We start from the raw sequence: 50,634 nt of genomic DNA on the forward strand, positions 1-50,634 counted from the left end.
GGACCCTTTTGAAAGAGCAGATTTTAGTGTAAAAAGAACGTACCGGCGGCAGTGTTTACCACTTCTGAAAGGGGACCGGGGTAAATGCCAATGACCATGGTCCCTATCATGGCCACCAGCAGTACCACCGCAACGGCACCGGAAACTTCTATGGGAGTATTTTCCTTTGGATCATCCCGGTACATAACCAGGCATACCCGCAGGTAATAGTATACAGATATCATAGACATGATTAAACCCAAAAGCGCCAGCCAAAAGTAGCCGGAAATGATGGTTTTAAAGAGGTAGAACTTGCCTACAAAGCCGGCCAGCGGTGGAATACCGGCCATGGAAAGCATGCTGATAGTCAGCACCGCGGCCAGCAGCGGCGCCCGCTGGGCCAAGCCGGCATAATCGGCAATTTCCTCACTTTTAATTTTATTATATACCGCTGCCACCACCACAAAGGCACCCATGGTGGCAAAGACATACAGGAAGGAGTAAAACATCACCCCTTTGATGCCGGATTCATTTGCAGCCACCAACCCCACCAGAATGTAGCCGGCCTGGGCAATGCTGGAGTAAGCCAGCATCCGTTTAATGTTGGTCTGGGGAATGGCCAGCAGGTTGCCTATTACCATGGTCAATGCCGCCAGCACCGCCACCGGCATAATCCAGGTGCCTGCCATGCCGGCCAATCCCGCCACAAAAAGGCGCAGCAAAACAGCAAAGGAAGCCGCCTTGGAACCCACCGCCAAAAAGGCGGTAACCGGGGTGGGAGCACCATGGTATATATCCGGTGCCCACATGTGGAAGGGAACCACCGATACCTTGAACCCCAAACCTGCCACCAGCAGTACCAAAGCAAAAATCAGCACCGGAGATATGCTGCCTGCAGCAACCAGCCGGGCGATGTCATAAATCATAATGGTACCGGTCATGCCGTACACCAGTGACAGCCCGTACAGCAGCGCCGCCGATGATAAACCGGCCAGCACCAGGTACTTCATCCCCGCCTCCACCGCTTTGCCGTCCCTTTTGTTGACGGCCACCAATATAATGAAGGCTATGGTCATTAACTCCAAGCCGAGATACAGCGTGATAAAATCCCCCGCCGATGCCATCACACACATACCCAGGGCTGCAAATACAATCATGGCATAGTATTCGCCGTGCACGCCCATGTTTCGCACGTACTGGGTACAGCCTAAAGTAACCAGCACTGCAGCGCTTAAACAGAGAATTTTAAAGAAAGCAGCATACTTATCCACCACAAACATGCCGTCAAACAGTGTTCCCTGGGTATTCCACAGTACCATGGCCGCAGCCAGAGCACCCAAAAAACCCATCACCGTCAGCGGGCCCAGTCCCTTCTGTTTGTTTTCCGGTGCTATCAAGCCCAGTACCAGCACGATCAGTCCCAGGGCCGCCACTATCATTTCTATGGTTAGTAAACGGTAATCAAACGGCATCTAGTATTTCCCCCCAATCTGAACGGCAGCGGGCAAATAATCGGCAATATGGGCCATAATCGGTTCCACACCGCTGTTAATCACGTCAAACAGCAGCGCCGGCAATAAGCCCCCTACCACCAGTACGGTACCCAACACCACCAGCGGCACCATTTCCGGGCCCTGAATATCTTTCAGGTGATTGTATTCCTCACGGGGCGGGCCAAACAGCGTGTTAGCCCCGGCCCGGAGTACGTACAAAGCGGTGATGATAATACCGGCAATGGCCACCACCGCCAGCAGGCCAAACCGTTCAAAGGAACCCACAAAGATAGTGAATTCGGGAATAAAGCTTACCAGGCCCGGTAATCCCAATGAAGCCATGGCCGCCATCATAAATCCTACTGCCAGGCGGGGTACCTGGCGGGCCAGGCCCCCCAGGTCCGGTATCCAGCGGGTGTGGGTTTTTTCATAGATAAAGCCGATCATGGAAAAGAACAGTGCCGCCATTACACCGTGGGCAAACATGTTGGCCACCGCCCCGTTTATGCCGACCACGCTGAGCGCCGCCACACCCAGCAGTACATATCCCATGTGACTAACCGAGGAGTAACCAACCACATACTTCAAGTCTTTCTGTGCCAGCGCCCCCATGGCGGCATAGGCACACCCGATCACACCCAGTACGGCAATAAACGGTGCCCAATATGCCGCCCCCGCGGGCATTACGTAAACCGCAAAGCGAATTAAACCGTAACCACCGATCTTCTTCAATATACCGGCATGAATCATGGAAACTGCAGTGGGCGCCCCGGCGTAACCGTCGGGGGACCAGCTGTGAAACGGCCACATGGAAAGCAGTGAGCCAAAACCTATCAGCATTAACAGGAACATGTATATTTGAAACTGTTCCGGAAAGGCCACCTGGCCCAACCCCTTAAAGCTCATGTCCGGTGTTCCGGTTATCTGCACCGACTTTACAAAGGTAGCGATTACCGCTGCCAGCAGGAATGCCGATCCAATCAACAGGTAAATGGTCAGTTTCATGCCGGCATATTCCTTAGTTACTCTCTTGGAACTGCCCCAGATAATTACCATAAGGTAAATGGGGATGACCACCACTTCATAGAACAACAGGAAAATAAATACATCCTGAGCGATAAAGGTTCCCATCACCCCGGCAATCAGTATCAGCAGCAGCACAAAAAACTCTTTAGTGCGGTTTTTAATGTTCCAGGAGGCAAATACCGCCGAAAAGCCAATCAGGTTTGTGAGCAGCAGCATGGGCAGTGACAAGCCGTCAACACCCATGAAATAGGTTACGCCCAGGTCTTTAATCCAGGGCACCCGTTCCACAAACTGCAAACCGCCCAGTTCTTTATTATAAGCAAAGTACACGTACAAACTGATGGCCAGGGATACGAAAGTACCCGCAGCCGCCACCCATTTGTGCAGCTTATCTTCATCTTTGGGTAAGAAAACCAGGATTAAAGCCGCAGCCAACGGGGCCAGCAGGCAAGCAGTTAATACCGGAAAACCCATTATTTAGCACCTCCCATCACCAGGGCGGTTGAGGATGAATCGGTAAAGGCCAGGGCCACAGTGATTACCAGTACAGCCAGGAAAAACACCAGAGCATAGGTCTGCATTTTACCGGTCTGCACGCAGCGCAGATTTTGGCCCAAACCCTTGGTAACGGCACCGACCCCGTTTACTATCCCGTCCACAACATAAATATCAAACAGGTAGGTCATACGGGCACTGCCGTCTACAATTTTACGGTTAAACCAGAGGTACAGTTCGTCCACATAATATTTGTTATAGATCAGTTTGTAAACCGGCCGGAACATTCCGGCCAGCGCCCTGGCGTTGGCTTTATCTTTATCCTTTAGGTACAGCAGGTAAGCCAAACCAATACCTGCCGCCGCCAGGGCTGTGGAAATGAGCATGATGGGAATGTTCGGTTCCCCGTGATGCGGGTGGCCGAAGAAAATCCAATTCTGCCAAAGGGGATTACCGGGCGTACCTATTAAACCGGCCGCAGTGGCCATAACCGCCAGCACCAAAAGCGGCCCGGTCATACTCCCCGGCGACTCGTGGGGATGATTTTCCGGTTTCTCTGCTCCAAAAAAGGCCAGGAAAATCATCCGCCAGATGTAGAAGGCCGTTAGAAAAGCAGTGCAGGAAGCCAGCGCGAATAATACATAATGTCCTTCCAAAAAGGTGGCCAGTAAAATCTCATCCTTGGACCAAAAACCGGCAAAGGGTGGAATGCCGGCAATGGCCAGTCCGCCAACCACAAAGGTCCACCCGGTAACGGGCATTTTTTTAATTAAACCGCCCATTTCCCATACGTCTGCCTTGTGGTGCAGGGCATGCAGCACAGAGCCCGCCCCCAAAAACATCAACGCTTTAAAGAAGGCGTGGGTCCAAAGGTGGAAAAACGATGCGGTGAGACTGCCCACTCCCAGGGCCAGCATCATGTAACCCAACTGGCTGACGGTGGAATATGCCAGTATGCGCTTGATTTCCCGCTGGGTAATGGCAATGGTGGCCGCAAAAAAGGCGGTAAAGGCACCGGTTACAGCAACCAGGTGCATAGCTGGTTCCACTTCAGTAAACAAAAACATGGTTCGGCCCACCAGGTATACACCGGCCACCACCATGGTGGCAGCGTGAATTAACGCCGAAACCGGGGTGGGTCCTTCCATGGCGTCCGGCAGCCACACATGCAGCGGAAATTGACCGGATTTACCAACGGGACCGATAAACACCAGCACTGCAATCAACGTCATCATACCGGCAGTGGTATAATTTTCAAAATGGGGCATTATTTCAGACAGCTCATCCAGGTTCAGCGTGCCAAAGATAATTTGAATGGCCAGCATACCTAAAAGCAGGGCAAAATCTGCCACCCGGCAGGTAATAAAGGCCTTTTTAGCCGCTTCCCTGGCTGAAATTTTATGGCTGTAAAATCCAATTAACAGGTATGAACAAAGACCTACCAGCTCCCAGAATATAAACATCTGCAGCAAATTGCTGGATAATATTAAACCCAGCATTGCCGCCGCAAATAATGACAGGTAGGAAAAGAATACCGGATAACCGGGATCGCCTTTCATGTATCCTGTGGAGTAAATTTGCACCAGTGACGCCACCATGGTAACCATGAATATCATCATGGCCGATGACGGATCTAAATAAATGCCGACATCCACGTTCAGCCCCTGCATTCCAAACCAGTGCACATCATAAATCAGCGGCCGGTGCTGGAAATGATTATCGGTGAATACACCGTAAGCAGCCAGTGCCGCCAGCGCAAAGGAACCCAGCATACAGGCAATGGAAACGGCGGCGCTGAGTTTTGGCCGCGGCCGGGTTATAAATACGATAACCAGGAATGAAAGGGCGGGCAGCAGAGGTACCAGCCAAGCGTGATGCATTGCAAACTCTACCATAGTTATATACAGCACCTACCTTTATAAATGGAACTATCCTACCCTGAAAAGTGCTACCGTTTTAAAGCCGTTAGTTTTTACTCCCAGCTACCACTTGAGCCAATCAAAATCATCCAGATTAACGGATAAGCGGTGGCGGAAAATGGCAATAATAATTGCCAATGCCACCCCCACCTCTGCCGCTGCCACTGTGATGATAAAAATGGCAAATAACTGGCCGATGAAGGTACCGGGGGTAACATATTTATTGAAAGCCACCAGGTTAATGTTCACAGCGTTCAGCATCAGCTCAATGCAGATCAGCACTGAAATGGCATTCTTTTTAACCAGCGCGCCAAACAATCCAATCCCGAACAGAGCCGCCGAAAGCAGTACAAAGTGTACTGCACTAACGCCCATCAGCATCGGTATTCACCTCCCCGGCCAGGAAAACAGCACCGATTAACGCCACCAGCAGCAGTATGGCAGCCGCTTCAAAAGGAACCACATACCTGGTCAACATCCATTCCCCGATACTGCTCACCGTATCTGCCGGAACGGTGCCGCCGGACAGCGGAACACTTTCTTTACTGACAGCAGCCAGAAAACCGGCCACCGCTAAAATCAATCCCGCCAGTGGAGCAGCAATGATTACCCGTTTGTTAAACAGGCTGCTCTTTTCCATACTGCCCCGCTGGGTGAGCATAACGCCGAACACAACCATGATACAAACCGCCCCGGCATAAACTAAAACTTGCACGGCAGCCAGAAACATGGCATCTAACATGATGAATACGCCGGCAATACCTAAAAATGTCACCACCAGCCACAGTATGCTGTGCACGATGTTTTTACCGGTCACCACCAGCAGAGCCGATACGATGATTACCGCCGCCAGGGTCCAAAAAGCAGCTGCTTCCAAAGTTAACTCCATCATTCTCCCCCCTCGGCCTTATTACCGAAAGCTGATCCTCCCCGGGCTCCGGCAGCCTTTTTAGCCGCTGCCGCCCTCTGGGCCGCTTCGGCCTCCAACCGTTCTTTTTCTTCCCGGGGCAGAGGCTCTTCAGCTGCCAAAACCACGGTCAATTTATCCCTCTTATACTGCGCCAGCTCAAAGTCTTTAACATACCCCAGCGCGTTTTTGGGACAAGCCTCCACGCACAGGCCGCAGAATAGGCAGTATTTAATATCCATGGTGTACTTTAACAACCGCTTTTTTCTGGCCACCGTTTCCGTTTCCATGGTAATTACTTTGTTCGGACAGGCCCTAACACACATTCCACAGCTGATGCAGGCATCTTTATTCAATTTAAATTTGCCGTGGAAACGGTCCGGCAGCGGGTATATTTCATCCGGATATTGTACGGTAACCTTTTTGGTAAACAATTCCTTCCAGGTAATTGCTAAGCCCTTTATCAATCCAGAACCGAACATCTGCATCACCATCCAATCATATCCAAGACCTTAATTGCCACACCGGTGACAAAGATGTTTGCCAGGGACAGCGGCACCAGCACCTTCCAGCCAAAACCCATCAGCTGGTCTACCCTGATCCGGGGATAAGTCCAGCGCAGCCACATGAACAGGAAGATCAGCACGTAAACTTTGAGCAGCATCCAAATCCATCCCGGTATGAACGTCAGACCAAAAGGAGCCAGCCAGCCGCCTAAAAACAGTGTGGCAGCCATAAAGGATACCAGCACCATGTTGGCATATTCTGCCAGGAAGAACATAGCAAACCCCATGCCGGAATATTCCGTGAAGGGACCGGCCACAATCTCCGATTCACCTTCGGCCAAGTCAAAGGGAGCGCGGTTGCACTCAGCCACACCCGCTATAAAGTAAATTAAGAATGCCACCGGTTGGGTAAAGATAAACCAGGTATTCTCCTGAGCCCGGATAATTTCACTCATGTTCAGCGTACCGGTAATCATAACCACCCCGAGAATGGCCAGTACCATGGGCAGTTCATAACTGATCATTTGGGCCACAACCCGCATGCCGCCCAGCAGTGAATACTTGTTGTTAGAAGCCCAACCGGCCATCCAAAAGATTACCGTGGAAAGCGATGCCACTGCTAAAAAGTAAAACACACCGATATTCAGTTCCACAGCGGCCATGTTCTCTCCAAAGGGCACCACCATAAACACCATCAGCGGCGGAGCAAATATCAGCGCCGGGGACAACAGAAACAGTATTTTGTCCGCCCCCCTGGGAATGATAATTTCTTTACTAATCAACTTGCCGATATCGGCGGTGGTCTGCAGCAGTCCCTTGGGGCCCACCCTGTTGGGACCGTACCGGCATTGAATATATCCCGCGATCTTGCGTTCCATATATACAAGCCACAGGGCATTGATCAGAACAAACACCAGTATGGCCAGCAGTTTAAACATCACCAATACGGCATCGCTCAAAAGCGGTGATAACCCGCTATTTTCCATTATATTCCTTATTGAACCGGCAGTATTAACAAATAAGTTTTCCATGCCAATTCTCCCCTATAAATCCTTTTTGTTTAACAATCAACTTCACCCAAAACAATATCTATGCTTCCTAAAATGGCCACTACATCGGCAATTTTCCAGCCCCTGCACATTTCATCAATTAAGTCCAAATTGATAAAGGAAGGACGCCGGACGTGTACCCGGTAAGGGTTAACGGTCCCGTCACTGACCACGTAGTAACCCAAAATACCCTTGGCACCTTCAATTTCGTGATAAACATCGCCCTTGGGCGGTTTAAGTACCTTGGGCACTTTGGCCATCACCGGACCCTCCGGCAGTTCCTGCAGTTGTTCCAGCGCCTGTTTAATGATACGGTGAGACTGGCGCATTTCTAAAATACGGCAGTAATAGCGGTCAAAACAATCCCCGTTTTTACCCACCGGTACTTCAAAATCAAAGCGATCATATATACCGTACGGGCGTGCTTTACGCAGATCATACTTTACACCGGAACCGCGCAGCACAGGCCCGCTCAAGCTGTATTTAACGGCTTTTTCAGCGGGCAGTATACCGATACCCTTGGTGCGGGCCTGGAATATTTCATTACCGGTAATCAGGCCGTCATACTCATCCACACAGGATGGAAATTCTTGCAGAAACTTTTTTATGGCCGGGTAAAATTCTTCCGGCAGATCAGCGGCAACCCCGCCCACCCGTATATAACTAAAGGTCATGCGGGAGCCGCAGATCATTTCAAACATGTCCATTAATTTTTCCCGCTCTCTAAAGGGATACATAAAACCGGTAAAACCGCCCAGGTCCAGGGCGTAAGCGCCGGTGGCAATACAGTGACTGGCAATGCGGGACATCTCGGAAACAATTACCCGGATATATTCCGCCCTTTCCGGCACCTCTACACCAATCATTTTTTCCACCGCCTGAACATACCCCAGGTTATTCAGCATGGCTGCCAGGTAATCCAAACGGTCGGTATAGGGAATAACCTGGGTATAGGTCCGGGATTCGGCCAGTTTTTCTATCCCCCGGTGCAGGTAGCCCAACACAGGTTCTGCTTTAACAATGGTTTCACCGTCCAGGTGCAGTATTAGGCGAAAAACACCGTGGGTTGCGGGGTGCTGGGGACCCATATTCAAAGTAAACTCTTCCGTTCTCAACATACCTCTACACCTCTCTCCCGCCGGTCCATTTAAAGTCTTTTCGCAGCGGGTGACCTTCAAAGTTATCATCCAGCAGAATCCGCCGCATATCCGGGTGACCGGTGAAGTTAATACCCATCAGGTCGTAAATTTCTCGTTCCATCCATACCGCACCGGGCCAAATTGAAAACATCGACGGTACTGCCGCCTTTTCTTTGTCTACCTTTGTTTTAATCATTAACATGTCACCCCGGCACAGGCGGCAGACATTGTACACTATTTCAAAATAATCTTTATAATCCACAGCAGTTTCATCGGTTAGATAGTTAAATCCATAAACATCCCTCAGCTGCCGCATCAGCGGCAGCAGTTCTTCCTCCGCCACAGTTACGGAGTTTTTATTGATTTCTATTGACCGGTATTTATCTTTCAGTTCCTGTATTATTTGATTGCTTTCCACGGCTCGCTTTCCACCACCTTGGGGTTTTTCACCTTTTCTTTCAGCAGCAGCATCCCATGAATTAAAGCATCCGGCCGGGGTGGGCAGCCGGGAATATACACATCCACCGGCAAAAGCTTATCTGCACCCGGTACAACAGAATATGAATCAACAAAGGGGCCGCCGGAAATGGCGCAGCTGCCCATGGCCACCACCCACTTGGGTTCCGGCATTTGATCGTAGATGCGTCTTACATAGGGTGCCATTTTTTTCGTAATGGTACCGGCTACAATCATCACATCTGCCTGGCGGGGTGATGGCCGAAATACTTCGTATCCAAAGCGGGCCAGGTCAAAGCGGGGGCCGCCGGCAGCCATCATTTCTATGGCACAGCAGGCCAGCCCAAAGGTTACCGGCCACAGGGAATTGGCCCGGGCCAGGTTCAGCAGTTTTTCCAACGGGGCCAGCGCAATGGTGCGTTTAACCTGTTCAACAATTACGGGATCGGCGGTTAATTCTTCCACCGGGTGTCTTTCTGGGGATGGTTTTTTTACCTCCATTCCAATGCTCCTTTCTTCCAGGCATACCACAGGCCAACCACCAGGATAAAGAGGAAAATAATCATTTCAATAAAGGCAAATAACCCCAGGCTGTTAAACTTCACCGCCCATGGGTATAGATAAATTGTTTCTACATCGAATATCACAAATAACAGTGCGTAAACAAAGTACTGGGCCCTAAATCGCACCCAGGTGGGGCCTTGGGTGGGCGGACCGCATTCATAGGGTTCTTCTTTAACAGCATTTTTGCGACGGGGGTGAATTAAAAATGATGCCGCTAAACCGCCTGCACCAAATACCACTCCCACAATAAGAAAAATTAAAATCACTCCACCTTCAGGCAGCATTCTTTATATCCCTCCTTTTATTGGTTTGCCGGTTTCGCAAGCGACAGCGAATCAACTTGAGATTTAAAAACATATTAGCTTTTTAATTAATTTAATTTCAATGATTAAGATCACATATTGAGGGTAAATTGAGGGTAAATTTTAAAAATAGAATAAATTTCCTTATTATTTGGAAAATATTATCTTTTATTTATTTTCTATTATTTACAAAGATAAAAGGCTGTTTCTAAAATTTATAAGAAACATAAATAATAATAACACAAATCCAGCGCCCAGCAATAAAATTATTATTATTATTTCATGGTATTATTTGTAACACATACCAATACAATACAGTTGTATCCACAGCGATTATGTTATTTCTACCGGTATTTAAATAATATTGATTGAATATTCTGTTATTTTAGAGCAAAAAAAATATCCTTTTCAGTTTAACATTCAGTTTTTTTATACTTACTAATCACCTCAGCCACCGGCCCAAAACTTGTACGGTGAATGGCACTGGGACCGTACCGCCGCAGTTTGGCCAGGTGCTCCGCAGTGGGGTATCCTTTGTGTTTATCAAATCCGTACTGGGGATACCGGTTGTGATATTGTTCCATAATCTTATCCCGGTGAGTTTTGGCCATAATTGAAGCGGCAGCAATGGAGGCACTTAATCCATCCCCGCCTACAATACGGGTTTGGGGTATTTTTATAGTTGGTACGTTAATACCGTCAATTAATACATGCTGGGGAGTGGTGGTCAAATTATCCACCGCACGCTTCATGGCCAGCATTGATGCCCGGTAAATGTTCAGCCGGCAGATTTCCTCCACCGAAGCCTCTCCCGTGGCCCAGCAAAGGGCGTTTGCTTTTATTTCTTCAGCCAGCTGCCGGCGCCTATCTGCAGACAGCTTTTTGGAATCATTGAGGCCGTATAACTTAATCTCCGGAGGCAAAATAACGGCAGCGGCCACCACCGGCCCGGCCAGCGGGCCGCGCCCCGCTTCATCTACCCCGGCTATGTACTGCTTGCCCCGGCAGACAAGCTCTCTTTCATATTTAAACAGCTCTTGCAGTCTTATGTATTCCCGTTTTAATTTTTCCCGCCTGCGCTGTAAGTATTGATATATTTTCTGCACCCCTACCCTGGGGTCTTCAGCCAGCGATTTTATCAACTGCTCATCAACAGATTCATTATCCAGTTGATTTTTAACTATTTCTTTTATCTCTGCCACCGTCAAATTCACAATATTCAAACCCAATCATCCATTTCTTTTAATTAATACCTTCTTCACCAGGTCTTTCCAGCGATATTCGCCCCAGCTTGCCGGCTCTGAATTCTTTCAGCACCAGCACTGCCGCCTTATGGGTATCCACCACCCCGCCGCTGAGCAGCATGCCTCTTCGGGCACCAATTTGCTGCAGCAGCTGAAAGCTGTCTTCCCCGATATCACTTAACTTGTACCTGGCAGTGAGGTTTTCAGGTTTAATTTTCGTTAATATCTTCAGCAGGTACAATGCCACCTCTTCCACATTGACCACCTGCTCTTTTATAGCCCCGGTGGCAGCCAGTTTCAGCCCCACTTCAGCATCTTCAAATTTGGGCCAAAGTATACCCGGGGTATCCAGCAGTTCCATATCTTTGTTAATCTTTATCATTTGCTTTCCTTTGGTTACCCCCGGTGTGTCGCCGGTTTTGGCCGATCTGCGCCGGGATAAGCGGTTAATAAAGGATGACTTGCCCACATTGGGTATGCCCAAGACCATACAGCGCACCGCCCTGGGCCGCCTGCCCGCTGCAGCCATTTCAGCCATTTTTTCCGCCACCAATCTTTTGGCCGCTTTTGGAATTTCAGCAAACCCCCGGCCTTTAACGGAATCCACAGCCACTGTAATGATGTGCTTTTCCTTTAAGGCCTCTTCCCACTGTTCGGTAATTTCAGGGTCCGCCAGGTCCGCCTTGTTTAATACCACCAGCCTGGGTTTGGAACCCAGAATTTTATCAATCATGGGATTTCGACTGCTGATTGGAATTCTGGCATCCAGCAGTTCTATTACCACATCCACCAGCTTGAGGTTTTGCTGCACCAAACGCTTGGCTTTGGCCATATGGCCGGGATACCATTGGATAGTACTCTGCTGTTCCACTTATCTTTTCACCACCGTTTTCAGCCGGCCAGCCCCAGGCGGTTTACCGGCCAGTAAATAAGCACTGCTTTACCGATTATTAAATTCTCCGGCAGAAAGCCCCAGTAGCGGCTGTCTTCACTGTTGTTCCTGTTGTCCCCCAGCATTAGATAATGGCCTGCAGGAACTTTTACCGGGCCGTAATTGCCATATCGAATGCCGGCGGGCAGATAATCCTCCGGAACAAGTTTACCGTTTATGTACAGTTTGCTGTCCCGCAGCTCCACTGTATCCCCCGGCTCTCCAATCAGGCGTTTTACAAAGTTCCTGCTGGGATCCCTGGGGTATTTAAACACCACTATGTCCCCCCGTTTCGGTTCATCAAAATAGTAGGATATTTTGCTGACAATGATCCGGTCGTTTATCATTAGGGTCGGTTCCATGGAACCGGAGGGAATATAGAAGGGTTCCACAATAAACATGCGGATTACCACCGCCAGTACGACAGCAATAACCACAGACTCTATTATTTCCCGAACAGGGTTTTTCTTATTTTTTTGCCCCACTGCTTTAGCTTCATGGTCAACACTTTCCAATGCGTGCACCCCCTCTTTGACGCGAGCAGTTCTATAAACGCTCTGCCGGGCAGGGCTTAAAGGAGCCCAGACGAGAAAAGGGACTGCCTGCAGTGAGCCAGTCCCTTTAATTTACTTTCTCAGTTCTTTAATGCGGGCAGCTTTACCGCGCAGGTTACGCAGGTAGTACAGTCTAGCCCTTCTAACGCGACCACGACGAATAACTTCGATTTTATCAACTTTTTTACTGTGCAGCGGGAATGTTCTTTCCACTCCCACGCCATAGGAAACCCGGCGCACGGTAAAGGTTTCGCTTAAACCGGAGCCCCGGCGCCTGATAACAACACCTTCAAATACCTGAATACGCTCACGGTTACCCTCAACAACCTTTTGGTGCACTCTAACTGTATCACCGGGCTTAAATTCAGGAATGTTTTCTTTCATATACTCTTGTTCCAGTGACTTAATGAGGTTCATTACAGTCCCTCCTTCCTGCCTAGACGTTCATACCCTTTTCTTGTAAGGTAGCGGACCGCCCGTATTCAAACATGAATAATTATAACACAATTATTCTTACCTATCAACATTTTGTGTTATCAGCAGCCCTAAAATATCCCCTTCATTTTTATTTCTTGAACCCTAAAATTTCTTGCAGTTGGTTGTAAACGGCGCCTAAAACTTCCCTATCTTCTGCAGACAGGTTTACTTCTTTCAGCAGCTCGGGGCGCCTTTCCAGGGTGCGCAGCAGGGACTGGCGCCGGCGCCACCGGTCTATTTTTTTGTGGTGCCCGGAAAGCAGTACCTCCGGCACTTCCATTCCCTGGTATACCCTGGGCTTGGTGTAATGGGGATGATCCAGCAGCCCGTTGTAAAATGAATCCGCCTCTGCCGAAGCCATTTCCCCCAGCACGCCGGGGATCATCCTGGCCACCGCATCCACCACCACCATGGCCGGCAGTTCACCGCCGGTTAACACGTAATCCCCGATTGATATTTCATCGGTTACCAGTTTTTCCCTTACCCTCTCATCAATACCTTCATAGTGACCGCACAGCAGTACCAGCCTTTCTTCCTGGGCCAGTTCTTTAGCCAAATCCTGGTTAAAAGGCATACCCTGGGGGCACATCATTATCACCCGTCCCAGGTCCTCCTGCAGTTCCCGCAGGTGTTCCAGGGCTTTAAATATCGGTTCTGCCTGCATCACCATACCGGCACCGCCGCCGTAAGGCGTGTCGTCCACGGTGCGGTGTTTGTTTTGAGAAAAATCCCTGATGTTGAAGGTGTGGATATTTAATATTCCCCTGTCCCTGGCCCTTTTAATAATACTGGTATCAAAGGGCCCGGTAAACATTTCCGGAAAAAGCGTCAGTATATCTATCCTCATAGATCCAGCAGTCCCTCCGGCAGCTCTACCACCATGCGGTTTTCTGCCAGGTTAATTTCCTTAACCACTTTTTTTAAGGCCGGAATAAGTATATCTTTACCGGCAGGCGGTTTAACCACATACACGTCATTGGCGCCGGTTGAAAATACCTTTTTCACCCGGCCCAGTTTCTCTCCGTTAATGTCAAACACGTCCAGGCCTTCTATTTCAAATATGTAATAGCTGCCTTCGGGCAGCGGCTTTAACTGTTCTCTGGTTATTTGTACCAGGGCACCTTTTAATCTTTCGGCGCCGTTCATATCTTCCACTTCACGAAATTTAATAATAATAAACTGCTTGTGCCGGCGCGATTTTTCTATATGATGAACAAACCGCCGGTGGTCAATTAAGATGTGTACTGCTTCCAGCTCTTTAAACCGTTCCGGAAAGTCTGTCAAAGGTATTAAACGCACTTCTCCCCTAACGCCGTGGGTGTTTACTATTTCACCTATGGTAATGTATTCTACCGCCACTGTAAATCACTACCCCCAGAGTGTCTTATTTCCAACACTTTGCCGTCTTCCACCAGCACTTCTACGTTCATTACTTTATTCCAGTCATCCCCGACTTTTAGTTCTACTAAACTCTCCACCCTGCCGTGCACAACCTCAGTGCCCGGCTTTAAGTTTCCCACCGCTTTTATTTTTTCCAGCAATCTCTGTTTTCTTTGTACCCGCTCGTAAATTTGGCTTTCAATTTGCTGTTTGGCCTTTTCTGCATATTCAGCATTGTGCCGGGCAGCAGCGGTGGATAACTTTTTATTTTGAAATTCCAACTGCTGCAGCTCGGCTTCCAAACGCTGCACTATCCTCTGCACTTCGGCCGCAATTTTTTTTTTATAGTTTTCTGTTACTCTAACTTTTATAACCACCGGTCTGGTAATCTTTATACTATCCATAAACCACACTCCAAAGGATCTGTAATATGAAGAATTAAGAATGAAGCCGGCCCGCACGGGACAGGGCTGCCTTCATTCTTAATTCTTCATTATTATAAAAGGGGGCTAGGCCCCCTTTGTTTAAACTATTTCCACCATAACTTTTTTGCGTTGTTTGGCCGCCGCAGCCTTGACCACCGTGCGGATGGCCCGGGCAATACGGCCCTGCTTACCAATAACTTTGCCCATGTCATCAGGGGCTACACTTAATTCCAGCACAACAGCTTTTTCTTTTTCAATCATTTTCACGTTAACCTGATCCGGCTGGTCAACGAGTGCTTTAGCTAATATTTCCACTAATTCCTTCATTAATAAAGCACCCTCCTATTCCTGACCCTCTCCGGCAGCTTTTTTCAATACCCCTACCTTTTGAAACAGCGCCTTTACTGTTTCTGAAACCTGGGCACCTTTGCTCAACCAGTCTTTAGCCTTTTCTTCATCAACTTTAATTACAGCCGGTTTTTTCAAAGGATCATAATAACCAATCTCTTCAATAAAGCGGCCGTCACGGGGAGAACGAGAGTCAGCCACTACTATGCGGTAAAACGGAGCCTTTTTAGCTCCCATCCTTTTCAAACGAATTTTGGTTGCCACAGATGTCACCTCCTTTAATATAATTGCTTAATTGCTGAATTTATAAGATCAACCCGTATTAAAACGGGAACGGCAGCTTTAATTTTTTCTTACCCTTTTTCATATCGCTGAGCTGCTTGAACATTTTTCTTGTCTGTTCAAACTGTTTTAACAAGCGGTTTACATCCTGCACCTTTGTTCCGCTTCCTTTGGCAATGCGTTTTCGCCTGCTGCCGTTAATCTTCTCCGGGTGCCGGCGCTCATAAGGGGTCATGGATTGAATGATGGCCTCAACATAGACCAGTTCCTTTTCATCTATTTGATCCTTAAGGTTTTTAATCTTGCTCATCCCCGGAATCATGCCCAGCAGCTGATCCAGCGGACCCATTTTTTTAACCTGCTGCAGCTGGTGTAAAAAGTCTTCCAGTGTAAAATCCGCTGTTTTGAGCTTTTTCCTCAGCTTCTGCGCTTCTTCTTCATTTATACTGGCCTGGGCTTTTTCAATCAGGGTCAGCACATCCCCCATGCCCAGTATGCGGTTGGCCATGCGGTCCGGGTGGAAGGGCTCTAAAGCATCCATCTTTTCGCCCATACCAATAAACTTAATGGGTGTCCCGGTAACCTTGCGCACCGACAGCGCCGCACCACCCCTGGTGTCACCATCAAGTTTGGTCATTACCACCCCGTCCAGGCCCAGGCGCTGGTTAAAACTTTCAGCCACATTAACCGCATCCTGACCGGTCATGGCATCAACCACAAGCAAAATTTCATGGGGTGAAACCTCTTGTTTTATAGCCACCAGTTCGGCCATCAATTCTTCATTAATATGCAGCCGGCCCGCGGTGTCAATAATCACTAAGTCCTGACCGTTTTTGTTGGCGCTTTCCACTGCTTTTTGAGCAATTTCCACCGGGTTTTGCTGCCCCATGGAGAAAACCGGTATATCCAGCTGTTTGCCCAGCACTTCAAGCTGTTTAATAGCAGCGGGGCGGTAAACGTCAGCAGCCACCAGCAGGGGACGGCGCCCATGCTTGCGCATCAAGTTGGCCAATTTGCCGCAGGTGGTTGTTTTGCCGGAACCCTGCAGGCCCACCAGCATAACAATTGTTGGGGGGGTGGGAGCCAGGTTAATTTTGCTCTGCACTCCACCTAACAGTTCTATCAGTTCATCTCTAACGATTTTTACCACCTGCTGGCCAGGGGTTAAGCTGGAAAATATATCCTGACCAACGGCCTTTTCCTTTACTCTTTTAACAAATTCCTTTACTACCTTGTAGTTAACGTCAGCTTCCAGCAGTGCCACCCGCACTTCACGCATGGCCTCGTTGACGTCAGCTTCCGTAAGGTGACCTTTACCCTTTAACTTTTTAAAAGTTTCCTGCAACCTTTCAGAAAGGTTTTGAAACATTGAGCAGCACCCCCTGCCATTTTCGAGATTACTTCTCTACCAATTTCGTAATCTCCGTTAATATCTCTTCTATCCGGTCCAGCAGACCGGGATTGGGGTCCTGGCGGAAACCTCGTAACAGTTCCAGAGCTTCAGATATCTTCCTGCGCTCGGCCATAAACTTGTCCAGCAGTCCCAATTTCTCTTCATAACCGGTAAGTATTTTTTCAGCCCTTTTTAATGTATCGTGCACTGCCTGGCGGGTGACATTATACTCCTCAGCAATTTCACCCAGCGAAAAGTCATGGCCGTAATACAGTTCAATGAAGCGCTGCTGTCGCTCGGTGAGCAGTTGGCCGTAAAAGTCGTATAACAGTGTAATTTTAATGACTTTTTCCATAATGGCCTCCGTGCCGCGTCTTTACCTATAAAGGCAGCAAACTTTACACAAAGATTGTACAGAAATTAGTTATTGATGTCAAGTATTACTCTGCTTTCAACTTTAAATCTGCAATATTTTTTATATCAATGAAAAGGTAACCGGCCCGAATGAAAGAATACTTATAAGGGGATAATTTCCTGGGGAGGGATATTTATGAAGTTAAACTCCACTGCAGTGGATAATCAAGCTATGAGTAATATTTACACCCTTGAGCAGGCGCTGAATTTAAACCGCCAAGAAGTCAAAGAAGCCCACAAAAAATATGTCAATTCCAGCCTGGCCAAATTAATGTCTTTGCTGAACTTCGACCTGCAGTATGTCAAAGCCAGCGGCGTGTCGGTTTGGGACAGTGAGGGCCGGGAATACCTGGATTTCCTCGGCGGCTACGGTTCGCTGAACCTGGGGCACAATCATCCCCGGGTGATACAGGCGCTGGAGAAAGTGCAAAATATGCCCAATATACTGCAGGCATCACTGGGCACTTTGGCCGGGGCGCTGGCCGCCAACCTGGCCCATATCACCCCCGGAAAACTGCAGCGCTGCTTTTTTGGAAACAGCGGGGCCGAAGCGGTGGAAGGAGCGTTAAAACTGGCCCGGGCTGCCACCGGCAGGGATAAAATCATTTACTGCCGCGGGTCCTTTCACGGCAAAACCTTCGGTGCCCTGTCGGTAACCGGCAGGGAAAAATATCAAAGGGCCTTCCAACCTTTACTGCCGGGAACCGTTCCGGTACCCTTTGGAGACCTGGATGCCCTGTCCAAGCTGCTGAAAAACAATGACACCGCCGCCTTTATAGTTGAACCCATTCAAGGAGAAGGGGGTATTAACCTGCCCCCCGCCGGTTACCTGGCCCAGGCCAAAGAGCTGTGCAGCCGCCATGGAGCATTATTTATCGCCGATGAAATACAAACCGGCATGGGACGTACCGGCAGCATGTTTGCCTGCGAACAGGAAGGGGTGGTGCCGGATATCCTCTGCCTGGCTAAATCCCTGGGCGGTGGTATTATGCCCATCGGCGCATACATCACCACCGATGAAATTTGGCAGAGGGCCTACGGCAGCGTGGAAAATGCCACATTACATACTTCAACCTTTGGCGGCAACACCTGGGCCGCCGCAGCAGCACTGGCCACCATTGAAACCATCTACCGGCAGGATTTAATTACCCAGGCCCGGGAAAAGGGCAGCTACTTCCTGCGTAAGCTCAAAAAATTAAAGGAAAAATATCCCCTGCTGGCCGACGTGCGGGGGCGCGGTTTGCTAATCGGTATTGAATTTGCGAAACCCAAGGGTTTTGCCTATAAAGCCACCATGGGGGTAATAAACAGGCTATCCGAAGAATACATGGGCAGTTTGGTAGCCGGACAGCTGTTAAATAAATACGGCATTATCACCGCCTACACATTGAACAATCCCAACGTTATCCGGTTGGAGCCACCGCTGGTGGTGGAATACCGGCAGCTGGACCGGGTAGTAGAGGCCTTGGATGAAATATTGAGCACCCACAGGGGGTTTTTCAGCATGGCGGCGTCGGGAGCCAAGACTATGCTTAAAACATTTACCTTTAAAGACTGACAGCGGCATACATTTACAGCACTTTAAAACACCACCAGGGGATGAAAAAGCAGGTGGCCTTTTGTACAAAAGTGCGTTTATGGATGAGCTGCTGCCAAACTAAGTGATGGTTACCGGTGGAGGCATGGTGACGCACAGGACGTGCGTCACCGGCATCTGTGCTAAGGAAGGCAAATATGCCGGGGTTACTGCCGGAACCGGCACAGACCGGGCGCTGACTTTGGCCGGCAAAGGAATTCAGCAAACGTTACAAAAGCCACCGGCTTAGCAAGATAACCTTTTCAGGGCATACCCATGTTTACTGCTTCTTATCACTTTTATGCCGGTACATTCTTTGATCCGCAATCTCTATCAACCGCTTTAAATCTCTGCCGTCTTCCGGGTAAACAGCTGCTCCGCAGCTGACTTGAATTTTTTCACTACCGGGCAGCTGAACCTGCTCTATAACACCGATTACCCGGGCTTTAATCTCACCGGCTTTATTCCTGTTAACCCCGGGTAAAATCAATATAAACTCATCCCCGCCATAGCGAACAATGTGATCTGAATCCCGCAGGGATAAACGAAGTGCCTTGACCATTAAAGACAAAACTCTGTCCCCGTAAGTGTGTCCATAACGGTCGTTTAATACCTTGAAGTTATCCAAATCCAGCAGCAGTACAGCAATGGATGTATTCCCCGGCACTGCCGTGTTTAAAATCGCCGGCCAAATTTCATCCAAATACCTGCGGTTACCTACCCCGGTCAAATAATCTGTGGCAGTTTCCCTTTGTAAGTTTTGAGTCAGTTTCATCTGCTGTACAATTAGGTGCCTCACGGCGATGATGGACATTAATATACCTGCGGAAATAAAAGCTTCACTAAAACATCTTTCATGGGTTTCGTTAAAAAAATTTAAAACGGCTCCCACGATCAGCAGCAGAACTCCCAGCAGGTGCATGCTCCAAACGATAGAGTTTTGCTCAATACTTTTTAATTTCACAGCATAATAAAACCAAATCAATACCACGGCCAAAAAAACAACATGAAACACAAAGTCTATATTAGTATTAATTATCTTCATAGCCTTTCCCTTACCGTTTTTTCAGTATTGGTTAGTTAGCTGTATTAAATTCTTCCAGTTAGCTGTATTTCCTTTTGGTAAATTTTCGCTAATGAAAGAATCATATAATGAAAGAATCATATGCTTATACGTACCGGCATGCCAAAAAAAGGGGGTGCCGCAGCACCCTTTAACCCATTAATCTTTCAATACACCTGTCAACGTTTTGAAAAATTTCTTCTTCATCCAGTGTTAATATTTTGCGATTTTGCATCACCAATTCACCGTCTATAATTACTGTGTCCACATCGGCACTGTGGGCCGAGTAAACCATGTGGGCACAAATATCGTGCCGGGGATATAAATGGGGTTTGTTAAAATTCACCAGTATAATATCTGCTTTTAAACCCGCTTTTAACCGCCCCACTTCATTTTCCAGGCCCAGCGCCCCGGCACCGCCGGCGGTGGCCATTTCCAGTGCTTTGTAAGCCGGCATGGCTGTGGGATCCATGTGGGATACCTTTTGCAGCAGTGCCGCGGTACGCATTTCTTCCAGCATGTCCAAATTGTTGTTGCTGGAGGCACCATCGGTGCCCAGGCCCACTTTAACACCGGCTGCCAGCATTTTTTGTACCGGGGCAATACCGCTGGCCAGTTTCATGTTGCTTTCGGGGTTATGAGCCACGCCAACATTATTTTCGGCCAGTATTCTTATGTCTTCATCATCCACATGTACGCAGTGGGCGGCCAGGGTGGGATAGTTAAACAGCCCCAAACCCTCTAGGTGCTGAACCGGTCTCCGGCCATACTGTTTTACAATATCCCGCTCCTCGGTAAGGGTTTCGGCCAGGTGTATGTGTATACCCACACCCAGTTCCTCCGCGGCCCCCATTACTTTTTCCAAATAATCCGGCGGGCAGGTGTAAGGGGCATGGGGACCGAGCATGGTGGTAATGCGGCCGCCGGCTGCTCCCTGGTAGCGGCTTATAAAATCCCTGCTTTCTTCCAGTGCTTCAGCACCATTGGGAGCCACCCCTATCAGGCCCCTGGCCAGCACCGCCCGCATACCGCTCTCCACAGCAGCTTCGGCCGCTTGATCCATAAAGGCGTACATATCCGCAAAGGTGGTGGTGCCGGACTTAATCATCTCCACACAAGCCAGCAGGGTACCCCAATATATATCTTCAGCCTTCATTTTAGCTTCCAGCGGCCAAATCTTATTGTTCAGCCACTCCATCAGCGGCAGGTCATCGGCATAACCGCGCAAAAGAGTCATGGCGGCATGGGTATGGCAGTTGACAAATCCGGGCATGGCCACCATATTACTGCCATCTATCTGCACGGCGGGCTCAAAATTTTCCGGTGCCGAGCCTTTTTCCCCCACGGATAATATTTTATTTCCGGAAATAGCAATTTCGCCTTTTTTAATTATCTCCTGACCTTCTGTCATGGTTAGGATATCTACATTACGAATAATTATTTGGGACATTTAAATACCTCCACACGCTCTCTCTGCCCGTATTTGTTCAGGTAAAAATCTCTCAATACTGCCACATCCCCCGGGCTAAGAACCTTCGGGTCACCAACCAGCTTGGAAATTATATATATCTGGGCACAGCGCTCCACCATCATACACACATCAAAGGCTTCATCCAGATCCCTGCCCACCCCCACCATACCGTGGTTAGCCAACAGCACCGCATTTTTCTTACCCATGGCCCGCACAGTGCTGCGGGCCAACTGCTCACTTCCGGCCACGGCATATTCCGCCACCGGTACTTCGCCGCCGATAAGGGCAGCCATATCTTCCAGTATGGGCGGTATAGAGATGCCGGAAACTGCCAGTGCGCTGGCATAGGCGCTGTGGGTGTGCACCACCGCATTGACATCCTCCCGGGCAGCATAAATGGCTAAATGTACTTTAATTTCACTGGAGGGCTTTAAATCGCCCTCTCGTACCTCACCGTCCATATTTACCACCACAGGCATGTTAGGGCGTATTTGGTGGTAGCCAACGCCGCTGGGGGTAATTATCACCAACTGCTCATCGGGCAGCCGGCAGGAAATATTTCCCCATGTTCCCAATATCAAATTTGAATCAGCAATTTTTCTTCCAAACCTGGCCACCCTCTCCCGGGCTTTTTCCACTGTCAGCTTAATCTTCAAATTATCACCGCCTGCGGGTCTGTTTTTATTCTCCGTGATTCCACGAATTAATATATTTCTCTTGTTCCGGGGTTAATTTATCTATTTCTACCCCCATTGATTTTAGTTTTATGTTTGCCACCCGGTCATCAATTTCTTTCGGTACGTTATATACGCAGCGCTCCAGTTTACCGGCATTCTGCAGCACGTATTTAGCTGACAGAGCCTGCAGTGCAAAGGACATATCCATAATCTCCGCCGGGTGACCATCACCGGCGGCCAGGTTCACCAGTCTTCCTTCAGCCAGCAGGTACAGTTTCCTGCCGTCCGGCATGGTAAACTCTTCAATGTCCCTGCGCACGGTGCGAACACCGGTGGCCATTTGATTAAGATGCGGTTTGTTTACCTCCACATCAAAGTGACCGGCGTTGCACATTATCGCCCCGTCTTTCATTACCTCGTAATGCTTTTTAACCAGTACATCTTTACACCCGGTTACCGTAATAAAAATATCACCGTACCGGGCAGCATCCACGCTGTTCATCACAGTAAACCCGTCCATGTGCGCTTCAATGGCCTTTACCGGGTCCACCTCAGTGACAATAACTTTGGCTCCCAAGCCCTTGGCTCTAAGAGCAATACCTTTACCGCACCAACCGTATCCCATTACCACCACCGTTTTTCCGGCCACAATCAAGTTTGTAGTGCGCATAATGCCGGACCAAACCGACTCCCCGGTGCCGTAGCGGTTATCAAACAGGTACTTGCACATGGCATCGTTAACCGCAATCATGGGAAACTTCAAGCCGCCTTCCCTTTCCAATGCCCTCAAGCGCAGCACCCCGGTGGTGGTTTCCTCACAACCGCCCTTGACGTTTTCAGCCAGGTCCCGGCGCTGGGAATGCAGCAGCTGTACCAAATCACCCCCATCGTCTATCACCACATCCGGGCGGTTATCCAGCACGTGCAGCAGGTGTTCCTCATATTCTTCGGCGGTGGCATTATACCAGGAATATACCTTAATTCCCTTCTCCGCCAAAGCCGCGGCCACATCATCCTGGGTTGACAGCGGGTTGGAACCGGAAATGGAAACATCAGCCCCTCCGGCAGCCAGCACTTCTGCCAGGTACGCGGTTTTAGCCTCCAGGTGAATACTTACCGCAATTCTGACCCCTTTAAAGAGTTGTTCTCTTTCAAATTCCTTTCTAATAGCATTAAGCACCGGCATGTGATTACTAACCCAGTCTATTTTCAAGCGGCCCTCCGGTGCCAAATTTATATCTCTAATTAGATAATCCGGCATTAAAAATATTCCTCCCTTTACTTAGCAGGATTTTCTCCCTGACAAACCCCATCGGCTGTTGTCCTGCTGTTCATTATTTTACGCAGGTTCTCCGGGTAGGGTTTTTGTACCACACCACGCTCGGTAATAATGGCACTGACCAATTCATTGGGGGTAACATCAAAGGCTGGATTCCATACCTTTACTCCCGGGGGCGCTATCCTGGTGCCGCCCACCGTGGTCACTTCTTCAAAATGCCTTTCTTCAATGGGTATCTGGTTCCCCGAAGCCAGGCCCATATCTATGGTTGATGTAGGGGCGGCCACGTAAAATGGCAGGCCGTGGGCCTGGGCCAACACGGCTAAACCGTAAGTACCGATTTTGTTGGCCACATCACCGTTGGCAGTGATGCGGTCTGCCCCCACAATTACCATATCAACCTTTCCCTGGGCCATTAAATACCCGGCCATGTTGTCAGTGATTAAAGTAACAGGAATATTTTCCTGCATCATTTCCCATGCCGTCAGCCTGGCCCCCTGCAGCAGCGGGCGGGTTTCATCGGCAAACACTTCTATATTTTTCCCGGCCCGGTGGGCTGCCCGGATGACACCCAGGGCAGTGCCAAAGCCGGCGGTGGCCAGCGCCCCGGCATTGCAGTGGGTGATAATGCGGGCGTTTTCGGGAATCAATTCCTGGCCGTATTCGCCCATCCGGCGGTTGGCTTCCAGGTCCTCACAAAAAATTTTATGGGCTTCTTCCAGCAGCAGTTCCCTTATCCCGTCAATATCCAAATCATGGCCGTCTCTCACTTTATTCATCATCCGGTCAATGGCCCAGCGTAAATTAACGGCGGTGGGACGGGTGGACGCCAGCTCGTAACCGATCTTTTCCAGCTCGGCCAGGAATTTTTCTTTATCCTTCTCCTTAATGCTGTTAGCCCCGATCACCATACCGTAAGCTGCAGCAGCGCCAATGGCCGGCGCACCGCGCACGCTGAGGCGCTTGATGGCATCGGCCACTGTTTTTACATCCTCTGCTTCTATATATTCTATTTTTTCGGGAAGTTTAGTCTGATCAAGAATCTTTAGTACCCCGTCTTCCCATACCATTGTTTTCACTATTGGATCACCCTTTCAAAAGCTCATGCATCGGCCCTTCCACCGCCGTATGGCAGTAGCACTCTCGATCAGGATCTAACGCTGATATGGTGCCCATGGCCAGCTTGCGCAAATTCTCGGCGTTCTTGTTCATCACTTCCAGCACTTCTTCATGGGTCAGGGGATTTTCCGATATACCGGCACCAAAGTTAGTTACCATGCACACAGTAGCATAGCAAATTCCCGCTTCCCTGGCCAGTATAACCTCCGGCACGCTGGTCATACCTACCAAATCACCGCCCAACATTTTAAACATCTTTATTTCCGCCGGCGATTCATAACGGGGACCCTCGGTGGTTACATATACCCCTCCCTGGTGATAGGATAAATTCAACTCATCTGCCACTTTGGCCATTATCTTCCGCAAATCCGGGCAGTACGGATCGGTGACATCCACATGCACCACACCATGCTCCCCGCCATTAAAAAAGGTCTGGGCCCGGGATTTGGTGAAGTCTAAAAATTGATCGCAAAAAACAAAATCACCGGGCTTCATTTTTTCATTAATCGAACCCACCGCCGCAGTGGCTAAAATAGTTTTTACACCCAGCTTCTTCAACCCGGCAATATTGGCCCGGTAATTAACCAGGTGGGGCGGTACACTGTGCCCGGCACCGTGGCGGTTCATAAAAGCAACTTCTCGCCCCTGGTATTCCCCTATTTTCACTGCCGTTTCACCAAAGGGCGTAGTGATAGTCTCGTCACGAATATTAGATAAAATATTGGGGTCATACACCCCCGTACCTCCAATTATGGCCATCGATACAGTCATGGTTTCATACCTCCATTCAGATAGGTTAAGAATATCATGGCGTGCACACTGAGCAAATATTCGTGACCCTGCCCGCAATTTCCTTTTCTGCAGTGGAAAATTATGTACCGACAGCACTTCTGCCAACTACTCCCTGTCCATCAACAGGGAATCAAACACCGCCTTTCTCCCCCACGGCGGCCTGCTGTGCTCCTTTGTCAGCAGCCACAGCACCGGGTAGGATGGCTCAAAGGTCGGGTAAACGGTAATGCCATCGGTAAAATAAATTAACGCCGAGGGCTTAATTTTTCTTTTATTAATTTCTTCAAATACCGGCTTGGTATAAGACCCTCCCCCTCCCCGGGGAATCACTTCATTAAAATCCCTCAAGCGGTGCCAGCTTTGAATTTTAGAATCACAAAAAACCAGGTGCCCGGTGATGGTAGAAAAAGAATTGATAATCCCCCGCACTTCGGAAAGGAATTTCTGCAGCTGTTTGTTATTCACCGATCCGGAGGAATCCACCGCCACCACTACCTCTTCCAGCCTTTCCTCTTCTCTTCCCAGGTCGGGAACTAAAATATTGTAATATACTAAACGCCGGTCCGGCGGCAGCCAACTGTAATCCGACTTTATTTTGGTTAGAAACTCGGCCAGTATCTGCCGCCAATCTTTTTCCGGGCGCAGCAGCTCACCAACAGCCCGTTCCAACGCCCCCGGTAAATCACCGCGGCTGCGGGCAGACTGCAGCGCCCTGGCCGCTCTCTCCTTCCACAGCCGCTCCACAGCCCCGGAAGCAAAATTCCGCTGATGCAGTTTATCTTCCCAGTGCTGGTGCTGATCCAGTGCGGTTTCCGGGTTTTCTTGTTCATTGTCTCTGCCGGTATTTTGATCCGCATTTTCTCCGCCACCGCTGCCCCCGGGTGATGATGCCGCTCCCCGTCCGTCATTTTCTCCGGTGCTTAACAGGCTGTACACCTCTTCAGCACTTTTATTTTGATACAGCTTGTTCACCACTAAGCCGGGGGAGATGGGGTATCCCTCAGCTTCCAAAATCAAATTCACCACGTAATCGCAGGCTTTATTCCAGCGGTGGGGATTACGAAACGATCTGCGCCACAGGTGACCTAAAGCGCAGTGCAGCACGGTATGGCAGATAACTGCTGCTGTTTCATCTTCCGTTAAACCGTCAATCCACTGCGGGTTATAGTAGAATTTTTCCCCGTCGGTATCTGCCTTTTTCACTGACCGGCGGGGCTCCGGGGTTAAATACATCACCAGTGTTCCTAAAAAAGGGTTTTTTAAAAGCACTTTTATTTTGGCCCGGGTTAATTTAGTCTCAGCTTGCTTTTCATAATTCATCTTTAAAAATCCCTACCCTGAAAAATGAAAAAATTTCTGACATGAATTCCGGTTATAAAATATACTGTCGGTATTTTTGAGCCCACCGGATCCATTCCGGCAGCCCCTTTATTTCCTCTGCCACCGCCTCTGACCTTAGAGCATCCCGCACCGTCAGCACTGAAAATTCGTCGGGCATCTGCAGGGTATATTTTATAAAGTTACCCAGCATGTCCTTAATATCCCCATCCTTGGCTGCGTTAATTAACCGGGAAACCAAAGCACTGCTAAGGGCGTACAAGATATCCGGTTCACCGGGCACTTCCTCCCCCCGGCCCTGCAAAATTTCTTCTATATCGGGCAGGTTTTCCACTGTACGGCAGAAGGCTAAAAATTCCGCTGCCACCCCTTCTCCCACCGTTCCCCGCACCACATTGGCAGCAACATCTGAAGCATTGGGGTCGGGATAACACTTCAGCAGGTTAGAAAGTATTTCCCAGGTGCGCGGGCTGGCAAAAACACTGCTGTCCCTATTGGGGTTAAAGGTGGATAAAAGCTGGGGCCGGAAATTTAAAAAAGCGATAATGCGGGAATCTATATCCTGTTCCAGCGCCCATTTTTTCCAGTCATCTAAATCCTCTTCCACCGGCAGGTGAATCATACGGTTGGCCAGCGGCGTGGGCATTTGATAAGTTACCCCCCGGTCGGTAAGCCGGTTTCCCGCCACCACTTGAATCCAGTTGGGAGCCATTTTCCAGTCTCCTAACTTCCTTTCCCATATTACCTGGTAAGCCGCCGCCTGCACCGTGGGAGGAGCGGAGGTCAATTCATCCCAAAATAATATCAGATGCTCCCCATACCGCTCCACAGTGGGCAGCAGCCCCGACTGCAGCCAAACAGCCAGTCCCCTTTCCACATCCGGGTAAGGCAGCCCCCTTAAATCCACCGGGTTGACATGTATCAATCTTATGTCCACCACCGGTACCGGCTTGTCCAGTCCCAGCTGGTGCCCGATTATTTCCGCCGCCTTATAAACGGCAGCGGATTTGCCGATGCCCGGTTTGCCAATTAAATTTACGGCGGGAGCTTTTTCACCCAGCCGGTATATGGTGCTGATCACTTCAATAACTTCATTTACTTTCACAGGTTATCACCTCAAAAACAGTTCTAAAAGCGCAGCTGTTCCAAGACTAACGCGGCCGAAATTTCTGCCACCAGTTCTTCAATTTCCCTCCACCCTTCCCAGGCAGGATAGGTTCTTTTCAACTGTTCCAGAAATTTTGTATGGGGATCCGGGGTATGAAAACACTGATCACAGGGCAGCAGCCGGGCCAGCACTGTAAAAATCCCCTTCTCATCCACCGCCTTTAATGCCGCTGTTATTTTTTTTACCTGTTTATCCAAACCCACATTCTTTTCACCCTGCCGGCAGGCAGATACCTCCACCCCCGGCAGCAGTTGGCATTTAACAAATTTAAAACGGGATGAAGGATCCGCAATGGCAGCGTTCAGCAGTTCAGCCATGGCGGTGCCGGCGACATTGGCATTGATAAAGCTGCAGTTTATAAACCGGTTATAGCCGGATAACTCAGCCCCAGACATATCCGCCTTTTCAAAGTTAACATTTTCAAAAAAAGCTCCGGATAAATTGGCCCTTTTTAAATCCGCCCCCTGCAGGTTTACGTTTTTAAAGCGGGCGGTGGAAAGGTTGTACCCGGACAAGTTCTGCCCGCTTAAATCACAGTCATTGAATTCCAGTGAAATATGGGGTAATTTTAGTTCTTTCCCTTCATTTAAAACCACCGGCTTGTTTCGCCAGGCATTAAATGCACCGGCATTGTTAAAAGCATTTACTGCTGTTACCCCGCTAATATACATGCTGAAACGGTGCTTGTGCAGAGTTACCGTGAACCCGTTCAAAGTACAGGATAAATAATAGTCACTGTTATGGGTGAGATTATTTAATTCTTCAAAACCAAAATTCACTTCCGTCACCCCGCAAATTCCCGTTGATACTAGGTTCTATTTTCCGCAAGGGATTCCTTCATCTAACTTACTTTCATTCTTGCACCGGCCAAAAAGCAATAATATGCAGGACTTTAACAATAAATGTCTAAAATTATCCATTGTAAAATAACCGGTATGTGTAAGTCTACTTACCTGGAGATGATGGTGCTTGCTTAAGGACAAATTAAAAAAGCGGCGATGGTCTATACCCCGTTCGCTTACTTTAATGCTGATACCCCATTCAAACCAATCCATTTATAAAGTACGCATTCCCTACATTTTGATTAAAGTTTCTTTGGCATTTAGTTTTTGTTTAATTATATTCGTGCTCTATTTTTCCACCAGGTACTGGCAGATGAAAGAGGAGCTGGTGGAATTAAATGAGCTGCGCAAAATTAACGATGCACAGGCGGCAAAACTGCAGCTGCTGGAAGCGGAAAGTGAGAAACTGCAGGAAAAAATGGCCGAAATAAAGCATTTAGAAAAAGATGTTCGCGAAATGCTGCAAAGGGGAGAAATTACCAGCCGCTCAGCTTCGGTTAACACCCGTAAATCTAATTCCATTACAAATAATGAACAAAGTGCACTGCTTTCCTTTTTAAACAAAAAATCCTACCGGGAAAAGAAAGCTGATTGGGACAAAAAGTACCTGGCAACTGCCAGTGCCAACAGTGCTTTAATTAGAGAAACGGGTGAGCTGAAAGAAAGTTTAAGCCTGTTAAAAAAGGATGTGGCTGTAAAAAAGGCCTATTTAGCAGCCAAACCATTCGGCCTACCAACCAAGGGCAGGATAAGCTCCCCTTACGGCAGCCGGCGTTCTCCCTTTTCCGGGCGTTCAGACTTTCACCCCGGTATAGACGTGGCCGCTCCTTATGGAGCACCGGTTGTGGCAACCGGTAAAGGCAAAGTTGTTTTCGCCGGGTATAAAAGCGGCTACGGCAAAACGATAATTATAGAGCATCCCTTTGGATTCAGAACGGTATACGCGCATAATGCCAAAATTAAGGTCAAGGTGGGAGATCAGGTATCCAGGGGAGATTGCATCGCCCTGGTTGGAAGTACAGGCGCCTCCACCGGTCCCCACGTACATTACGAGGTTTTTATCAATGGAACAAGGGTAGATCCCGCTGATTACATACGTTAAAAAAAGGAGAGATAGAATTGTTTGGTAAAAAAAGTGATTCTATAAATCATAGTAAAGTGGACACCGTTATCGGGGATGGCACCTATATCAACGGCGATATTAAAGTGGATGGCGTGCTGCGCATTGACGGCAAGGTTGACGGGCATGTGGATATAAACGGAGACGTTATTATCGGTCCCACCGGTTATGTCAATGCCGATATTAACGGCAACAACGTTACGGTGGCCGGAGAAGTGCACGGCAATATCACCTTAAAAGGAAAATTAGAATTGGACAGCACCGCCAAGCTGTACGGAGATATCGAAGTAAGCAAATTAGTAATCAATGAAGGTGCCATTTTTAAGGGAAAAAGCAGTATGATCGGCAGCTGTGAAAACGAAAATGAAATTAGTTAAAATCCAAAGGGGTTTAAGTGCTGCCCAACTCAGCTCAAATGCCGGTGCCGCACGGGGTGTGGGCACCGGCATTTAAGCTAATGTTATTTTTTTTCATTTACATCCAACCCGTACAGGGCAGCTACAAACTCCTGGGGATTAAAAGGCTGCAGGTCTTCTATGCCTTCACCCACACCAATCATTTTAACCGGCACATGCAGGCTGGTTTTAATACCGATCACCACTCCTCCCTTGGCCGTACCGTCCAGCTTGGTTAACGCTATACCGGTAACGTTAACCGCTTCACCAAACAGTTTGGCCTGGCTGATAGCATTTTGACCGGTGGTGGCATCCAGCACCAGCAGGGTTTCGTGAGGCGCCCCGGGCATTTCCCTTTCCACAATGCGGCGTATTTTTTTCAGCTCTTCCATCAGGTTGCTCTTGGTATGCAGCCTGCCGGCGGTATCAATCAGTAAAATATCAACCTTTCTGGAACGGGCAGCCTGCATGGCATCATAGGCCACAGCGCCGGGGTCAGCCCCTTCAGCGTGTTTAATCACATCAACTCCAACCCGTTCACCCCAGATTTCCAGTTGATCGATGGCTGCGGCTCTAAAGGTATCTCCCGCGGCCAGCAGAACCTTTTTACCCTGCTTTTTAAAGTAATGGGCCAGCTTTCCGATGGTGGTGGTTTTACCCGTACCATTCACACCCACCACCAGTATTACCGTCAGCCCGTCGGGGTTAATATTTATCGGGGTGGTTTTGTCGCCAATTAGGTATTCCACTTCCTCTTGAAAAATATCCTTCAGCCGGGCCGGGTCGCTGACATTGCGCAATTTAACCCCTTCCCGCACCCGCTCTACCAGCTCCAGGGCCGTATTAACACCGACATCGGCCTGAATCAGCACCTCTTCCAGCTCCTCATACAGCTCTTCATCGATGTTCTTACGGCCAATTACCACCTGCTCCACTTTTTCCACAAAACTCTTGCGAGTTTTAGACAAACTCTTTTTTAAACGATCAAAAAATCCCATCAAACCCCTCCTTAATTCTTGGCAGCGGCCGCTTCAGCTTGAGACATGCGTATGGAAAATACCTTCGATGTTCCGGTACTGCCCATGGTAACTCCATACAATGTTTCTGCCCTTTCCATGGTGCCCTTGCGGTGACTGATAACTACAAACTGCATCGTCTGGCTGAATTTTAGCAAAAAGTCAGCAAACCTGTCCACATTAGACTCGTCCAGGGCTGCATCTATTTCATCCAGTATGCAAAAGGGACTGGGGCTTACTTTTAGTATGGCAAACAACAGGGCTATGGCGGTAAGGGAACGCTCCCCTCCGGACAGCAGACCAATGTTTTGTAATTTTTTACCCGGCGGCCGGGCCTCAATATCTATGCCGGCAGTAAGGGGGTTGTCCCCAACCAGGTTCAAGGAAGCAGAACCGCCGCCAAACAGTTCCTTAAATATTTTACTAAATTCCCGCTGAATGTTTTTAAAGGTACTGGTAAACTTACTGGCCATTAACCGGTCCATTTCGGTAATTAAATTCTGCAGGGAATCTTTACTCTCATCCAGGTCCTTCTTTTGCTGCAGAAGGTAAGTATACCTCTCCTGTACTTTTTTGTATTCTTCTTCTGCCGCAGGATTTACCGGACCCATCTGTTCTATTAATGCTTTTAACTCTGTAATTCTTTTTTTACACCGGGCGGCGTCCTTTACCGGGTGCACCTGCAGGTCCCGCCCGCTGCTGACATTGTAATCCCGTTCCATTCGCTCCAACAGCGCCTGTTTTTCCGTTTCCAAACGGGCCTGCTGCAGTTGTATTTTGTGCACCTGTTCCCGTCTTTTTTGTTCTTCTTCTTCCAACTGCTTTACCTGCTGCCGGGCTTGTTCCAAGGCCCTTGAAATTTCGTCCTGTTCATCTTTTTTCTGCTGTAAAGAGCTTTCCACAATTTGCTGCTGCTGTTTAAGTTCCCCCAGGTAATGCTCTTTGCTCTTTATCTCCTGCTGTAACTGCTTTTCTTTTTGCTGTAAGCTTAACAATTCATTATCACAGGTTTTAATATCCCGGCGGCAGCTGTTAATATCCTGGGTTAACCGGTTTATCAAGTTAACTATGCCCGCTTCCTGCTGTTCAACCCCGGCCAGTTCCACCCTGGTGGAGGTGATTTTTTGCTGCAGCCCCCGCTGCTTCTCTTTTAATTCCACCAGCTGCCGCTGCTTTTCTTTAATACTCCGCTGCACTAATTTCAGCTTGTTATCCGCTTCTGCCACCTGGCGGGCGGCAGATACCTGTACTTCATCCTGGTTTTTTATTTCCTCTTCCAGGTTGTTTATTTCATAACTGCTTTCCTGACTGTGATAGCCAAAACGGGCCACCGCATCTTCCAGCTGCTGCAATTCCTGGTTTTTTCCCGCCAGTGATACCTGGTATTTCACAACATTATCTCTTAATTCATCTATTTGCTGTTCCAGCTGGTTTAATTCTGCTTGTAATTTCTCTTCCACTTGTTTTAATTCTTTTTCTTCCCGCTGCAGTTTTGATATTTTAGCGGCATATTCATTTTTCTCCCGCTTGACCTTTAACAACCCCCGGGTTTGAGCTGTTGAGCTGCCGCCGGTGATAGAACCGCCGGGATGCAGGTATTCCCCGTCCAGCGTAACCAGGCGCAGGCGCTGCCCGGTGGCCCTGGCCACTTTTAAAGCCCGGTGGATATTCTCCACCACCAGCACCTTCCCCAGCAGAAATTCCTTCACCACCCGGTACCGGGGTTGACATTGAACCAGGTCCGCCGCCACACCCACTACCCCGGGCATTGCCAGGGCATTAATCTCGTCGGGGTGACGCCTGGCCGGGCGCAGTGTGCTGAGCGGTAAAAAGGTAACCCGTCCCAGTCTATTTTTCTTTAAATAATCAATAACCCGCTGGGCATCGGTATCTGTGCAGGTAACAATGTTCTGCACAGCACCTCCCAGCGCCGTTTCCACCGCCAGTTCATATTCCGCCGGCGTCTGTATCAGTTCAGCCACCGTGCCGCAGATACCTTTTAAATCCGCTTTGCCCATTTTCAGCGCCAGCAGCACTTCTCTAACACCGCGCTGGTAACCGGCATAGGCCTCCTGGCTTTCCTGCAGCACCCGGTACCTGGATTTGGCCTCGAACAGCTCTTCCCTTTTCCGTCTTACATCCTCCTGGCAGCGGTACAATTTCTGATTTAATTCACTGCGCAGCTGTTCCGCCTTGACCAATTGCTGCTGTTTTTCTGCTATTTCTTTATTTAGCTGTTCAATCTCTTTTTTGGCCTGCTTAAGCCTATCCTTTAACCTGGACTGCTCCAGCGCCGCATCTTGAGCAGACTGGCGCAGCTGGGTTAACCTGCGTTCAGCAGCAGTTTTCCGTTCCTCTGCCCGTTGTAATTTTGCCTTTCCCTGGGCAGACTCATTCATCAATTCTATGACCCTGGCTTTATCCTCTTCCAGCGCCCTTTCCCTGTTTCTTATCTCTCCTTCCAACTGCTCCAGGCGCTGCTGCATCTGCTGCAGTTCAGATTCCCTCGGGTTGACCGACAGCTTGATTTCCTGTAACTTTGCCCTTTCCTGCTGCTTGTCCCGCTCCAGTTCCCGCAGTTTATTTTCCGCTTCCTCTTTATTTTTCAGGATACGCCCGTATTCCTGCTTCAGGTTCTGCTGCCTGTCCCCGGCCAGCAGCAGTTGATTTTCCACCCGCTGTATTTCGGAACACAGGTTGTCCAGCTTTACACGGTACTGCTCCACTTGAGCATTTTTTTCTTCTAACTGCCGTTCCAACTGCGAAACCTTACCCGCCGCCTGCCGGTCAAAATGCTGTTCATACCGGTCAATTTTTTTTAGCTGCTCGCCCAGAACGGTAAGCTTTTCTTCCACAGCTGCCAGTTCCCGGGCCAACAGCCCCAACTCCAACCGCCTGCGCTCGCTGACATATTCTCTCCACTGTTCCGCCTTTTTGGCTTCCGCCGCCAGCGGCTCCAATCTTTCAGACAGTTCTAAAATAATATCGCCCAACCGGGCCAAATCATGCTCGGTATGAGTCAGTTTACGCAGGGCTTCTTCCTTTCGGCGCCGGTATTTCACAATTCCCGCCGCTTCTTCGATTACAGAGCGGCGTTCCTCCGGCCGGCTGTGCAGAATTTCTTCTACCTTTCCCTGGCCGATAATGGCGTAAGCGCCTTTACCCACTCCCGTATCTACTAAAAGGTTGTGAATGTCCTTTAACCTGCAGGGTACTTTATTGATCATATACTGGCTTTCACCGGAACGAAAAATACGGCGGGTAACGGTAACCTCAGAGTATTCCAGCGGAAAAATATTCTTACTGTTATCCAGTATCACCGATACTTCACACATACCCAGCTTGCGCCGGTTATCACTGCCGGCAAAAATCACGTCATCCATGCGCGCTCCACGCAGCGCGCTGGCCCGGTGTTCACCCAGCGCCCAATTAATGGCGTCGGAAATATTACTTTTTCCACTGCCATTTGGTCCCACAATCACTGTCAGACCGGGGTTAAACTCAATTTGCACTTTATTGGCAAAGGATTTAAATCCCTGTATATCCAGTCGCTTGAGCACAATCCCGGCTCCTTTACCTGATAGTTTATTAAAAAATGATTTATGGGCGCTTGATTTTACCCCAGCGCCCTTATACCTTATTTTCTGTTTAAAGTTCTACGCCTGCGGCTGCCCCCGGGCCTGCGTATGTTTATAGACACATTGGCCAGCGCTTCCTTGGCTGCCCGCTGTTCCGCTTCCTTCTTAGAGTGGCCGGTACCCCGGCCCACCTCTTTACCCCGGTACACAACACCGGCGGTAAAAGTTTTATCATGATCCGGCCCCTCTTCTTTCAGTATAACGTAGTTTACCGGATCCGCAGAATACTGCTGCAGCATTTCCTGCAGTTCAGTTTTGTAATCCTTTTCCAGTCTTCCGGCCACAACATCCTCAATAATTGATTCCATTTCCTGCAGTATTACCTTTCGGGCCGCTTCCAAACCTTTATCCAGGTAAATAGCCCCCAGCAGTGCCTCAAAGGCATCAGCCAGTATGCTGGGGCGTTCTCTACCCCCTGAACGTTCTTCTCCCCGTCCCATACGCAGACAAAGTCCCAATGCTAATCCCCTGGCCACTTTAGCCAAAGATGGCTCACACACAACCGCCGCCCGCAGTTTTGTTAACTCACCTTCGGTACTGTGCGGAAATTTCCGGTACAGATAATCACTAATTACCAGCTCCAACACCGCGTCACCTAAAAACTCCAGGCGCTGGTTGTGGGTCAGCCCCATATTTCTGTTTTCATGGGCACATGAACTGTGCGTTAGAGCCTGGTAAAACAAACCGGAGTCAGTCCAGTTGATGCCCAGCCGCTGCTGCAGCCGGGCAATATAAACACTGGATTTAAACACCCTTTATCACCTTGCTTTTATTCCTCATATTTTTTAAATGCAACGGTAACATTATGGCCACCGAATCCTAACGAGTTGGAAAGGGCAACTTTAACGTCCTTTTCCCTGGCCTGGTTGGGAACATAGTCAAGGTCGCATTCGGGATCCGGCACTTCATAATTTATAGTGGGCGGAACAATACCGTTATATATCGATAATACACACACCAGCGCTTCCACTCCCCCCGCTGCACCCAGCAGGTGCCCGGTCATGGACTTGGTGGAACTGACCAGCAGTTTACGGGCATGCTCACCGAATACCCGTTTGATGGCCTTTGTTTCTATTTTATCGTTTAACGGTGTGGATGTGCCGTGGGCATTGATATAGTCAACCGCTTCCGGCTGCAGGCCGGCATCTTTCAGCGCTATCTGCATAGCCCGGGCCGCCCCGTTACCCTCCGGGTCAGGAGCGGTGATATGATAGGCATCGCAGGTGCTGCCATAGCCCACTATTTCGGCGTATATTTTAGCCCCCCGTGCTTGGGCATGTTCTAATGTCTCCATAACCATTATACCGGCGCCTTCCCCCATTATAAATCCATCCCGCTGTGCATCAAAGGGCCTGCTGGCCTTATGCGGTTCATCATTACGAGTGCTCATTGCCTTCAGGGCACAAAACCCGGCCACACTAAGGGGAGTTATAGGCGCCTCGGTACCACCGGTGATCATTACATCGGCATCGCCGCGCTGCAGCAGTTTAAAAGCATCACCAACGGCATTATTGCTGGATGCACAAGCACTGATGGCTGTAACGTTCGGTCCCTGCAGCCCGTATGATATAGCCACCTGGCCGGCACCCATATTGGCTATCATCATGGGTACCAAAAAGGGACTAACCCGGCCGGGGCCGCGGTTTATCAATGTTTTAGCCTGCTGCCACAAGGTTTCCATACCGCCGATACCGGAACCAATAATTACACCAATGCGCTCCCTTTTTTCTTTTTCCAGATCCAATTCAGCATCCCGCAGCGCCATTCCGGTGGCAGCCACTGCAAACTGGGTAAACCGGTCCATCCGGCGGGCTTCTTTTTTATCTATATAGTCAGTGGCTGTAAAATCCTTCACTTCACCGGCAATTTGTGTACTGTACTCAGACGGGTCAAAAGTTGAAATCCTGTCAATCCCAGACACTCCACTGATTAAGGATGACCAGAACTTTTCTACTCCCGTCCCCACCGGTGTAATAGCCCCCATGCCGGTGATAACTACCCTTTTACTCAAAATTGCACCTCCCAGTGTATTTCAGCAGAATCTTAATACTTCATCCAGTAGTTTGTTTGTAAGGGTACTATTTTATCTGATATTTCAAAAAAGTCCCGTGGAAACCCCCGGGACTTTCTAAACAGAACCTAATTATTGATGGTCATTGATATACTTAACAGCATCGCCAACTGTGCGAATTTTTTCCGCTTCCTCGTCAGGAATTTGCATGTCAAATTCCTCTTCCAACGCCATCACCAGCTCTACTATATCCAAGGAATCTGCACCCAGGTCATCAACAAAGGAACTGTTCAGGGTAACCTGATCTTCTTCTACTCCCAGTTGATCTATAATAATTTCTTTTACTTTTTCAAAGGTATCTGCCAACACATTCACCCCCTTCCAAAAGTACCTTTCCGCTGCAATTTTATTTCATCACCGAAGTCATTCCGCCATCAACGGCAATAACCTGGCCGGTAATATAACCAGCGGACGGTCCGCATAAAAACGCCACCACAGCTGCTATTTCTTCCGGTGCGCCCAAGCGCCCCAGCGGAATGCGTTCCTCCAGGCGCTTCTTAACTTCTGCCGGCAGTTCTTCGGTCATGTCCGTGGTTATAAAACCGGGCGCAATGGCGTTAACGGTTATATTACGCGAACCCAGCTCCCCGGCCAGCGTTCTGGTCATGCCGATTAAACCGGCCTTGGCTGCCGAGTAATTAGCCTGACCGGGATTGCCGCTCAAGCCAACCACCGAACTGATGTTAATGATTCTACCGCCGCGGGCCTTTAACATCGGCCTGGCCGCGGCCCGGCAGCAGTTAAATGCACCTTTTAAATTGGTGTCCAGCACCGCATCCCATTCATCATCTTTCATGCGCATTATTAAATTATCCCGGGTGATACCGGCATTATTCACCAATATATCCAGGCGGCCAAACTCCTTTATTGTTCGATCCACCATTTCTTTCACCTGACCGGCATCCGCAACGTCAGCCTTTATCACCAGCGCTTTCCGTCCGGCCTCATTAATCATGCCGGCCGTCTGCCGGGCGGCATCTTCCCGGCCGGCGTAATTTACAACCACATCTGCCCCGGCTTTGGCCAGGGCCACCGCCACTGCCCGCCCAATGCCCCGGGATGAACCGGTTACCAGGGCCACCTTTCCACCTAGAACCATTTTAGCCAACCTCCTCAAGTTGTGCAAGGACTTTTTCCAGCGAGGCTTTATCTTCTACATTTAAAGTTTTAACACCTTTAACAGTTTTCCTGATTAATCCGCACAGCACTTTGCCGGGACCTACTTCTATAAAGGTATTATATTTTTGATTAAACATTAACCGCACGCTTTCCTCCCAGCGCACCGGACTAAATACCTGCCGGAATAATTTTTCTTTTATTTCTTGGGCGGTGCTTATAAACCGGGCGGTAACGTTAGACACCACAGGCAGTTTTAAGTCGTTAAAGACAACTTCTTCCATAGCTTGGGCCAATTTTTCCCCTGCCGGATGCATCAGGCTGGAATGAAAGGGCCCGCTTACCGCCAGCGGTACACAGCGGCGGGCACCGGCTTCTTTAGCCAGCTCCATAGCCGCCTGCAGGCCGGCCTGGGTACCGGCAATAACCACCTGGCCGGGACAGTTATAGTTCACTGCCTCCACGACATGACCGCCGGCAGCGGCGCGAACACAAATATCATTTACAACCGAGCCGTCTAACCCCAAAATTGCCGCCATGCCGCCGTCACCGGCTGCCGCTTCCTGCATGTATTTTCCCCGCAGCCGTACCAGGCGCACCGCATCGGCAAACTGGATGGCGCCGGCATACACCAGCGCGGAATACTCGCCCAAACTGTGGCCGGCAGCAGCAGCAGCTTCAACTCCATGGGCTTTCAATACCGCCAGCGCCGCCATGCTGGTGGTTAACAGTGCCGGTTGGGTATTTACGGTTTGATTCAACTGCTCTTCCGGGCCTTCAAAACATAATTTAGCAATATCGTAATTAAGTGCTTCATTGGCCTGTTCAAATATTTCCCGGGCCTGGGGGTAATTTTCATACAGTTCTTTTCCCATACCCACGTACTGGGAACCCTGGCCGGGAAATACAAATACCAAGGACAAAATTAATTACCTCCCCCGGGCAATCGTTTTAAGACTTCTTCTGCCCCTGTGATGATGTCTTCTATAATTTCCTTGGCCGGTTGAATTTTCTTTATCATGCCGCATACCTGACCGGCCATCACTGATCCATACTCAATATCACCATCAACCATGGCCGCCCTTAACTTACCAACCCCCAGTTTTTCCAATTCCTCCGGCGGAGTGCCCAGCATTTCCAATTCTTCAAAACGCTTGGCCAGTTTGTTTTTAATCACCCGCACCGGGTGGCCGGTGCTGCGACCGGTGACCACAGTGTCCCGGTCTTTTGCCTTTAACAGCACTTTCTTAACATTATCATGTATTACGCATTCACTGGCGCACATAAACCTGGTACCCATCTGTACACCTACCGCACCCAGAGCCAGTGCCGCCACAAGCCCCCGGCCGTCAAAGATACCGCCGGCGGCAATCACCGGAATATTTACCGCATCCACCACCTGGGGTACCAGGGGCATGGTGTTTTGTTCCCCTACATGGCCCCCGGATTCTCCACCTTCGGCAATTATGGCATCAACTCCGGAACGCTCCATACGCTTGGCCAGCGCCACCGACGGTACCACCGGAATAACCTTGGTGCCCACTTCTTTTAACCCAGCTACATACTTACCCGGGTTGCCCGCCCCGGTGGTTACCACCGGAATGCGTTCTCTAATAACGATATCCATTACCTGGTCAGCGTAAGGAGACATCAGCATTACGTTGACGCCAAAGGGCTTATTGGTAATTTTTCTTATTTTAGATACCTGCTCTTCCAGCCATTCCGGGGGTGCCTGGCCGGAACCAATAATACCCAGGCCCCCTGCTTCCGATACAGCGGCAACCAGTTCAGCAGTTGATACCCAGGCCATCCCCCCCTGCAGAATGGGATATTCAATTCCCAGCAGGTCGCACAATTTCGTACGGATCATTTTTTCCCCTCCCTTGGTTCGGAGTTCTTTCTATCTACCCTGAAAAATGGTATCTTGCTAAACCCACTTAATTACGGCAGCACCCCAGGTCAGGCCGGCACCGAAGCCAATTAACAGGACGTTATCGCCGGATTTAATCCGACCCTGCTGCAGCGCCTCTTCAAGGGCCAGCGGCACCGATGCGGCACTGGTGTTGCCGTACTTATCAACATTTGTCATTATTCTTTCCATGGGCAGGTTCATTTTTTTGGAGTAATGTTCAATAATTCGGATGTTAGCCTGGTGCGGAACAACCAAGTGGATATCCTCTTTATCCAAACCGGCTTTTGCCAGCACTTTTTCGGTAGCTTCTTCCATTACCCGCACCGCAAATTTAAACACCTCTTTACCCTGCATGGAAATAAATGCCCTGTGGTTTACCGGCGCCTCAGCACCAAAGGGCACTCTGGACCCGGAACAGGGTAACGTCAGCAAATGAGCACCCGAGCCTTCGGAAGCCAGGTAAGACGCCAGTACGCCCCCTTCCCCCGGAACAGGCCCCATCACCACCGCGCCGGCACCGTCGCCAAACAGCACGCACGTGGTCCGGTCTTCCCAGTTGAGTATGCGTGAAAGCACTTCCGAGCCAATTACCAGTACGTACCTGGCCGAACCGGTTCTCACAAACTGTTCTGCCACCACCAGGGCATAAAGAAACCCGGTGCAGCCCGCTGCCAGGTCAAAGGCCCCGGCGTTAACACAGTTTAACCTGTCTTGAATAATACAAGCGGTGGAGGGAAAATACATATCCGGGGTGCTGGTGGCCACTATAATCAAATCTATTTCCTCCGGGGCCACAGCGGCATCCTTTAACGCCTTAACCCCTGCTTTTACCCCTAAATCCGATGCCGCTTCATTTACTGCTGCTATTCTACGCTCTTTAATTCCGGTACGGGTTGTAATCCACTGGTCCGAAGTGTCAACCATTGCTTCCAAATCTTTATTTGTCAGTACCTTCTCCGGCACATAACTTCCAACTCCAAGTATTCCGACCCGAACCATTCGGTTCGTCATGCTGTAATTATTCCCCCTTTGTCATCAGGCCGATATTATCGGCAATTGCTGTTACCAGGGCGTTATTGACTGATTCCTTTGCCACCCGCACAGCATTTTTTATCGCCTGGGCATTGGAACTGCCATGACTGATAATACTAACACCGTTTAAACCTAAAAGCGGCGCACCGCCGTAGTGAGAATAGTCCAGTTTTTGTTTAATCCCTCCCAGGGCACTGCCAATCTGCTCGGGGCCAACTTCAGCCGCCAGGGGTTCTAATCCCTTTTTTATCATACCCATAAGGGTTAAGGCGCAACCCTCTACTGTTTTAAGCAGCACATTACCCACAAAGCCGTCACAAACCGCCACATCAACATCACCCAGCAGCAGCTCACGCCCCTCAATATTACCGGCAAAATTGATACCACTGGTGTCCTTTAACATCTGGTACACCGTTTGAGTGAGCTCATTACCTTTGCTTTCCTCGGCACCTATATTAACCAGCGCCACCCGGGGATTGGTTCTACCCAAAACTTTTTCCGCATAAACAGAACCCATCACTGCAAATTGATGCAGATGTTTCGGTTTACAATCCACATTGGCCCCGGCATCCAGCAGTATCATGGAGCCTTTAACAGTGGGAAGAACTGCACAAATGGCCGGGCGTTCAATGCCTTCAATCCGTCCCAAAGCAAATAAAGATGCTGCCATTGCCGCCCCGGTGTTGCCGGCGGAAATCACCGCATCGGCAGCCCCCTGCTTAACCAACCCGGCACTAACCACTATGCTGGAATCCCGCTTTTTCCTTACCGCGGTGGCAGGATGCTCATCCATCTCTATCACTTCTGAAGCATGGTGAACGGTGACTAAGCCGCCGGCGTAATTTCCCTTTAATTCTTTTTCAATGATTTCCCGGCTGCCAACCAGTACTATTTCCACCTGGAATTCTTCAGCTGCTTTAAGCGCTCCCCGTACTATTTCTCCCGGAGCGTAATCACCGCCCATGGCATCCAATGCTATTCTCATCTGTTTTTAAACCTCCTCCTCCATGGCAAACACTGTAAACTGGCCCTCAAAAACCACTTTATCCTTAACCTTTGAAATCACCGCTACTTTATACCTGTTTTCGCGACTGCCGGTAATACTTGCCCTGGCCAGCACTCTGTCTCCCCTTTTTACCGGCTGACGAAAGCTAACCTTGGCATTACCGGTGAGAGCAACCACTGCATCAATAATTGCCACTGCCAGCGAATTGGCCTGGGCAAACAAATGATGCCCCCGGGCCAGCAGGTTCTTTTTAAATACCATATCCTTGGTAATGGTTAAAATAGAGCTTCCTGCCTTCCCCACTTCAATGTCCACCAGCTCTCCCACCAGTTCCCCGTGGGACAGGGATTTTACCAAAGTTTCTCCTTTGGCCACATGCTTTAAACGCTCCCTGTACTCGGGAATCCGCAGTTCCAACCGGTCGAGACGAATTGTTTGCACACTAACCCCTAACAGCTCCGCCAGTTCCTCATCGGTGAGAAAGGGATTGGTTTTAATATATGTAGTTAGCTTTTGATGCCGCTGCAGTTTAGCAGTGCTTTTTCTGGCCATAAATATCACCTGTTATTAATACCTGGTCCTAAGTTAATTATACCTGTATTTGTAAAAAATGCAAGCCCGGGAAAAATTCCCGGGCTTGCAGGATAAATAATTTTATTAAGCTTCTTCAACCGCTTTAACTTCTCTATCCTTATAATAACCACATTCATCGCACATATGGTGCGGTTTAATCAATGCTTGGCACTGAGGGCAACGTACCAGGCTGGGAGTTTCCAACTTCATTACCACCGCCCGACGACGCCTGTTTCTGGTTTTGGATCTTTTACGCTTCGGTACACCCACTTCTCACACCCCCTTTAAATATCTAAAAATCACATTAATCTTTCTGGAATAAATCTTTTAACACAGCCATTCTGGGGTCTATGTCGTCAATTTTACAGCTGCACCGCTCTTTATTCAGATTTGTTCCGCACTGCGAACACAACCCCCGGCACTCTTCGCTGCAAATTTGACGCATAGGAATGGACAGCTGGATATTGCTTTTAACTTCAGGCTCAATATCTACACTTTCTCCGGTAAAAGGAACGCCCTCTTCATCTTTGATGTCAGCGGTTTCACTTTCCCCTTCCACCGGGTAATAATGCTCGTTAAAATCAACTTTCAGCGGGTAACGGTAAGCTTCTAAACAGCGGCCGCAGGTCAACTCCACTTCAGTGGTAATCGTCCCGCTGGCATCCAAATAATCACCTGCGTTGATTACCTCCAGGGAAACCCTGACCGGTTTCAGAAATTTAATCACTTCCCCCTTCAGTTCCAGCGGGGGAAGGTCCTTCTGCAGTTCAAAACGCTCCCGCAGACCGATTTCCTTTTTTAAATCTTTTACACTAATGCGCATAACCATTACACCCCATTATTAACAAAAATCATTATATTCACTGCCTTTGCATTTGTCAAGGCATTTTCTTTGATATTGTCAGTCCCGTAACAAAATGTGGGAAATTTGTACATGCTGTCAAAGTAAGCCCCGTTGGTCTAATCTCCCCCGCTAAATTGTATATATCTTATGAGTTCTTGAAAAGAGGTGAAAATAAATTTGTTAATATTCAGGCACAGCTTTTACCAGTACATAAAGCAGCTGAACATCAGTTATTCCAAACTGCTGGGGGCGGCTGGCGTTATATTTTTCGTTATCGGCATGATTTTACAGCCCAAGGTGGTATTTGACGGGGCTTCAGTTGGTTTAACGGCCTGGTGGAATATAGTTTTCCCCTCACTGCTGCCCTTTTTTATCGCCTCAGAGCTGCTGATGAGCCTGGGTATCGTACACTTCATGGGTGTCCTGCTGGAACCCGTCATGCGCCCGTTATTTAACGTTCCCGGCTGCGGATCTTTTGTAATGGTGGTGGGCTTTACTTCGGGCTGCCCCATTGCTTCCATGGTTACCGCTAAACTGCGGCGCAGCGGCATGTGTACCAGGGTGGAAGCGGAAAGGTTAATCAGTTTCACCAACAATTCCAGCCCCCTTTTCATGCTGGTGGCGGTTTCTGTGGGCATGTTTGACAACCCCGATCTGGGAATATTAATTGCCGGGGCGCATTACCTGGCCAATTTAACGCTGGGTATAATGCTTAGATTTTACCGCCAAAACCGGCGGGAAAAACCGGTATTTGAAAACCAGGGCCGGGTTCTGCGCCGGGCCTTTTACGAGTTATCCCGCATTCATAAGGAAGAAAAGCGCCCCCTAGGTAAACTAATGGGCGACGCCATTACCAATTCGGTTACCACGCTTTTAAAAATCGGCGGCTTTATGATTCTCTTTGCCGTGATAATTCGTCTGCTTACCGAATTGGGATTTATCAATCTGCTGGCCGGGACCTTTGCTTTTATCCTTTCCCCTTTGGGTTTTGAACCGCAAATTTATAAGGCGGTGGCCAGCGGTTTCTTTGAAATCACCCTGGGGTCAAAACTGGCCGCCGAAACAGCGGCCCCGCTTTTACAGCAGTTAATTGCGGTGGCCATCATATTGGCCTGGAGCGGCCTGTCTATTCACGCCCAGGTAGCCAGTTTGATAGCGGGTACAGATATAAGAATGTATCCCTTTATCCTGGCCAGAATGGCCCACGCCTGCCTGGCCGCCGTTTATACTTACGCAATATGGCACTGGCACACCGGCGGGGCAAATGCTCCCGCGCTGGCAGTACAGCCGCTTATATCCAATTCTCACCAAATCAACAACTGGCTGCTGATGAAAATTTTCCTTATTATATTGGTACTTTTAATTTTGGCGGGCATTTTATATCATTTATCAGCCACAATGTACCAGTGGATAAGAAATTTAACTAATTAAGAAGCTGCTGCCCGTACTGCTAAATAGTGCTTTAATAACATTACTATAATTTGAAATAATAAATACAGAAATTTATCGTTTAATAAAAGATTCTAACATTTTATGGAATCATTGACAGCATGCCATTCCTGGTGCATAATGAAATTGTGAAACAATACACTTTGCGATGGTGTTTAGTTTTTTGTTCCTAACGGTCTGACCACCTTGCCATCCACTACAAACATATTATACATAATACTTAAGTATACATATTGTCCAACTTTACTAAAAACATACGTGCACTTAGTTTCATCAGTGCCCCGGTAACAAAAACAACCACATTACAGTAATTACTGGGATTTTTAAAGGGGAGTGATTAATATGCTAAATGAAAAGGAAAAAAATATTACCGTTAATGAAATGCCTGAAGAAAAGGATCGTTTAACCGTTATTGAGCCCCGGATTTTTGAAGTACCTGTTGGTATCTCCAACCGTCACGTTCACCTTTGCGAGGAAGATGTGGAGAGATTGTTCGGTTCCGGGCACCAGTTAACTAAATTAAAGGATTTATCACAACCGGGACAATATGCCTGTGAAGAAACTGTAATGCTGGTAGGACCAAAGGGAGTAATAGAAAAAGTAAGGGTACTTGGTCCCACCCGGAAACAAACTCAAATAGAAATCACCATCACAGACAGTTTTAAACTGGGTATTAAAGCACCGCTGAGAGACTCCGGTGATTTGGAAGGTTCCGCTCCCATCACTTTAGTTGGTCCTAAAGGTACCATTACTTTAAAAGAAGGTGCCATCATTGCTGCCCGTCACATTCACATGCACACTTCAGATGCTGAAGAATTGGGACTGAAGGACGGCGATAAAGTAAGTGTAAGAGCAAAAGGTCCCAGGGGTATCATCTTTGGCGACGTACTGGTACGGGTAAGCGATAAATTCAAGCTGGAAATGCACGTGGACACTGACGAAGCTAACGCGGTTGGTTTAAGAAACGGTGATATATTAAAAGCCTATATTCACCGGGGACATATCTCAGAGATTTTAAATAAATAAATAAATAAAGATTGGCCAAAAATATACCTTAAACCGGTATTTTTAACCTGGGTAAAAGTTAGCCCGGGTTAATTTCTGCTACTATCTTTACCCGGCACCATTTGCACCGCCCACTCAATCCATCACTCCTGCAAGTGGTGCCAGGGTTTTTAATTTATAAATTTTATTTTATAATTACATATATAATTTACATAAAGGAGGAAACATCTTGCTTATTTTAGTTATCAACTGCGGAAGCTCATCGGTAAAATACAAGTTAATAGATATGCAGGAAGAAAAAACACTGCTTTCCGGTTTGGCGGAAAGAATCGGCCTGCCGGGATCCAGAATCAAACATGAGAAAAACGACGGCCGCAAACTGGAGCTGAAAGAGGATTTACCGGATCACCGGGCAGCACTGGAAAAAATTATTGCCTGCATTACTGACAAAGAATACGGTGCAGTAAATGACGTTTCAGAAATTACCGCGGTGGGACACCGGACGGTACACGGTGGGGAAAAGTTTAATAAAGCGATATTAGTCAACCGGGAAGTGCTCAACGAGCTGGAATCCCTCTTTGAGCTGGCACCGCTGCACAACCCCCCCAATGTACTGGGTATTAAAACATGCCAGGAATTAATGCCCCATGCCCCGCAGGTGGCGGTATTTGATACTGCGTTCCATCAAACAATACCTGATTATGCCTTTACTTATGCCCTGCCCTACGAATACTATGAAAAGTACGGAATTCGTAAGTACGGGTTCCACGGTACATCACATAAGTACGTATCCGGCCGGGCTGCCGCCATACTGGGTAAACCGCTGACAGATTTAAAAATAGTTGTCTGCCACCTGGGTAACGGTTCCAGCATCACGGCAGTAAAGAACGGTATCTCTGTGGATACAACCATGGGCTTCACCCCGCTGGCCGGCTTACCAATGGGCACCCGTACCGGAGATATTGACCCGGCGGTTGTTCCCTTTATTATGGAAAAAGAAAATCTCAGCATTGAGGAAGTAAGCAGCCTGATGAACAAGAAAAGCGGTGTTTTAGGTGTTTCCGGCATCAGCAGCGATTTCAGAGACCTGGAAAAAGCGGAAGCGGAAGGTAATAAAAGGGCTGAGCTGGCGCTGAATATGTTTATTTATAGTGTTAAGAAGTGGATTGGAGCCTTCAGTGCCGCCATGGGCGGCTTAGATGCAGTGGTATTCACCGGCGGCATCGGTGAAAACGCCATTGAGCTGCGGGAAAAAGTGCTCACCGGCATGGACTTCCTGGGACTGGAAGTGGATAAAGAAAAGAACAATGTCCGGGGCAAAGAAACCATTATCAGTAAAGACGGCTGCCGGGCAGCGGCCCTGGTTGTTCCCACAAATGAAGAATTAATGATTGCCAAAGAAACTCAGGCATTGGTATAGTAAGAAAGTGGGCTCGAGAAATCGAGCCCATTTTACATTTTTTTTACTGGTTTTATTTGACAGATAAATAATTAACAGAATATAATGAAATCAGTTTAACAGATACCGGAAAGAAGGTGATAGAGTTGGCCGATCTGAGAAAATTTTTTCACCCCGGTTCCGTTGCTGTTGTGGGTGCATCAGCCGCACCGGGCAAAATAGGTAATGCGGTGATAAAAAACATCATTACCAGCGGCTTCCAAGGGGATATATATCCCATCAACCCCAAAGCAAAGGAAATTGAAGGATTTAAATGCCACCGGTCGCTGGCTGAAGTTGGCAAGCCCATCGACATGGCGGTGCTGGCCCTCCCGGCCAAGTACTGCATCGGTGTGGCTGAAGAAGCAGCCGGCCTGGGCATTAAAAACCTTGTCGTGCTGTCTGCCGGTTTTAAAGAAACAGGCAGCAGCGGTATGGAATTGGAAAAGCAGCTGCTGAACATTGCCAATAAAAACGGTATTAACATGCTGGGTCCCAATTGTGTAGGCATTATGGATACCATCACCCCCATTAACGCTTCCTTCTCGGCGGCATTTCCCCCCAAAGGTGATATAGCCTTTATCTCTCAAAGCGGTGCCATGTTGATATCTGTCATCGATTGGAGTTTATCCACCGGTTTGGGATTTTCCCGGGTTATCAGCCTGGGAAATAAAGCCCAGCTGAATGAAGTGGACTTCATTGATGCCATTGCCGACGATCCCAATACCAGTGTAATTTTAGCTTATATTGAAGATGTGGCCCATGGAGAAAAATTCCTGGAGGTGGCCAAAAGGGCCAGTGCTAAAAAACCCGTTATTATATTCAAGTCCGGTACCAGCCAGGCCGGTGCCCAGGCAGCTTCTTCCCACACCGGTGCCCTGGTGGGAAGTGATCTGGCCTATGAAACTTCTTTTGAACACTGCGGTGTCATTCGCGCCCGCACCATAACCGAACTGTTTGACCTGGCCATGGCCTTTTCTTACCAACCGGTACCGGCCGGCAGCCGGGTGGCTGTTATTACTAACGCCGGCGGCCCCGGAATTGTCACCACCGACGCCATCGAGAACCAAGGTTTAAATATGGCCCGCTTTTCTAAAAACACCATTGAAGAACTGCGCAGTAACCTGCCGGCAGAAGCAAATATTTATAACCCGGTGGATGTACTGGGCGACGCCAAGGAAGACAGGTTTGAATTTGCGCTGGACAAGGCCCTGGCCGATGATAATGTTGACAGTGCCGTGGTGCTGATCTGCCCCACCGCAGTTACCGATTCCGTTTCTGTGGCCCGGTCCATCGTGAAAATAAAAAATAAACATCCCGGCAAGCCGGTTTTTACCTCCTTTATGGGCGGCCCCACCCTGGAGGAAGGAGCAAAAATCGTTTCCAAAGCCGGCATTCCCAATTTTACTTTTCCCGAGCCGGCAGTTTACTGTCTTAGGGGCATGGTAAAGTATGCTCAGTTAAAGGAAGATATGAATGATGATGACGGGTCGGCACTGGCATATTCCGATGTGGATAAGCAGGCAGTTAAAGCTGTATTTTATGATGTATTCAGGGATAAACGCCGGGTATTACTGGGCAGCGAAAGCTGTGAAGTGGCCAAGGCTTACGGAATACCCGCCGCGCCGATAAAGCTGGCCACCACGGTGAATGAAGCGGTACAATTAGCCGAGGAAATGGGGTATCCCGTGGTGCTGAAAGTGGCTTCGCCCAGAATTCTGCACAAAACTGACGTGGGTGGAGTTCTGCTTAACTTGGATTCGCCGGAAAAAGTGCGGGAAGGTTATATCCAAATAATGGAAAGTGTGCAGCGGTATCTGCCACAGGTAGTACCCCACGGCATCGAAGTACAAAAAATGATGCCCAGCGGTACAGAGTTAATTATCGGCATGTCCAGGGATGTTCATTTCGGGCCGATGATTGCATTTGGACTGGGCGGCATATACGTAAACCTGCTCAATGACGTTTCCTTCCGCCTGGCCAAGGGACTTACCACCGCTGAAATTACCGCTATGATCGGTGAAACCAAGGCTTATACATTACTCAAGGGCTACCGGGGCCAAAAACCGTCAGATATCGGGGCGGTAATTGACGTTATCGCTCGGGTGGCTAAATTGGTATTGGATTTTCCGGAGATTACAGAAATGGACATCAACCCGATTTTTGCCTACGAAGAAGGTTTGTCCGCTTTGGACATCAAAATTACTATATCGTGAGGTGTTGGCTAATGCAAAACCTCTATATCACAGGTACTGCCGGCAGCGCTAAAACCGCCATGGCAGTAGGCCTGGCACTTAAACTGCAGCAAGAGGGTTACAAAGTAAGTTATTTTAAACCTGTGGGTATTACCACCGCAACGGGATACACCGTGGACGAAGATGGTTTGCTGATGCAAAAGGTACTGGGAATAAACCATCCCATTGAAACTATAGTGCCCTGCACCACCAGTCCTTTCTACCTCACCCGGTATCATCAGAACGATGAAATTCAAGAAAAAATTATTAATGCCTTTAATGAGATCGCCGCCGATGCCGATGTGGTAATTATTGACGGCGCCATTTTTCCCCACGCCATGGCCAGCATGAACCTCGATGATGCTGCACTGGCCCAAAGATTTGACGCTGCAGTACTGCACATGATAAAAATAAAGAACGATTTCAGCTTGGATCAGGCGATTTTATTCAACAGGTACTTCCAATGCCGGGGGCTTACGGTGCTGGGCAACGTTTTCTATAACGTGCCAAGACAAATTTTGGCCAAAACCGAAGGAGTTTACAAGGCCATACTGGGGGAAAACGGTTTCAATACCCTGGGAATTGTTCCCCACCGCTCTGAATTAACCGCTCCCACTGTGGAACAGTACTACCAGGTGCTGGGGGGCGAGATACTCACCGGCGAAGACAAGTTAGACCGCCCGGTGGAAGATTCGGTGGTGGGTGCAATGACCATTGAAAGCGCGCTGGCTTACCTGCGCCGGGCTCCAAACAAAGCGGTAATTACCGGCGGCGACCGGGCGGACATAGCTTTGGCGGCGTTGGAAACCGATACTTCGGTGCTGATTCTCACCGGCGGCCTGTATCCCGATGTAAAAGTAATTGCCAAAGCCAGCGAAAAAGGCGTACCGGTTATTCTCGTCCACCAGGATACCTTTGCCACCATCGAGCGGATGACAGAGGTTTCCAACCGCATCAAGCCTGAAAACAAAGAAAACATCAAAATGGCAGTGGAAAATGTAGAACAATATATTAACTGGCAGTTAATTATCAACAGCTTGAAGTAGTGTTTTAAAAAACACATGTACCGGCATGGTACATGTGTTTTTTATGTGTGCCCGGCATGGGCAATGTCTATAGGGTGAAAGTCCCGAACGTTGAAGGTAGCAGTAAACGTTAGCTTAAGGCAAGGGTGTCC

General features: G+C 48.8%; 53 protein-coding genes. 9 read left to right on the plus strand and 44 right to left on the minus strand.

From position 1 onward, the window contains the following. Positions 1 to 23: 23 nt before the first annotated feature. The 22 genes from JOC37_RS03570 to ylxM all read right to left on the minus strand — a co-directional run bounded on the left by JOC37_RS03570 (position 24) and on the right by ylxM (position 17,224). Positions 24 to 1,451: an NADH-quinone oxidoreductase subunit N gene (locus tag JOC37_RS03570; protein ID WP_204616128.1), complete on the minus strand. Its 1,428-nt coding sequence runs from the start codon at positions 1,449 to 1,451 to the stop codon at positions 24 to 26. Beyond that, positions 1,452 to 2,972 (minus strand): complex I subunit 4 family protein, encoded by a 1,521-nt coding sequence (locus JOC37_RS03575; RefSeq protein ID WP_204616130.1) that lies wholly within the window; start codon positions 2,970 to 2,972, stop codon positions 1,452 to 1,454. Next, positions 2,972 to 4,888 (minus strand): NADH-quinone oxidoreductase subunit L, encoded by a 1,917-nt coding sequence (gene nuoL / locus JOC37_RS03580; protein ID WP_204616131.1) that lies wholly within the window; start codon positions 4,886 to 4,888, stop codon positions 2,972 to 2,974. Before nuoL ends, JOC37_RS03575 begins: the two co-directional genes overlap by 1 nt. A gap of 87 nt (positions 4,889 to 4,975) precedes the next feature. Next, on the minus strand, positions 4,976 to 5,293 hold the full coding sequence (nuoK, locus tag JOC37_RS03585; protein WP_204616133.1) for an NADH-quinone oxidoreductase subunit NuoK: 318 nt from the start codon (positions 5,291 to 5,293) through the stop codon (positions 4,976 to 4,978). Beyond that, positions 5,277 to 5,801 carry an NADH-quinone oxidoreductase subunit J family protein gene (locus JOC37_RS03590; RefSeq protein WP_204616135.1) on the minus strand — a complete coding sequence of 175 codons (525 nt, stop codon included), beginning with the start codon at positions 5,799 to 5,801 and terminating at the stop codon, positions 5,277 to 5,279. Before JOC37_RS03590 ends, nuoK begins: the two co-directional genes overlap by 17 nt. Next, the gene (locus JOC37_RS03595) at positions 5,801 to 6,301 is read right to left on the minus strand and encodes a NuoI/complex I 23 kDa subunit family protein (RefSeq protein ID WP_204616137.1); all 501 of its coding nucleotides are present in this window, start codon (positions 6,299 to 6,301) and stop codon (positions 5,801 to 5,803) included. The genes JOC37_RS03590 and JOC37_RS03595 overlap by 1 nt, the downstream gene beginning before the upstream one ends. Before the next feature lie 5 nt (positions 6,302 to 6,306). Next, positions 6,307 to 7,356 carry an NADH-quinone oxidoreductase subunit NuoH gene (nuoH, locus tag JOC37_RS03600; protein WP_204616138.1) on the minus strand — a complete coding sequence of 350 codons (1,050 nt, stop codon included), beginning with the start codon at positions 7,354 to 7,356 and terminating at the stop codon, positions 6,307 to 6,309. 29 nt (positions 7,357 to 7,385) lie between these two features. Continuing rightward, on the minus strand, positions 7,386 to 8,492 hold the full coding sequence (locus tag JOC37_RS03605) for an NADH-quinone oxidoreductase subunit D (protein WP_204616140.1): 1,107 nt from the start codon (positions 8,490 to 8,492) through the stop codon (positions 7,386 to 7,388). A 4-nt stretch (positions 8,493 to 8,496) separates the two neighbouring features. After that, on the minus strand, positions 8,497 to 8,931 hold the full coding sequence (locus JOC37_RS03610) for an NADH-quinone oxidoreductase subunit C (protein WP_204616141.1): 435 nt from the start codon (positions 8,929 to 8,931) through the stop codon (positions 8,497 to 8,499). Next, positions 8,913 to 9,470 (minus strand): NADH-quinone oxidoreductase subunit B, encoded by a 558-nt coding sequence (locus JOC37_RS03615; RefSeq protein WP_204616143.1) that lies wholly within the window; start codon positions 9,468 to 9,470, stop codon positions 8,913 to 8,915. Before JOC37_RS03615 ends, JOC37_RS03610 begins: the two co-directional genes overlap by 19 nt. Beyond that, positions 9,461 to 9,817, minus strand: coding sequence for an NADH-quinone oxidoreductase subunit A (locus tag JOC37_RS03620; protein ID WP_204616145.1), 357 nt, complete (start codon positions 9,815 to 9,817; stop codon positions 9,461 to 9,463). Before JOC37_RS03620 ends, JOC37_RS03615 begins: the two co-directional genes overlap by 10 nt. Positions 9,818 to 10,248: 431 nt before the next feature. After that, entirely contained in the window at positions 10,249 to 11,049 is an 801-nt protein-coding gene (locus tag JOC37_RS03625) for a ribonuclease HII (protein WP_338017336.1), read from the minus strand. Between the two features lie 28 nt (positions 11,050 to 11,077). Further along, a complete protein-coding gene (gene ylqF / locus JOC37_RS03630) occupies positions 11,078 to 11,950 on the minus strand; it encodes a ribosome biogenesis GTPase YlqF (protein ID WP_204616148.1) in 873 nt (290 codons plus the stop codon). Between the two features lie 20 nt (positions 11,951 to 11,970). Next, complete coding sequence (gene lepB, locus JOC37_RS03635) at positions 11,971 to 12,525, minus strand: signal peptidase I (protein ID WP_238480731.1); 555 nt, start codon at positions 12,523 to 12,525, stop codon at positions 11,971 to 11,973. Between the two features lie 111 nt (positions 12,526 to 12,636). After that, positions 12,637 to 12,981, minus strand: a complete 345-nt coding sequence (gene rplS, locus JOC37_RS03640; RefSeq protein WP_204616150.1) for a 50S ribosomal protein L19 — start codon at positions 12,979 to 12,981, stop codon at positions 12,637 to 12,639. Positions 12,982 to 13,129: 148 nt separating this feature from the next. Beyond that, positions 13,130 to 13,888 carry a tRNA (guanosine(37)-N1)-methyltransferase TrmD gene (gene trmD, locus JOC37_RS03645; protein ID WP_204616152.1) on the minus strand — a complete coding sequence of 253 codons (759 nt, stop codon included), beginning with the start codon at positions 13,886 to 13,888 and terminating at the stop codon, positions 13,130 to 13,132. After that, a complete protein-coding gene (gene rimM, locus JOC37_RS03650) occupies positions 13,885 to 14,400 on the minus strand; it encodes a ribosome maturation factor RimM (RefSeq protein ID WP_204616155.1) in 516 nt (171 codons plus the stop codon). The genes trmD and rimM overlap by 4 nt, the downstream gene beginning before the upstream one ends. Then, positions 14,391 to 14,825, minus strand: a complete 435-nt coding sequence (locus JOC37_RS03655) for a YlqD family protein (protein WP_204616157.1) — start codon at positions 14,823 to 14,825, stop codon at positions 14,391 to 14,393. Before JOC37_RS03655 ends, rimM begins: the two co-directional genes overlap by 10 nt. Before the next feature lie 120 nt (positions 14,826 to 14,945). Further along, positions 14,946 to 15,173: a KH domain-containing protein gene (locus JOC37_RS03660; RefSeq protein WP_204616159.1), complete on the minus strand. Its 228-nt coding sequence runs from the start codon at positions 15,171 to 15,173 to the stop codon at positions 14,946 to 14,948. A gap of 15 nt (positions 15,174 to 15,188) precedes the next feature. Next, entirely contained in the window at positions 15,189 to 15,458 is a 270-nt protein-coding gene (gene rpsP / locus JOC37_RS03665) for a 30S ribosomal protein S16 (RefSeq protein ID WP_204616167.1), read from the minus strand. Between the two features lie 58 nt (positions 15,459 to 15,516). Then, entirely contained in the window at positions 15,517 to 16,845 is a 1,329-nt protein-coding gene (gene ffh, locus JOC37_RS03670; protein ID WP_204616168.1) for a signal recognition particle protein, read from the minus strand. Between the two features lie 28 nt (positions 16,846 to 16,873). Next, positions 16,874 to 17,224: a YlxM family DNA-binding protein gene (ylxM, locus tag JOC37_RS03675; protein ID WP_204616170.1), complete on the minus strand. Its 351-nt coding sequence runs from the start codon at positions 17,222 to 17,224 to the stop codon at positions 16,874 to 16,876. 195 nt (positions 17,225 to 17,419) lie between these two features. Here ylxM and JOC37_RS03680 point away from each other — a divergent pair, with 195 nt between their 5' ends. Together JOC37_RS03680 and JOC37_RS03685 are read left to right on the plus strand one after the other, a co-directional pair. Next, entirely contained in the window at positions 17,420 to 18,841 is a 1,422-nt protein-coding gene (locus tag JOC37_RS03680; RefSeq protein WP_204616172.1) for an aspartate aminotransferase family protein, read from the plus strand. Positions 18,842 to 18,968: 127 nt separating this feature from the next. Then, positions 18,969 to 19,109 carry a hypothetical protein gene (locus JOC37_RS03685; RefSeq protein ID WP_204616174.1) on the plus strand — a complete coding sequence of 47 codons (141 nt, stop codon included), beginning with the start codon at positions 18,969 to 18,971 and terminating at the stop codon, positions 19,107 to 19,109. A gap of 30 nt (positions 19,110 to 19,139) precedes the next feature. On the opposite strand, the gene JOC37_RS03690 is transcribed toward JOC37_RS03685, so the two are convergent. From JOC37_RS03690 to JOC37_RS03730, 9 genes are all read right to left on the minus strand, one after another. After that, positions 19,140 to 19,904: a GGDEF domain-containing protein gene (locus JOC37_RS03690; protein ID WP_204616176.1), complete on the minus strand. Its 765-nt coding sequence runs from the start codon at positions 19,902 to 19,904 to the stop codon at positions 19,140 to 19,142. Positions 19,905 to 20,073: 169 nt separating this feature from the next. After that, entirely contained in the window at positions 20,074 to 21,372 is a 1,299-nt protein-coding gene (locus tag JOC37_RS03695; RefSeq protein ID WP_204616178.1) for an amidohydrolase, read from the minus strand. Next, positions 21,360 to 22,049, minus strand: coding sequence for a class II aldolase/adducin family protein (locus JOC37_RS03700; RefSeq protein WP_207754879.1), 690 nt, complete (start codon positions 22,047 to 22,049; stop codon positions 21,360 to 21,362). Before JOC37_RS03700 ends, JOC37_RS03695 begins: the two co-directional genes overlap by 13 nt. 25 nt (positions 22,050 to 22,074) lie before the next feature. Beyond that, positions 22,075 to 23,331 carry an adenosylhomocysteinase gene (locus tag JOC37_RS03705; RefSeq protein WP_204616180.1) on the minus strand — a complete coding sequence of 419 codons (1,257 nt, stop codon included), beginning with the start codon at positions 23,329 to 23,331 and terminating at the stop codon, positions 22,075 to 22,077. Positions 23,332 to 23,348: 17 nt separating this feature from the next. Beyond that, on the minus strand, positions 23,349 to 24,428 hold the full coding sequence (mtnA, locus tag JOC37_RS03710; RefSeq protein ID WP_204616182.1) for an S-methyl-5-thioribose-1-phosphate isomerase: 1,080 nt from the start codon (positions 24,426 to 24,428) through the stop codon (positions 23,349 to 23,351). 7 nt (positions 24,429 to 24,435) lie between these two features. Further along, positions 24,436 to 25,239, minus strand: coding sequence for an S-methyl-5'-thioadenosine phosphorylase (gene mtnP / locus JOC37_RS03715; protein WP_204616190.1), 804 nt, complete (start codon positions 25,237 to 25,239; stop codon positions 24,436 to 24,438). A 126-nt stretch (positions 25,240 to 25,365) separates the two neighbouring features. Then, positions 25,366 to 26,580 (minus strand): vWA domain-containing protein, encoded by a 1,215-nt coding sequence (locus JOC37_RS03720; RefSeq protein WP_204616192.1) that lies wholly within the window; start codon positions 26,578 to 26,580, stop codon positions 25,366 to 25,368. A 52-nt stretch (positions 26,581 to 26,632) separates the two neighbouring features. Continuing rightward, on the minus strand, positions 26,633 to 27,703 hold the full coding sequence (locus JOC37_RS03725; protein ID WP_204616194.1) for a P-loop NTPase family protein: 1,071 nt from the start codon (positions 27,701 to 27,703) through the stop codon (positions 26,633 to 26,635). A 23-nt stretch (positions 27,704 to 27,726) separates the two neighbouring features. Then, on the minus strand, positions 27,727 to 28,554 hold the full coding sequence (locus JOC37_RS03730) for a pentapeptide repeat-containing protein (RefSeq protein ID WP_204616196.1): 828 nt from the start codon (positions 28,552 to 28,554) through the stop codon (positions 27,727 to 27,729). A 181-nt stretch (positions 28,555 to 28,735) separates the two neighbouring features. Between JOC37_RS03730 and JOC37_RS03735 the strand changes: the two genes are divergently transcribed. Together JOC37_RS03735 and JOC37_RS03740 are read left to right on the plus strand one after the other, a co-directional pair. After that, complete coding sequence (locus tag JOC37_RS03735; protein ID WP_204616198.1) at positions 28,736 to 29,710, plus strand: peptidoglycan DD-metalloendopeptidase family protein; 975 nt, start codon at positions 28,736 to 28,738, stop codon at positions 29,708 to 29,710. A 17-nt stretch (positions 29,711 to 29,727) separates the two neighbouring features. Beyond that, entirely contained in the window at positions 29,728 to 30,105 is a 378-nt protein-coding gene (locus tag JOC37_RS03740; protein ID WP_204616200.1) for a bactofilin family protein, read from the plus strand. Between the two features lie 83 nt (positions 30,106 to 30,188). Here JOC37_RS03740 and ftsY read toward each other — a convergent pair whose 3' ends face one another. From ftsY to JOC37_RS03805, 13 genes are all read right to left on the minus strand, one after another. Further along, positions 30,189 to 31,121 carry a signal recognition particle-docking protein FtsY gene (gene ftsY / locus JOC37_RS03745; protein ID WP_204616202.1) on the minus strand — a complete coding sequence of 311 codons (933 nt, stop codon included), beginning with the start codon at positions 31,119 to 31,121 and terminating at the stop codon, positions 30,189 to 30,191. Between the two features lie 11 nt (positions 31,122 to 31,132). Beyond that, positions 31,133 to 34,699 (minus strand): chromosome segregation protein SMC, encoded by a 3,567-nt coding sequence (smc, locus tag JOC37_RS03750; RefSeq protein WP_204616209.1) that lies wholly within the window; start codon positions 34,697 to 34,699, stop codon positions 31,133 to 31,135. Positions 34,700 to 34,776: 77 nt separating this feature from the next. After that, complete coding sequence (rnc, locus tag JOC37_RS03755) at positions 34,777 to 35,529, minus strand: ribonuclease III (protein ID WP_204616210.1); 753 nt, start codon at positions 35,527 to 35,529, stop codon at positions 34,777 to 34,779. Positions 35,530 to 35,546: 17 nt separating this feature from the next. Next, positions 35,547 to 36,788, minus strand: coding sequence for a beta-ketoacyl-ACP synthase II (gene fabF / locus JOC37_RS03760; protein WP_204616212.1), 1,242 nt, complete (start codon positions 36,786 to 36,788; stop codon positions 35,547 to 35,549). A 132-nt stretch (positions 36,789 to 36,920) separates the two neighbouring features. Beyond that, positions 36,921 to 37,154, minus strand: coding sequence for an acyl carrier protein (gene acpP, locus JOC37_RS03765; protein WP_204616214.1), 234 nt, complete (start codon positions 37,152 to 37,154; stop codon positions 36,921 to 36,923). 40 nt (positions 37,155 to 37,194) lie between these two features. Continuing rightward, the gene (fabG, locus tag JOC37_RS03770) at positions 37,195 to 37,947 is read right to left on the minus strand and encodes a 3-oxoacyl-[acyl-carrier-protein] reductase (RefSeq protein ID WP_204616215.1); all 753 of its coding nucleotides are present in this window, start codon (positions 37,945 to 37,947) and stop codon (positions 37,195 to 37,197) included. A gap of 1 nt (position 37,948) precedes the next feature. Then, positions 37,949 to 38,887, minus strand: coding sequence for an ACP S-malonyltransferase (fabD, locus tag JOC37_RS03775; RefSeq protein ID WP_207754880.1), 939 nt, complete (start codon positions 38,885 to 38,887; stop codon positions 37,949 to 37,951). 2 nt (positions 38,888 to 38,889) lie between these two features. Then, complete coding sequence (fabK, locus tag JOC37_RS03780) at positions 38,890 to 39,834, minus strand: enoyl-[acyl-carrier-protein] reductase FabK (protein ID WP_204616222.1); 945 nt, start codon at positions 39,832 to 39,834, stop codon at positions 38,890 to 38,892. Positions 39,835 to 39,891: 57 nt separating this feature from the next. Further along, the gene (locus tag JOC37_RS03785; RefSeq protein ID WP_204616224.1) at positions 39,892 to 40,887 is read right to left on the minus strand and encodes a beta-ketoacyl-ACP synthase III; all 996 of its coding nucleotides are present in this window, start codon (positions 40,885 to 40,887) and stop codon (positions 39,892 to 39,894) included. Between the two features lie 7 nt (positions 40,888 to 40,894). Next, positions 40,895 to 41,893 (minus strand): phosphate acyltransferase PlsX, encoded by a 999-nt coding sequence (plsX, locus tag JOC37_RS03790; protein WP_204616226.1) that lies wholly within the window; start codon positions 41,891 to 41,893, stop codon positions 40,895 to 40,897. A gap of 6 nt (positions 41,894 to 41,899) precedes the next feature. Continuing rightward, positions 41,900 to 42,466 carry a transcription factor FapR gene (gene fapR, locus JOC37_RS03795; RefSeq protein ID WP_204616228.1) on the minus strand — a complete coding sequence of 189 codons (567 nt, stop codon included), beginning with the start codon at positions 42,464 to 42,466 and terminating at the stop codon, positions 41,900 to 41,902. A 105-nt stretch (positions 42,467 to 42,571) separates the two neighbouring features. Continuing rightward, entirely contained in the window at positions 42,572 to 42,757 is a 186-nt protein-coding gene (gene rpmF / locus JOC37_RS03800) for a 50S ribosomal protein L32 (protein ID WP_204616230.1), read from the minus strand. Between the two features lie 34 nt (positions 42,758 to 42,791). After that, positions 42,792 to 43,310, minus strand: coding sequence for a YceD family protein (locus JOC37_RS03805; protein WP_204616232.1), 519 nt, complete (start codon positions 43,308 to 43,310; stop codon positions 42,792 to 42,794). Positions 43,311 to 43,508: 198 nt separating this feature from the next. On the opposite strand from JOC37_RS03805, the gene ylbJ reads away from it, so the two are divergent. From ylbJ to JOC37_RS03830, 5 genes are all read left to right on the plus strand, one after another. Continuing rightward, positions 43,509 to 44,762, plus strand: coding sequence for a sporulation integral membrane protein YlbJ (gene ylbJ / locus JOC37_RS03810; RefSeq protein WP_338017335.1), 1,254 nt, complete (start codon positions 43,509 to 43,511; stop codon positions 44,760 to 44,762). A 399-nt stretch (positions 44,763 to 45,161) separates the two neighbouring features. Continuing rightward, positions 45,162 to 45,806, plus strand: a complete 645-nt coding sequence (locus tag JOC37_RS03815; RefSeq protein ID WP_204616257.1) for a phosphate propanoyltransferase — start codon at positions 45,162 to 45,164, stop codon at positions 45,804 to 45,806. 208 nt (positions 45,807 to 46,014) lie between these two features. Beyond that, positions 46,015 to 47,205 carry an acetate/propionate family kinase gene (locus JOC37_RS03820; protein WP_207754881.1) on the plus strand — a complete coding sequence of 397 codons (1,191 nt, stop codon included), beginning with the start codon at positions 46,015 to 46,017 and terminating at the stop codon, positions 47,203 to 47,205. A 125-nt stretch (positions 47,206 to 47,330) separates the two neighbouring features. Then, positions 47,331 to 49,439 (plus strand): acetate--CoA ligase alpha subunit, encoded by a 2,109-nt coding sequence (gene acs / locus JOC37_RS03825; RefSeq protein WP_204616233.1) that lies wholly within the window; start codon positions 47,331 to 47,333, stop codon positions 49,437 to 49,439. 11 nt (positions 49,440 to 49,450) lie between these two features. After that, positions 49,451 to 50,503 (plus strand): phosphotransacetylase family protein, encoded by a 1,053-nt coding sequence (locus tag JOC37_RS03830; protein ID WP_204616235.1) that lies wholly within the window; start codon positions 49,451 to 49,453, stop codon positions 50,501 to 50,503. Positions 50,504 to 50,634 lie beyond the last annotated feature (131 nt).

The organism is Desulforadius tongensis (genome assembly GCF_016907915.1).
Classification (GTDB): Bacteria; Bacillota; Desulfotomaculia; order Desulfotomaculales; family Desulfohalotomaculaceae; genus Desulforadius; species Desulforadius tongensis.

What these genes read in the sequence shown, in the direction of transcription:
- JOC37_RS03570 (WP_204616128.1), bottom strand. Translation starts at nt 1,451, where the DNA reads ATGCCGTTTGATTACCGTTTACTAACCATAGAAATGATAGTGGCGGCC.
- JOC37_RS03575 (WP_204616130.1), bottom strand. Translation starts at nt 2,972, where the DNA reads ATGGGTTTTCCGGTATTAACTGCTTGCCTGCTGGCCCCGTTGGCTGCG.
- nuoL (WP_204616131.1), bottom strand. Translation starts at nt 4,888, where the DNA reads ATGGTAGAGTTTGCAATGCATCACGCTTGGCTGGTACCTCTGCTGCCC.
- nuoK (WP_204616133.1), bottom strand. Translation starts at nt 5,293, where the DNA reads ATGCTGATGGGCGTTAGTGCAGTACACTTTGTACTGCTTTCGGCGGCT.
- JOC37_RS03590 (WP_204616135.1), bottom strand. Translation starts at nt 5,801, where the DNA reads ATGGAGTTAACTTTGGAAGCAGCTGCTTTTTGGACCCTGGCGGCGGTA.
- JOC37_RS03595 (WP_204616137.1), bottom strand. Translation starts at nt 6,301, where the DNA reads ATGTTCGGTTCTGGATTGATAAAGGGCTTAGCAATTACCTGGAAGGAA.
- nuoH (WP_204616138.1), bottom strand. Translation starts at nt 7,356, where the DNA reads ATGGAAAACTTATTTGTTAATACTGCCGGTTCAATAAGGAATATAATG.
- JOC37_RS03605 (WP_204616140.1), bottom strand. Translation starts at nt 8,492, where the DNA reads ATGTTGAGAACGGAAGAGTTTACTTTGAATATGGGTCCCCAGCACCCC.
- JOC37_RS03615 (WP_204616143.1), bottom strand. Translation starts at nt 9,470, where the DNA reads ATGGAGGTAAAAAAACCATCCCCAGAAAGACACCCGGTGGAAGAATTA.
- JOC37_RS03620 (WP_204616145.1), bottom strand. Translation starts at nt 9,817, where the DNA reads ATGCTGCCTGAAGGTGGAGTGATTTTAATTTTTCTTATTGTGGGAGTG.
- rplS (WP_204616150.1), bottom strand. Translation starts at nt 12,981, where the DNA reads ATGAACCTCATTAAGTCACTGGAACAAGAGTATATGAAAGAAAACATT.
- trmD (WP_204616152.1), bottom strand. Translation starts at nt 13,888, where the DNA reads ATGAGGATAGATATACTGACGCTTTTTCCGGAAATGTTTACCGGGCCC.
- JOC37_RS03655 (WP_204616157.1), bottom strand. Translation starts at nt 14,825, where the DNA reads ATGGATAGTATAAAGATTACCAGACCGGTGGTTATAAAAGTTAGAGTA.
- JOC37_RS03660 (WP_204616159.1), bottom strand. Translation starts at nt 15,173, where the DNA reads ATGAAGGAATTAGTGGAAATATTAGCTAAAGCACTCGTTGACCAGCCG.
- ffh (WP_204616168.1), bottom strand. Translation starts at nt 16,845, where the DNA reads ATGTTTCAAAACCTTTCTGAAAGGTTGCAGGAAACTTTTAAAAAGTTA.
- ylxM (WP_204616170.1), bottom strand. Translation starts at nt 17,224, where the DNA reads ATGGAAAAAGTCATTAAAATTACACTGTTATACGACTTTTACGGCCAA.
- JOC37_RS03680 (WP_204616172.1), top strand. Translation starts at nt 17,420, where the DNA reads ATGAAGTTAAACTCCACTGCAGTGGATAATCAAGCTATGAGTAATATT.
- JOC37_RS03690 (WP_204616176.1), bottom strand. Translation starts at nt 19,904, where the DNA reads ATGAAGATAATTAATACTAATATAGACTTTGTGTTTCATGTTGTTTTT.
- JOC37_RS03695 (WP_204616178.1), bottom strand. Translation starts at nt 21,372, where the DNA reads ATGTCCCAAATAATTATTCGTAATGTAGATATCCTAACCATGACAGAA.
- JOC37_RS03705 (WP_204616180.1), bottom strand. Translation starts at nt 23,331, where the DNA reads ATGCCGGATTATCTAATTAGAGATATAAATTTGGCACCGGAGGGCCGC.
- mtnP (WP_204616190.1), bottom strand. Translation starts at nt 25,239, where the DNA reads ATGACTGTATCGATGGCCATAATTGGAGGTACGGGGGTGTATGACCCC.
- JOC37_RS03720 (WP_204616192.1), bottom strand. Translation starts at nt 26,580, where the DNA reads ATGAATTATGAAAAGCAAGCTGAGACTAAATTAACCCGGGCCAAAATA.
- ftsY (WP_204616202.1), bottom strand. Translation starts at nt 31,121, where the DNA reads ATGGGATTTTTTGATCGTTTAAAAAAGAGTTTGTCTAAAACTCGCAAG.
- fabG (WP_204616215.1), bottom strand. Translation starts at nt 37,947, where the DNA reads ATGGTTCTAGGTGGAAAGGTGGCCCTGGTAACCGGTTCATCCCGGGGC.
- fabK (WP_204616222.1), bottom strand. Translation starts at nt 39,834, where the DNA reads ATGATCCGTACGAAATTGTGCGACCTGCTGGGAATTGAATATCCCATT.
- JOC37_RS03785 (WP_204616224.1), bottom strand. Translation starts at nt 40,887, where the DNA reads ATGACGAACCGAATGGTTCGGGTCGGAATACTTGGAGTTGGAAGTTAT.
- plsX (WP_204616226.1), bottom strand. Translation starts at nt 41,893, where the DNA reads ATGAGAATAGCATTGGATGCCATGGGCGGTGATTACGCTCCGGGAGAA.
- fapR (WP_204616228.1), bottom strand. Translation starts at nt 42,466, where the DNA reads ATGGCCAGAAAAAGCACTGCTAAACTGCAGCGGCATCAAAAGCTAACT.
- JOC37_RS03805 (WP_204616232.1), bottom strand. Translation starts at nt 43,310, where the DNA reads ATGCGCATTAGTGTAAAAGATTTAAAAAAGGAAATCGGTCTGCGGGAG.
- JOC37_RS03815 (WP_204616257.1), top strand. Translation starts at nt 45,162, where the DNA reads ATGCCTGAAGAAAAGGATCGTTTAACCGTTATTGAGCCCCGGATTTTT.
- JOC37_RS03830 (WP_204616235.1), top strand. Translation starts at nt 49,451, where the DNA reads ATGCAAAACCTCTATATCACAGGTACTGCCGGCAGCGCTAAAACCGCC.